At 48.1% G+C, this 57,671-nt stretch carries 54 protein-coding genes (1 of these 54 running past the window's edge); 25 read left to right on the forward strand and 29 right to left on the reverse strand.

All coding sequences use genetic code 11. From position 1 onward, the window contains the following. Positions 1–287: 287 nt before the first annotated feature. From NOG12_RS06615 to NOG12_RS06630, 4 genes are all read left to right on the forward strand, one after another. Positions 288–2,693 carry a TonB-dependent receptor plug domain-containing protein gene (locus NOG12_RS06615; protein ID WP_418055305.1) on the forward strand — a complete coding sequence of 802 codons (2,406 nt, stop codon included), beginning with the start codon at positions 288–290 and terminating at the stop codon, positions 2,691–2,693. 156 nt (positions 2,694–2,849) lie between these two features. Further along, positions 2,850–3,161 (forward strand): hypothetical protein, encoded by a 312-nt coding sequence (locus tag NOG12_RS06620; RefSeq protein WP_153826813.1) that lies wholly within the window; start codon positions 2,850–2,852, stop codon positions 3,159–3,161. A 35-nt stretch (positions 3,162–3,196) separates the two neighbouring features. Then, complete coding sequence (locus tag NOG12_RS06625; RefSeq protein WP_110075904.1) at positions 3,197–3,622, forward strand: copper chaperone PCu(A)C; 426 nt, start codon at positions 3,197–3,199, stop codon at positions 3,620–3,622. A 14-nt stretch (positions 3,623–3,636) separates the two neighbouring features. Beyond that, positions 3,637–4,386: a TIGR04219 family outer membrane beta-barrel protein gene (locus NOG12_RS06630; protein WP_110075903.1), complete on the forward strand. Its 750-nt coding sequence runs from the start codon at positions 3,637–3,639 to the stop codon at positions 4,384–4,386. Positions 4,387–4,410: 24 nt separating this feature from the next. Here the strand turns inward: NOG12_RS06630 and NOG12_RS06635 are convergent, their stop codons facing one another. The 5 genes from NOG12_RS06635 to NOG12_RS06655 form a co-directional block, all read right to left on the reverse strand. Beyond that, positions 4,411–4,905: a DUF3299 domain-containing protein gene (locus tag NOG12_RS06635; protein ID WP_313932783.1), complete on the reverse strand. Its 495-nt coding sequence runs from the start codon at positions 4,903–4,905 to the stop codon at positions 4,411–4,413. Next, a complete protein-coding gene (locus NOG12_RS06640) occupies positions 4,902–6,155 on the reverse strand; it encodes an ABC transporter permease (RefSeq protein WP_313932784.1) in 1,254 nt (417 codons plus the stop codon). Before NOG12_RS06640 ends, NOG12_RS06635 begins: the two co-directional genes overlap by 4 nt. Beyond that, entirely contained in the window at positions 6,148–6,846 is a 699-nt protein-coding gene (locus tag NOG12_RS06645; protein WP_110075900.1) for an ABC transporter ATP-binding protein, read from the reverse strand. The genes NOG12_RS06640 and NOG12_RS06645 overlap by 8 nt, the downstream gene beginning before the upstream one ends. Positions 6,847–6,854: 8 nt before the next feature. Next, the gene (gene ppa, locus NOG12_RS06650) at positions 6,855–7,382 is read right to left on the reverse strand and encodes an inorganic diphosphatase (protein ID WP_110075899.1); all 528 of its coding nucleotides are present in this window, start codon (positions 7,380–7,382) and stop codon (positions 6,855–6,857) included. A gap of 78 nt (positions 7,383–7,460) precedes the next feature. Continuing rightward, the gene (locus tag NOG12_RS06655) at positions 7,461–8,435 is read right to left on the reverse strand and encodes a class 1 fructose-bisphosphatase (RefSeq protein WP_313932785.1); all 975 of its coding nucleotides are present in this window, start codon (positions 8,433–8,435) and stop codon (positions 7,461–7,463) included. Positions 8,436–8,581: 146 nt separating this feature from the next. Between NOG12_RS06655 and mpl the strand changes: the two genes are divergently transcribed. Genes mpl through panP form a run of 6 tightly spaced genes read left to right on the forward strand, consistent with a single transcriptional unit; the run spans position 8,582 to position 14,712 of the window. Next, complete coding sequence (gene mpl / locus NOG12_RS06660) at positions 8,582–9,922, forward strand: UDP-N-acetylmuramate:L-alanyl-gamma-D-glutamyl-meso-diaminopimelate ligase (RefSeq protein ID WP_313932786.1); 1,341 nt, start codon at positions 8,582–8,584, stop codon at positions 9,920–9,922. Between the two features lie 52 nt (positions 9,923–9,974). After that, positions 9,975–10,595 carry a flavin prenyltransferase UbiX gene (locus NOG12_RS06665; protein ID WP_110075896.1) on the forward strand — a complete coding sequence of 207 codons (621 nt, stop codon included), beginning with the start codon at positions 9,975–9,977 and terminating at the stop codon, positions 10,593–10,595. Positions 10,596–10,598: 3 nt separating this feature from the next. Beyond that, positions 10,599–11,534: an ABC transporter ATP-binding protein gene (locus NOG12_RS06670; protein ID WP_153826805.1), complete on the forward strand. Its 936-nt coding sequence runs from the start codon at positions 10,599–10,601 to the stop codon at positions 11,532–11,534. Positions 11,535–11,538: 4 nt separating this feature from the next. After that, a complete protein-coding gene (locus NOG12_RS06675; protein WP_313932787.1) occupies positions 11,539–12,321 on the forward strand; it encodes an ABC transporter permease in 783 nt (260 codons plus the stop codon). After that, positions 12,318–13,022 carry a tRNA (guanine(46)-N(7))-methyltransferase TrmB gene (gene trmB / locus NOG12_RS06680; protein WP_313932788.1) on the forward strand — a complete coding sequence of 235 codons (705 nt, stop codon included), beginning with the start codon at positions 12,318–12,320 and terminating at the stop codon, positions 13,020–13,022. The genes NOG12_RS06675 and trmB overlap by 4 nt, the downstream gene beginning before the upstream one ends. Positions 13,023–13,059: 37 nt before the next feature. Next, positions 13,060–14,712, forward strand: a complete 1,653-nt coding sequence (gene panP, locus NOG12_RS06685) for a pyridoxal-dependent aspartate 1-decarboxylase PanP (RefSeq protein ID WP_110075893.1) — start codon at positions 13,060–13,062, stop codon at positions 14,710–14,712. A gap of 33 nt (positions 14,713–14,745) precedes the next feature. Here the strand turns inward: panP and panC are convergent, their stop codons facing one another. The 7 genes from panC to sfsA all read right to left on the reverse strand — a co-directional run bounded on the left by panC (position 14,746) and on the right by sfsA (position 20,561). Beyond that, on the reverse strand, positions 14,746–15,585 hold the full coding sequence (panC, locus tag NOG12_RS06690) for a pantoate--beta-alanine ligase (protein ID WP_153826804.1): 840 nt from the start codon (positions 15,583–15,585) through the stop codon (positions 14,746–14,748). A 6-nt stretch (positions 15,586–15,591) separates the two neighbouring features. After that, complete coding sequence (panB, locus tag NOG12_RS06695; protein ID WP_110075891.1) at positions 15,592–16,386, reverse strand: 3-methyl-2-oxobutanoate hydroxymethyltransferase; 795 nt, start codon at positions 16,384–16,386, stop codon at positions 15,592–15,594. Positions 16,387–16,424: 38 nt separating this feature from the next. Further along, positions 16,425–16,904 (reverse strand): 2-amino-4-hydroxy-6-hydroxymethyldihydropteridine diphosphokinase, encoded by a 480-nt coding sequence (gene folK / locus NOG12_RS06700; RefSeq protein ID WP_110075890.1) that lies wholly within the window; start codon positions 16,902–16,904, stop codon positions 16,425–16,427. Further along, positions 16,897–18,339 (reverse strand): polynucleotide adenylyltransferase PcnB, encoded by a 1,443-nt coding sequence (gene pcnB, locus NOG12_RS06705; protein WP_418055307.1) that lies wholly within the window; start codon positions 18,337–18,339, stop codon positions 16,897–16,899. The genes folK and pcnB overlap by 8 nt, the downstream gene beginning before the upstream one ends. A gap of 64 nt (positions 18,340–18,403) precedes the next feature. Beyond that, positions 18,404–19,294, reverse strand: coding sequence for a tRNA glutamyl-Q(34) synthetase GluQRS (gene gluQRS, locus NOG12_RS06710; RefSeq protein WP_313932789.1), 891 nt, complete (start codon positions 19,292–19,294; stop codon positions 18,404–18,406). A 1-nt stretch (position 19,295) separates the two neighbouring features. Then, positions 19,296–19,748, reverse strand: coding sequence for an RNA polymerase-binding protein DksA (gene dksA, locus NOG12_RS06715; RefSeq protein ID WP_110075888.1), 453 nt, complete (start codon positions 19,746–19,748; stop codon positions 19,296–19,298). A gap of 87 nt (positions 19,749–19,835) precedes the next feature. Beyond that, entirely contained in the window at positions 19,836–20,561 is a 726-nt protein-coding gene (gene sfsA, locus NOG12_RS06720; protein WP_313932790.1) for a DNA/RNA nuclease SfsA, read from the reverse strand. 70 nt (positions 20,562–20,631) lie between these two features. Between sfsA and pepB the strand changes: the two genes are divergently transcribed. Genes pepB through mrcB form a run of 3 tightly spaced genes read left to right on the forward strand, consistent with a single transcriptional unit; the run spans position 20,632 to position 26,661 of the window. Then, positions 20,632–21,921, forward strand: coding sequence for an aminopeptidase PepB (gene pepB, locus NOG12_RS06725; protein ID WP_313932791.1), 1,290 nt, complete (start codon positions 20,632–20,634; stop codon positions 21,919–21,921). 13 nt (positions 21,922–21,934) lie between these two features. Further along, positions 21,935–24,400: an ATP-dependent helicase HrpB gene (gene hrpB, locus NOG12_RS06730; protein WP_313932792.1), complete on the forward strand. Its 2,466-nt coding sequence runs from the start codon at positions 21,935–21,937 to the stop codon at positions 24,398–24,400. Beyond that, positions 24,397–26,661, forward strand: coding sequence for a penicillin-binding protein 1B (mrcB, locus tag NOG12_RS06735; protein ID WP_153826799.1), 2,265 nt, complete (start codon positions 24,397–24,399; stop codon positions 26,659–26,661). The genes hrpB and mrcB overlap by 4 nt, the downstream gene beginning before the upstream one ends. On the opposite strand, the gene hemL is transcribed toward mrcB, so the two are convergent. The 3 genes from hemL to NOG12_RS06750 all read right to left on the reverse strand — a co-directional run bounded on the left by hemL (position 26,653) and on the right by NOG12_RS06750 (position 29,493). Next, positions 26,653–27,936 carry a glutamate-1-semialdehyde 2,1-aminomutase gene (hemL, locus tag NOG12_RS06740; RefSeq protein ID WP_153826798.1) on the reverse strand — a complete coding sequence of 428 codons (1,284 nt, stop codon included), beginning with the start codon at positions 27,934–27,936 and terminating at the stop codon, positions 26,653–26,655. The genes mrcB and hemL overlap by 9 nt on opposite strands. 32 nt (positions 27,937–27,968) lie before the next feature. Then, the gene (locus tag NOG12_RS06745; RefSeq protein ID WP_110075882.1) at positions 27,969–28,985 is read right to left on the reverse strand and encodes an aspartate carbamoyltransferase; all 1,017 of its coding nucleotides are present in this window, start codon (positions 28,983–28,985) and stop codon (positions 27,969–27,971) included. Positions 28,986–29,064: 79 nt separating this feature from the next. Further along, a complete protein-coding gene (locus tag NOG12_RS06750; protein WP_110075881.1) occupies positions 29,065–29,493 on the reverse strand; it encodes a CopD family protein in 429 nt (142 codons plus the stop codon). Positions 29,494–29,582: 89 nt separating this feature from the next. Between NOG12_RS06750 and NOG12_RS06755 the strand changes: the two genes are divergently transcribed. Genes NOG12_RS06755 through pepQ form a run of 3 tightly spaced genes read left to right on the forward strand, consistent with a single transcriptional unit; the run spans position 29,583 to position 32,109 of the window. After that, positions 29,583–30,329, forward strand: a complete 747-nt coding sequence (locus NOG12_RS06755) for a DUF6776 family protein (RefSeq protein ID WP_153826797.1) — start codon at positions 29,583–29,585, stop codon at positions 30,327–30,329. 58 nt (positions 30,330–30,387) lie between these two features. Continuing rightward, complete coding sequence (gene erpA / locus NOG12_RS06760; protein ID WP_153826796.1) at positions 30,388–30,732, forward strand: iron-sulfur cluster insertion protein ErpA; 345 nt, start codon at positions 30,388–30,390, stop codon at positions 30,730–30,732. A 60-nt stretch (positions 30,733–30,792) separates the two neighbouring features. Next, positions 30,793–32,109 (forward strand): Xaa-Pro dipeptidase, encoded by a 1,317-nt coding sequence (gene pepQ, locus NOG12_RS06765; protein ID WP_153826795.1) that lies wholly within the window; start codon positions 30,793–30,795, stop codon positions 32,107–32,109. On the opposite strand, the gene NOG12_RS06770 is transcribed toward pepQ, so the two are convergent. Beyond that, the gene (locus tag NOG12_RS06770; RefSeq protein WP_153826794.1) at positions 32,106–33,245 is read right to left on the reverse strand and encodes an anhydro-N-acetylmuramic acid kinase; all 1,140 of its coding nucleotides are present in this window, start codon (positions 33,243–33,245) and stop codon (positions 32,106–32,108) included. The genes pepQ and NOG12_RS06770 overlap by 4 nt on opposite strands. After that, on the reverse strand, positions 33,245–34,549 hold the full coding sequence (locus NOG12_RS06775; protein ID WP_375152909.1) for a peptidoglycan DD-metalloendopeptidase family protein: 1,305 nt from the start codon (positions 34,547–34,549) through the stop codon (positions 33,245–33,247). The genes NOG12_RS06770 and NOG12_RS06775 overlap by 1 nt, the downstream gene beginning before the upstream one ends. 191 nt (positions 34,550–34,740) lie before the next feature. On the opposite strand from NOG12_RS06775, the gene tyrS reads away from it, so the two are divergent. Beyond that, positions 34,741–35,946: a tyrosine--tRNA ligase gene (gene tyrS / locus NOG12_RS06780; protein ID WP_153826793.1), complete on the forward strand. Its 1,206-nt coding sequence runs from the start codon at positions 34,741–34,743 to the stop codon at positions 35,944–35,946. A gap of 67 nt (positions 35,947–36,013) precedes the next feature. Here tyrS and NOG12_RS06785 read toward each other — a convergent pair whose 3' ends face one another. The 6 genes from NOG12_RS06785 to NOG12_RS06810 are packed head-to-tail and all read right to left on the reverse strand — an operon-like array spanning position 36,014 to position 42,611. Continuing rightward, positions 36,014–36,862: a symmetrical bis(5'-nucleosyl)-tetraphosphatase gene (locus tag NOG12_RS06785; protein ID WP_153826792.1), complete on the reverse strand. Its 849-nt coding sequence runs from the start codon at positions 36,860–36,862 to the stop codon at positions 36,014–36,016. A gap of 11 nt (positions 36,863–36,873) precedes the next feature. Continuing rightward, positions 36,874–37,242 carry a Co2+/Mg2+ efflux protein ApaG gene (gene apaG / locus NOG12_RS06790; RefSeq protein ID WP_153826791.1) on the reverse strand — a complete coding sequence of 123 codons (369 nt, stop codon included), beginning with the start codon at positions 37,240–37,242 and terminating at the stop codon, positions 36,874–36,876. Then, positions 37,235–38,044, reverse strand: coding sequence for a 16S rRNA (adenine(1518)-N(6)/adenine(1519)-N(6))-dimethyltransferase RsmA (gene rsmA, locus NOG12_RS06795; RefSeq protein WP_313932793.1), 810 nt, complete (start codon positions 38,042–38,044; stop codon positions 37,235–37,237). The genes apaG and rsmA overlap by 8 nt, the downstream gene beginning before the upstream one ends. After that, the gene (gene pdxA, locus NOG12_RS06800) at positions 38,041–39,021 is read right to left on the reverse strand and encodes a 4-hydroxythreonine-4-phosphate dehydrogenase PdxA (RefSeq protein ID WP_153826789.1); all 981 of its coding nucleotides are present in this window, start codon (positions 39,019–39,021) and stop codon (positions 38,041–38,043) included. The genes rsmA and pdxA overlap by 4 nt, the downstream gene beginning before the upstream one ends. Before the next feature lie 4 nt (positions 39,022–39,025). Then, positions 39,026–40,318 carry a peptidylprolyl isomerase SurA gene (gene surA / locus NOG12_RS06805; protein ID WP_153826788.1) on the reverse strand — a complete coding sequence of 431 codons (1,293 nt, stop codon included), beginning with the start codon at positions 40,316–40,318 and terminating at the stop codon, positions 39,026–39,028. 13 nt (positions 40,319–40,331) lie between these two features. Next, positions 40,332–42,611, reverse strand: coding sequence for an LPS-assembly protein LptD (locus NOG12_RS06810; RefSeq protein ID WP_153826787.1), 2,280 nt, complete (start codon positions 42,609–42,611; stop codon positions 40,332–40,334). A gap of 120 nt (positions 42,612–42,731) precedes the next feature. On the opposite strand from NOG12_RS06810, the gene NOG12_RS06815 reads away from it, so the two are divergent. Genes NOG12_RS06815 through djlA form a run of 3 tightly spaced genes read left to right on the forward strand, consistent with a single transcriptional unit; the run spans position 42,732 to position 45,204 of the window. Further along, positions 42,732–43,739, forward strand: a complete 1,008-nt coding sequence (locus NOG12_RS06815; RefSeq protein WP_313932794.1) for an aminoglycoside phosphotransferase family protein — start codon at positions 42,732–42,734, stop codon at positions 43,737–43,739. A gap of 5 nt (positions 43,740–43,744) precedes the next feature. Beyond that, positions 43,745–44,416, forward strand: a complete 672-nt coding sequence (murU, locus tag NOG12_RS06820) for an N-acetylmuramate alpha-1-phosphate uridylyltransferase MurU (protein WP_313932838.1) — start codon at positions 43,745–43,747, stop codon at positions 44,414–44,416. Beyond that, positions 44,413–45,204: a co-chaperone DjlA gene (gene djlA, locus NOG12_RS06825; protein WP_313932795.1), complete on the forward strand. Its 792-nt coding sequence runs from the start codon at positions 44,413–44,415 to the stop codon at positions 45,202–45,204. The genes murU and djlA overlap by 4 nt, the downstream gene beginning before the upstream one ends. On the opposite strand, the gene NOG12_RS06830 is transcribed toward djlA, so the two are convergent. Together NOG12_RS06830 and NOG12_RS06835 are read right to left on the reverse strand one after the other, a co-directional pair. Beyond that, positions 45,182–45,850, reverse strand: coding sequence for a pseudouridine synthase (locus NOG12_RS06830; protein ID WP_313932796.1), 669 nt, complete (start codon positions 45,848–45,850; stop codon positions 45,182–45,184). The genes djlA and NOG12_RS06830 overlap by 23 nt on opposite strands. Then, on the reverse strand, positions 45,847–48,528 hold the full coding sequence (locus tag NOG12_RS06835) for an SNF2-related protein (protein ID WP_313932797.1): 2,682 nt from the start codon (positions 48,526–48,528) through the stop codon (positions 45,847–45,849). The genes NOG12_RS06830 and NOG12_RS06835 overlap by 4 nt, the downstream gene beginning before the upstream one ends. Positions 48,529–48,701: 173 nt before the next feature. Between NOG12_RS06835 and NOG12_RS06840 the strand changes: the two genes are divergently transcribed. Next, positions 48,702–50,087 (forward strand): PhoH family protein, encoded by a 1,386-nt coding sequence (locus NOG12_RS06840; RefSeq protein ID WP_313932839.1) that lies wholly within the window; start codon positions 48,702–48,704, stop codon positions 50,085–50,087. Between the two features lie 57 nt (positions 50,088–50,144). Here NOG12_RS06840 and ruvX read toward each other — a convergent pair whose 3' ends face one another. The 4 genes from ruvX to NOG12_RS06860 are packed head-to-tail and all read right to left on the reverse strand — an operon-like array spanning position 50,145 to position 52,852. Further along, positions 50,145–50,558: a Holliday junction resolvase RuvX gene (ruvX, locus tag NOG12_RS06845; RefSeq protein WP_313932798.1), complete on the reverse strand. Its 414-nt coding sequence runs from the start codon at positions 50,556–50,558 to the stop codon at positions 50,145–50,147. Beyond that, the gene (locus NOG12_RS06850) at positions 50,555–51,121 is read right to left on the reverse strand and encodes a YqgE/AlgH family protein (RefSeq protein ID WP_110075863.1); all 567 of its coding nucleotides are present in this window, start codon (positions 51,119–51,121) and stop codon (positions 50,555–50,557) included. The genes ruvX and NOG12_RS06850 overlap by 4 nt, the downstream gene beginning before the upstream one ends. A gap of 14 nt (positions 51,122–51,135) precedes the next feature. Then, on the reverse strand, positions 51,136–52,083 hold the full coding sequence (gene gshB, locus NOG12_RS06855; protein WP_153826782.1) for a glutathione synthase: 948 nt from the start codon (positions 52,081–52,083) through the stop codon (positions 51,136–51,138). A gap of 28 nt (positions 52,084–52,111) precedes the next feature. Next, complete coding sequence (locus NOG12_RS06860) at positions 52,112–52,852, reverse strand: 16S rRNA (uracil(1498)-N(3))-methyltransferase (RefSeq protein WP_313932799.1); 741 nt, start codon at positions 52,850–52,852, stop codon at positions 52,112–52,114. Between the two features lie 146 nt (positions 52,853–52,998). On the opposite strand from NOG12_RS06860, the gene NOG12_RS06865 reads away from it, so the two are divergent. The 4 genes from NOG12_RS06865 to tkt form a co-directional block, all read left to right on the forward strand. Beyond that, complete coding sequence (locus NOG12_RS06865) at positions 52,999–54,840, forward strand: M1 family metallopeptidase (protein ID WP_153826780.1); 1,842 nt, start codon at positions 52,999–53,001, stop codon at positions 54,838–54,840. A 9-nt stretch (positions 54,841–54,849) separates the two neighbouring features. Continuing rightward, positions 54,850–55,905 (forward strand): NAD(P)-dependent alcohol dehydrogenase, encoded by a 1,056-nt coding sequence (locus NOG12_RS06870; RefSeq protein ID WP_110075859.1) that lies wholly within the window; start codon positions 54,850–54,852, stop codon positions 55,903–55,905. 105 nt (positions 55,906–56,010) lie between these two features. Continuing rightward, on the forward strand, positions 56,011–57,159 hold the full coding sequence (metK, locus tag NOG12_RS06875; protein WP_313932800.1) for a methionine adenosyltransferase: 1,149 nt from the start codon (positions 56,011–56,013) through the stop codon (positions 57,157–57,159). An 80-nt stretch (positions 57,160–57,239) separates the two neighbouring features. Beyond that, on the forward strand, positions 57,240–57,671 hold the 5' end (the start) of the coding sequence (gene tkt / locus NOG12_RS06880; protein ID WP_153826777.1) for a transketolase. Its footprint extends 1,581 nt past the window's final position; only the first 432 of its 2,013 coding nucleotides appear in the window; it begins with the start codon at positions 57,240–57,242; its stop codon lies beyond the right edge, outside the window.

The raw sequence follows: 57,671 nt of genomic DNA on the forward strand, positions 1-57,671 counted from the left end.
GAGTAGGTCACCGCCAGGCACCAAATACGAACAACCCCTAGCAGCCATGCTAGGGGTTTTTTCGTTGCGTGGTCGAAAAGATCGCGCAGAGCGTCCAATAATCTTAACTTTCTGTCTGTTCGTCTCATAAATCTGCATAAACATTGAACTATGTTAAATTTATATGCAGTCTCAGACTTTGGTCATATTGCTTTATGATCTATACAAGAAGATACTGATGTATATAAAAGAATAAATGTACTGCTAATATGTACTTTGATTTTTATAATAATCAGCAGGAGAAGAACATGAAATACGCGAAGTTAAGTTATCTGATTGCGGGAGCGTTAGCAGTTCCATCAGCTTTAATGACTCATTCAGCACTTGCCCAAGAGGCTTCAGTAGAAGCTGAAGAAACCATCCAAGTAGTAGGTTCTCGTTTATCGGTACGCACAGCGACTGACGGTTCGGCGCCAGTAGATATCATCAGTGGTGAAGATCTTGCGGCTAGCGGCATCACTGAAACGGCACGTGCATTACAATACGCAGTGCCTAGTTTTAACTTCCCATCGTCATCGATTACCGACGGTTCAGATGCCGTTCGCCCAGCGTCATTACGTGGTTTATCTCCTGATCACACACTCGTCTTGATTAACGGCAAGCGTCGTCACAGTAGTGCTCTCGTGCATTTAAATGGTACCACTGGGCGTGGTAGTTCTAACGTCGATTTGAACGCAATTCCTATCTCATCCATCAAGCGCATTGAAGTTCTTCGTGATGGTGCAGCTGCACTATACGGTTCTGATGCAATTGCCGGGGTGATCAACATTGTACTCAAAGATCAATCAGAAGGCGGCTCCATAACAGCCAATGCAGGGCAGACTTATATTGGTGATGGTGACCAATATAAAGTACATGGTAACACTGGATTTGCGCTGGGTGACGATGGTTCTTTGATGTTAGCGTTTGAATACCATCATAAAAATAAAACTAACCGTGCCGGTCCCGATCCACGCCAGCAATATGAATTAATTAACGGTGAAGAAGATCCACGCGAAGAAACCTTCAACAGATTAAGTCATCATGTTGGTGATGCTTCGTTTGAAAACAAAGCTATCTTCTTTAACGCTAATATGGCAGCGGGTAACGAAGGAGAATTGTACGCCTTTGGTGGATACAGTGATAGAACATCGCAATCTGGTGCATTCTATCGTCGTGCTTTAGATAACCGTAACTTAACAGAAGTCTATCCGGATGGTTATCTGCCGCTTCTTACCCCAGAAACATCAGATTTTTCTGTAGTTGGTGGTTATAAATTCCTATTAGCTGATTGGAACGTAGATGCCAGCGTAGGTATGGGCACCAGTGAGTTCCAATATCGCTTGGAGAATTCGTTAAACGCATCTTTTGGTCCGTCAACGCCAACAGAATTTGATGCAGGTACTCTAGAACTGAATGAAGTTAATGCTAGCGTTGACGTTCAGCGGTTCTTCCCGTTTGTAAATAACTCAGATTTGTCGGTAGCTTTCGGGCTTAGCTATCGTGAGAACACTTATAAGATTTCAGCGGGAGAGCCAGCATCTTATGAGAACGGCGGTTACGATGGGCGTCCAGGAGGTAGCCAAGGTTTCACTGGGTTTAAACCTGAGTCTGAAGTAGATGAATCGCGTGATAACGTGGGTTTGTATGTAGAGCTTGAAAACATGCTGACTACTCAGTTTCAATGGGGTGCAGCAGTTCGTTATGAAGACTATTCAGACTTCGGTAACAATACCAGCTGGAAGATCTCGGGCCGTTATGATGTGACTGATCAGTTCGCTATTCGAGCTACCGCGAACACCGGTTTCCGCGCTCCTAGTGTGCAGCAAATCTATTTCACGAATATCTCAACTCTGTTTGTTAACCGTAACGGTGAGTTAGTACCTGAACAGTCAGGTACCTTCAATAACATAAGCCCGGTAGCTCAAGCACTGCAGTTAGGTGCGCTACAACCAGAAGAGTCACAAAGCTTAAGCTTTGGTTTGGTTTGGAGTGGCGACGATGGCCTGTCAGTAACAGTTGATGCCTTCCAAATTGATATCGATGATCGAATCATTCTCTCTAGCTCGCTAATTCCAAGCGATTCTCCCGCAGTTGCTGCAGCGCTTGCGGCAGCTGGTGCAGATAACGCACGCTTCTTTATTAACGCAGTAGATACCTCAAGCCGTGGTGTGGATGTGGTGGCAACCCAAGAGTTCGATGTTGGTAGCTCGCTACTCAAAACGCAATTGGCTTATGGCTATAATAAAACGGAAGTGGATGGTGTTAACCTACCAACTATTTTGGATGGTTTAGAAGATAAACTGTTTGATAATGTGGAACAAACCCGCATGACTCGTTCAGTACCGCGGCATAGCGGCTCGTTATCTTTTACCTCGATTGTTGAAGATTTTGAAACTCGTTTGGGCTTCAATTACTTTGGCGATTACATGTTAGAGAATAATGCTGGGCTACAAACTGAGTTTAGCGGTAAATGGGTAGTTGATTTTTCCGTGAAGTATAAAATGGATGACAACTTATCTTTCAATGTGGGTGTACAAAACTTGCTGGACGAATACCCAGACAAGCAGGACCCATCAAACCAGTTTAATGGTATCTTCATGTATCCAAATACTAACGCACCGTTTGGTTTCAATGGTGGCTACTATTATGGTGAAGTGACTTATAGTTTTTAATAGCTAAAAATCGCTAATTATTGGTCAAAGCCGCTAACCTAGGTTAGCGGCTTTTTCTTTTTCATCTTATAAATCTATATTAAACAAAGCGTTATTAACTTCGGCATGGTAATTGCTTTATACCTTATGAGGTTTCTATCTTTTAGAGGATAAGCAATGAACAAACAATCATCATGGTTATGGATACTGTTAGGATTATTTGCCTTAGTTGTTTTTGGCGATGAACTATTGGCTATTGTCGGGGCTATTATTGGAGTGATCTTCAGTGTTGGCTTCGCTGGATTATTGATACTTACCATCGCGGCTGTCGTATTTGGTGCGGTGCTAGTGGTTGGTGGTAGTGTTGCAGTAGCGCTACTCGCAGCCGGTGTCGCTTTAGCTGCGGTCTTATTTAGTTGGTTATGGCCCTATTTATTGGTCGGTTTTATTATCTATCTAATGGTACGAAAACGCCCTAAAACTGTGTAGACTTGTTATCAAATAATAACAAGGTGAGCAAAATCATGTGGCGAATTCTATTGGCACTGGTATTTCTTGGTGGTGGTATTAACCTAGTTGCGGCTGCAGAAGTAGAAATCAGTAATGTATGGATGAAAGAATCCATTCCTGGTACTGAGAACGGAGCAGCCTATTTTACTATCAGTAATAGCTCGGCTGCACCAGTCGTCTTGATCGGTGCCAATACTGATGCTGCTCGGGCCACCGAGGTACATCAACACGTTATGCGTGATGGTATGATGCGGATGCGCAGAGTACCAGAATTAGTGATAGAGCCCAATCAGACCCTAGTGTTTCAGCCGGGCGGCTATCACTTGATGCTATTTGGTGTAAAAAAAGCGTTTAAGCCAGGCGAAACGGTCGATTTTGTTTTAGAGTTTAATGATGGTGATACAGCCACTATGACTGCTGTAGTCAAAACAATACGATGAAAGGATGAGCATTAATGAGAAAACTAGCTACTGCGTTAGTACTACCCGCATTGCTGTTAGGTGCCAATGCACAAGCAGATACCATTTTAGGGATTTATGCCGGTGGCCAATATTGGGACACCAGTAACTCGGGTAATTTTGGCTCAGGTAATGGTACTCAAGGATTTAATTTTGCTGACGAAACGCAAAACAGTTTTTACGTCGCACTAGAGCATCCGATTCCATTGTTGCCAAACTTTAAGGTGCGCCGCAACGATTTAACGACCTACGGTGTCACCACGCTTGGCAGTGATTTTAGTTATAACGGCATCGGTTACAGTGCGGGCACAACCCTAAACAGCAGTGTCGATTTAACCCATACTGACTACACGTTGTACTACGAAATTTTTGATAACGATTTACTGAGTGTTGATTTAGGTATAACTGCGAAACAAGTGGATGGTTTATTGGCAGTAAGAGACGCTACTGCCGAAAACAGTTTAGATGCCGACGGCTGGATCCCAACCGGTTATGCTCAAGTGCGGGTCGGTATTCCGGCCACAGACCTTACGCTATATGGCTTAGCCAATGCGGTTTCTATTGATGATAGCAGCGTACGTGACATTGAAGCTGGTATTGAATATCGCTTAGTAGATAGCTTGGCGGTGAATTTAAATCTGCAACTGGGCTACCGAGATATCACGATTGAACTAGATGACTTAGATAATATCTATTCAGATATTCAGTTTAAAGGCCCTTACCTTGGCTTAGAAATCCATTTCTAATCGCTCTGTAAGTTGATGGGAGCCTTAATAATAAGGCGTTACTGTGGCGGCTGTCATTCGATAGCCGACCACGGCTACATCGCCTTCCACGCGTTCAACCTTAATAACTCCTTCTACCCATACGGCATCAAAAGTATCTTCGTACTTCACCCCTTCAGCAAAATCAACCAACACAATTTGATTTGGTGGTGGTGGTGGCACGTGTACACAAGCGCCAAAATAAGGAACTAACAGAAACTGCGTAACTTTTTCTGCGTCACCTTCTAACTGCACCACGTACCCGGGGATCTTTATTTTCTTGCCATCTAGCTCAGCTACCATTGGGGCATCAAGTTCAGGTTGATTAGCTAATTCGGGATTGGCATCGTAAAAAGCTTGGCTTCGAACAGGCGGGGGCTTATAACCTGGGGGAACCAGTTCTTTCCACTGTGTATTCACATAGTCATCGGCAGCGAAAGCCGGCACGATTGCCGCCAAGCTTACCAGTAATAACGCAACATATTGACGAAGTTTGATCATAATTTAATTGTTAAACCATCAGCTAGTGCATTGCGGAAGGCTCGCCATGCAGGGATTAAACTCAATATTAAAGCAGCAGCTAAAATGGCTGCCAGTAATACCCATTCGTTACTTGTTAAAGGGCTTGCTCTTAACAACATACCTGTGTGAGCGAGTAATAGATCGCCACCCAGCATTAACCCTAAGAACAGTAACAAAACCCCAGTACTAACGCCAATGACGGTAAGCAACATAGCTTCGCTCACCAGGAGGCTAAAAATACTAAATGGTCCGGCCCCAAGGGCTCGCAGCACGGCCATTTCTCGGCGCCGTTCGCGCAAGCTAGCCAAAAGTGTTGTGAGCATTCCTAATAGACCGGTTGCGACGACGAGCGCGGCGATCGCTAGCAGTGCTTGTTCGAATAGAGCTAAGGTGCGCCACAATTCGGTTAACGCCATTCCGGGCATAATTGCAGTGAGTGGTTCATTCTTGTAGGTATTGATTTGTCGTTGCATACGCAAGGCTAAAGGACGCGCTTCCAGCCCAATTAGGACAGCACTTAACGTATAAACAGGAGGTGCATGGCTAGCGTGGTCATGGTGATCATCATGGTCGTGATCTGCGCTATGCTCGGGATCAAACTCACCGTGTAAGAGACCAAGGCCTTCAAGATGAATATAGACAGCTTGGTCGACGGGGGTTCCAGTACGATTCAAAATGCCACTCACCACAAAGGGGTGCTGATCGTGGTCACTAAAACTGATACCGCCACTGCCATGTGCCAAGGTGAGCGGATCGCCTTGCTGTAGGCCAAGCCGGGCTGCCACCTCGGCACCCAGAGTGGCCTGGTTCATCTCGCTAAAGACAGTACCCTTAGCGAGTTCTAGAGAGAGTCCATCACCATAACGAAAATAACTAAAGAAATCGCTGGTGGTTGCTACTACCGGATAGCCTGCCACGCTGTCGCCAAGAGCCATGGGAATATGCCACTTAACTCCGGGCAACTTAGTTAAATACTGATAACTATCCCAACTTAGGGTGTTATTCAGGCTGCCTATGTGAAACACGCTGCTTAATAGCAGTTGGGTTGATCCTGTTCTGGCACCAACAATTAAATCAGTGCCAGCAATGGTGTTAGCAAAATTAGCTTGGGTTTGTTCGCGCACCCGTTCTACTCCTAAGAGCAGGAGCGTACTGATAGCTATTGCCAGAATCGTGAGGATAGCGCTGGCACGACGATTACGTAAGCTAGCCCAAGCCAATTTAAGCATCGCCATCATCCTTACGTGCGTGATTGATATCGCTAAGTTCAATGGTTCTTTCAAACATTGGCGCTAGGCCTTGATCGTGCGTAACAAAGAGCAGTGTGGTTTGATTGGCAGCACAAGCTTTGAATAACACCTGAATGAATTCGTCTCGATGCTCGGCATCTAATGCTGATGTTGGCTCGTCGGCTATGATCAGAGAAGGCGCCCCAAACAAGGCTCGTGCAGCAGCCACGCGTTGTTGTTGGCCGACGCTCAATTGGCTAGCCAAGCGCTGGGTGTCTGCCGCAGCTAGGCCCAGTTGTTTTAGCAAGGACTGGGCATGCTGCTGAGGGTTTTGCACACGTTTGCGCCGAGCTGGTGCAAATTGGCTTGCTAACGTGACATTTTCTTCTGCATTAAGAAAAGGTAGCAAGTTAAACTGCTGAAAAATATAGCCGATTTCATTAGCCCGTAATTGGTCACGTCGGTGTTGGCTAAGCCGACCAAGATCATGTCCTAATACTTCGAGTTGCCCAGCTGGGGCTTGGTGCACGCCGGCAATCAAGCTCAGTAAGGTAGACTTACCCGAACCACTGGCACCACGAAGGAGGACTCGCTCACCACGAGCTATGGTCAATGATGGGATTGTTAGCAGGGGAGAAGGGGCACCCGGCCAGCGAAACTCGAGATGTTTTACTGCAATACAGGTGCCCATAGCGGTTCTTATTTCTGCGCCCGCTCGAACGAAGACATAATTTCTTCTTTGGCAGCGTTGATATCGCCCCAACCTTCAACTTTCACCCATTTTCCTTTCTCAAGCTCTTTGTAACGCTCGAAGAAGTGAGTGATTTGCGCTTTTAATAGCTCTGGCAAATCATCAACATTTTGAATGTGATCGTATTCTTTCGTTAATTTACTCACTGGTACTGCAATGACCTTAGCATCTTCACCAGATTCATCAGTCATTTTCAATACGCCAACCGGACGACACTTAATCACAGAACCAGCTTGCAGCGGATACGGCGTAGGTACTAGCACATCAACTGGGTCGCCATCTAACGATAAGGTATTGTTAACAAAACCGTAGTTACACGGATAGAACATTGGAGTAGACATAAAACGGTCAACCCATAAGGTGCCAGTTTCTTTATCAACTTCATATTTGATTGGGTCGGCATTGGCCGGAATTTCGATAACTACGTTTACTTCATCTGGCAGGTTATTACCTGCGCTTACATTACTTAAGCTCATGAAAGGTCCTGTTTACTTAGTTTTAAATGACGATAACTTAAATTCTTCTAATGGGCCCTATTATAAAGGCTGCTGGTGCTATTGCGAAGCTTTCAAATAACCTAAACAAGCATTCACTTCATTGCGCGCACCAAGAATAATGCCGACTCGCTGGTGGATATCAGTTGGTTGAATATCCAAAATAGCCATGTCGCCACTATGAGCTAGACCACCAGCTTGCTCTACGAGCATGGCCATCGGATTACCTTCATACATCAAGCGAAGCTTGTAGGGCTTATCAATCGAGCGTGCATCCCAAGGATACAGAAAGATGCCACCACGAATAAGCACACGGTGCACATCCGCCACCATGGCGGCAACCCAACGCATATTAAAGTTCTTACTACGCTGCCCACTGGTACCTGCTAGCAAATCATCAACGTAGAGTTGCATGCCTTCTTGCCAATGACGGTAATTGGACATATTAATGGCAAATTCAGAAGTATCAGGAGCTATTGCTAAATCGCGTTTAGTTAGTAAAAACTCACCAACGGTCTGATCTAACGTGAAAATTTTAACGCCCTTGCCGGTCGTTAAAGCCATCATGATAGATGGGCCATACAAAATGTATCCTGCGGCAACTTGGTTGCGACCTGGCTGCAGGAACATATCCGCAGTGCCTGAATTATTTTCCGGAACGGGCAAAATCGAGAAAATGGTACCAACCATACTGTTGATATCAATATTTGAGCTGCCATCTAACGGATCAAACGCAATCAAGTACTCGCCATTTTCATGGCCCAACACGATTCCTTCTTCTTCTTCTGAAGCGACGGCACGCACATGGCCGCATTCCAGCAAAATATCTTTAATGAGCTGGTTGGATAGGATGTCGAGTTTCTTTTGGGTTTCGCCTTGAATATTCTCTGACAGGGTTGAGCCGAGGACACCGGCTAAATCACCTTGGCCAACTCGGAAAGAAATTTCTTTCGCAGTAATTTGCAAAGAATGAATAACTGAAATTAAAGCCTCGTCGACCTGATCTTGGCGCAAGGTCGGAATTAAGCGTTGCATGAAACCCTCGTACAGTAGCTGGTGTTACGGATAGGTGGCAAAAACGCTGCTAAGTTTACCGCATTTTTAGGCAAATTGCCTGCACAGAAATTCGCGCATTTTCATGCCCGTGGTACACTAGCCTTTTTGCTGCAATGAGACACATCATGCATATTCATATACTCGGCATATGCGGAACCTTTATGGGAGGCATCGCCGCCATTGCTAAGGCGCTGGGTCATCAGGTTACTGGGAGTGATGCTCAGGTCTATCCGCCGATGAGTGACCAATTACGGGCACTCGGTATTGAGTTAATCGAAGGTTATGATCCGGCACAGCTCCAGCCGCGGCCTGATTTAGTGATCATTGGTAATGCCATGAGTCGTGGTAACCCAGCGGTAGAAGCAGTGTTAAACCAACGCATTCCGTATCGCTCGGGGGCGCAGTGGCTCCATGATGAAGTGCTGCAGCAACGTTGGGTGCTGGCGGTGGCTGGCACCCATGGTAAAACGACTACGGCTAGCATGCTCACTTGGTTACTTGATTATGCAGGGTTAAAACCAGGGTTTTTAGTTGGTGGAGTGCTGGCTAATTTTGAGCAGTCGGCGCGCTTGGGCGAGAGCGATTTTTTTGTTATCGAAGCCGATGAATACGATACCGCATTCTTTGATAAGCGCTCTAAATTCGTGCATTACTGCCCATCAACACTCATTTTGAATAATCTCGAATTTGACCATGCTGACATTTTTCCCGACTTAGCAGCGATTCAACGTCAGTTTCACCATCTAGTTAGAGTGGTCCCTGGGTATGGAAAAATCTTCTATCCGGCTGGAACAGAGACGCTAGAGCAAGTTTTACAGCAAGGCTGCTGGAGCGAAACCAGTACGGTTGGGATCGTTTCGGGCGACTGGCAAGCACAGTTAATCGAAGCTGACGGCAGTGCTTTTGCGGTCTATTGGCAAGGTCAAAAACAGGGTGAAGTGCACTGGTCGTTGATCGGTACCCACAATGTTTACAATGGCTTGATGGCTATTGCGGCAGCCCAGCATGTGGGCGTGAGCGCTGCGGTAAGCTGTGCTGCTTTTAAACAATACCGCAACACCAAGCGCCGCTTAGAGCTAAAAGGGGTAGCGGCCGAGGTGGCTGTGTATGATGATTTTGCTCATCATCCAACGGCGATTGCTACGACTTTGGCAGGAATGCGTGCCAAAGTGGGCCAACAGCGGATTTTGGCCGTACTAGAGCCGCGTTCAAACACGATGAAGCTAGGCGTGTTAGCCGACCAATTAGCACCGGCGCTAGCAACGGCAGACCTAGTGTTTATGCTTCAGCCTGAGGGCTTACAGTGGTCTGTGGCTGAGCTGGTCCCGCAGGCGCAGGTCGCCGACTCAATCGAGCACTTAGTCGATCAGATTGTGGCGGCCACAGCAGCAGGTGACCACATCGTGGTGATGAGTAATGGCGGGTTTGGCCAGATCCATCAGCGGTTACTGCAGGCATTGGCTTAGTTTGGACCACTGTTTTTGTAACTCATAGCCTTATTCAACAAAGGAGTTTGACATGACTGCCCAGCAAGTTACCGTGGCCATTACCGGCGCCTCTGGAGCACCTTATGCAATGCGCCTGATTGCTTGCTTATTAGAACAGCAGCAACAGGTTCACTTGTTAATGTCGAGTGCCGCCCGAGTGGTATTTGCAACCGAGTTAGATTGGCAGTTACCGGCAAATCCGAAAGCTTTGGCTGCGGCCTTGTGTGAGCATTTTTCGGTGTCAGCAGAACAACTGAAAGTGTATGGCAAAGACGAGTGGTTCGCGCCGGTCGCATCGGGCTCAGCAGCGCCAAAGAAGATGGTGGTATGCCCTTGCTCAACAGGAACTTTATCAGCCATCACTCACGGCGCAAGCGATACCTTGATAGAACGCGCAGCAGACGTTGTTATCAAAGAGCGAGGGCAACTTATTTTAGTGCCTCGAGAAATGCCGCTATCGGCTATTCATCTAGAGAATATGTTAAAATTAGCCCAGTTGGGAGTCACCATCATGCCAGCCGCACCAGGTTTTTATCATCAACCGCAAAGCATTGCTGATTTGGTTGATTTTGTGGTGGCCCGTATACTCGATCATCTTAACTTAGCGCAGCAATTACAGCCGCGTTGGGGTTATGGACAGGAGCCTAAATAAGTTATGCAAGCGTTATCTATTCGCGGTTTAAAGAAAACCTATAAAGGTGGCCATGAGGCCTTGAAGGGCATTGATTTGGATGTTGCTGAAGGGGATTTCTTTGCATTACTGGGGCCTAACGGTGCTGGTAAATCAACCACAATTGGAATTATCTCCTCATTAGTTAATAAATCAGCGGGCAAAGTAAGTGTGTTTGGCCATGATTTAGACACCGAGTTAGTTGCCTTAAAACGTCAAATTGGTCTGGTTCCGCAAGAGTTTAATTTTAACCAGTTTGAGACGGTACAGCAGATTGTGGTTAATCAGGCCGGTTATTATGGAGTACCGCGACAGCTTGCTAAACAGCGTTCAGAGAAATATCTGAAGCAGCTAAGCTTGTGGGAAAAACGCAATGCACCGGCGCGGATGCTGTCGGGTGGGATGAAGCGCCGACTGATGATAGCGCGGGCATTAGTTCATGAGCCGCGGTTACTTATTTTAGATGAGCCGACCGCGGGCGTTGATATTGAGCTGCGTCGCAGCATGTGGGATTTCTTGACCGAGATTAACAAGCAGGGAATTACTATTATTCTGACCACGCATTATTTGGAAGAAGCGGAAAGTCTTTGCCGCAATATTGCCATAATCGACCAAGGCTCGATTATCGAGAACACATCGATTAAAAAGCTTTTAGCCACTCTCAATATGGAAACTTTTGTGCTGGATGTTGAGTATCCAGCGGGTGTGACTAGTGCCACCTTAGAGGGTTTTACTTGGCGTGCAATTGATGATCACAGCATTGAGGTTGATGTTGAAAAGAGCCAAGGTTTGAATCCAGTGTTTGAACAACTCACGGCTCAATCGATACAAGTGTTGTCTATGCGCAACAAGGCAAATCGTCTAGAAGAACTTTTCGTTAACCTGGTCGAAAAAGGCCGTAAGCCACAAGGAGCAGCATAATTACATGGCTTCGTTAACTTATACCGCATTAAAAACTATTTGGATAAAAGAATGCACAAGATTTTTGCGCATTTGGGTGCAAACCCTAGTCCCACCAGCCATTACCATGACTTTATACTTTGTCATCTTTGGTAATATTATTGGTACTCGAATTGATGCATCAGGCGGCATGAATGGCATTCCCTACATGGAATTTATTGTCCCTGGGCTGATAATGATGTCGGTGATAACCAATTCCTATTCGAACGTAGCATCTTCGTTTTTCAGTGCAAAATTTCAACGCAATATTGAAGAGATGCTTGTCGCGCCGGTGTCTAGTGCGGTGATTATTGCCGGCTATGTGGGCGGAAGCTTAGCGCGCGCCTTGATTGTGGCTTGTATTGTGACGGTTGTGTCTTTTATTTTTGTCGACAATATTCAAATTTATCATGCGGGCATTCTTATTTTAACCGTGGTGTTAACCTCAACTTTATTTAGTTTAGGTGGTTTGATTAACGCAGTGCATGCAAAAACATTTGATGACATATCTATTGTCCCAACCTTTGTATTAACTCCATTAACCTATTTAGGCGGGGTTTTCTTCAGCATTAGTATGCTGCCAGAGATTTGGCAAAACATTGCGCAAATCAATCCTGTGTTGTACATGGTGAACGCATTTAGATATGGCTTTTTAGGTGTGACTGACGTCAATATCGGCCTTGCCCTAGGATTACTCATAGGCTTTAACCTGATTCTTTTTGCTCTTGCTTATACGCTGCTGCAACGGGGCGCGGGGATTCGTTCGTGAATCATGAATCAAGATCCGTAACTACCAATCAGCATGGTAATCATGACGATTTAGTTAGTGTGGTGATGCGCCATTTGCGCTCGCCTTTTCGTAAGCCGATTCAAGCGCATAATCGCGAGGCTTTTGAGCAGGCGCAACAGTTAGTAGCAGATTGGCAAGGGCCACTGATTCTTGACTCTTGTTGTGGTGTCGGCGAAAGCACTGCTTGGATAGCCGAGCAGCATCCTGATGCATTAGTTATCGGGGTCGATAAATCAGCTCACCGATTAGGCCGTCATGCCCAATACGCAACTGCCGCAGCTGGCCAGCGTTATCTATTAGTTCGGGCGGATTTGAATGATTTCTGGCGACTAGCAGTAGCAGCGCATTGGCAGTTAGACAAACACTATATTCTGTATCCCAACCCTTGGCCTAAAGCCTCACATTTTAGTCGTCGCTGGCATGGTAGCCCGGTCTGGCCTTATGTACTAGGCTTAGGGGGTACTTTGGTCATGCGCTCTAATTGGGTGACCTATTTAACTGAAGTGGCAAGTAGTTTGGCGCTGGTTAATTGTGCTGCACAGCTAACACCTTTGCTAGCTAAGCATGAGGCGATGACGCCGTTTGAGCGTAAGTATCAGCGCAGTGGACAGCAACTTTGGGAGTTGTCCGCTAAGCTGCCAGAAGACGGTCGCTATTTTTCTGCAATCGAGGCAGAATAGTGCACTTTTATGCGCGGGTAATCACAAGGAAATACGCTTGAGTGACAGTCATTTTGCAGAAGTAAGCCAAGAGGCGCTGCTAAAAATATTCACCATTCCTGAGGCGCCAGACTCTACCCTCGGGAAGATAGAGAAGCACCTCAGTGAAAATCTTATGGGCTTTTTAGGCGAGCACATCGTCGCCCGCGAAAAGCCCTTGCATGAGATTGAGCAAAACTTTAATGCCAGCGAAATTCCTGAACAGCCGCAGTATGTATCGGATCACACTGAGTTTTTATTAAATAATTTAGTGGCTCATTCAGTGCATACCAGTTCGCCACGATTTATTGGCCACATGACCTCAGCACTGCCTTATTTTTTATTGCCGCTGGCTAAGCTGATGGTGGGTTTAAACCAAAACCTAGTCAAAATTGAAACCTCGAAGGCCTTTACCCCGCTCGAACGCAATGTCTTGGGTATGCTTCATCACCTCGTTTACCAACAAGATGCAGCTTTCTATCAACGCTGGATGCATAGCGCCCAGCACTCGCTCGGAGCTATGTGCTCGGGCGGGACTGTGGCTAATATGACAGCTCTGTGGGTAGCACGTAATCTATTACTAAAACCTACGACAGGCTTCGCCGGTATTGCTAGTGAAGGGCTCGCAGCGGGATTACTGCATTATGGCTACAAGCGCCTGACTATTATGGTGTCTGAGCGTGGTCATTACTCGCTGGGCAAAGCTGCTGATGTGTTAGGGATCGGAAGAAAAAATTTAATAGCGGTTGCTACCGACGAGAATAATCGGATCAAAATAGATGCGCTACGTGAAGCTTGTGCTGCGGTTCAAGCCGATGGTGGGCAAGTATTAGCGATCATTGGGGTAGCGGGCACCACAGAAACGGGACACATAGATCCACTCGACAAAATGGCCGATGTGGCGAGTGAGGTTGGTGCGCACTTTCATGTAGATGCCGCATGGGGGGGGGCTACCTTGCTGTCGAACAATCATCGCCAATTGTTACATGGCATTGAGAGAGCCGACAGTGTCACTATTGATGCGCATAAACAGATGTACGTGCCGATGGGCGCTGGCATGGTGCTCTTCCGTGATCCAAGCATGGTGCGCGCGATTGAGCATCATGCGGAATATATTATTCGCCATGGTTCAAAGGATTTAGGTGCACATACCATGGAAGGCTCGCGGCCGGGGATGGCCATGTTGGTGTATTCGGCGCTACATGTCATGGGCCGGCGCGGCTACGAATTGTTAATTGATCAAAGCTTAGCCAAGGCTAAAGATTTTGCGCGCTTGATTGCCGCACAAGACGATTTTGAAGTGGTGACTGAACCCGAGCTATGCATTCTAACCTATCGGTTTGTCCCCGCTCGTATTAAGCCGTTATTGGCAGGCCTTAATGCTGAGCAAGTACGTCGCATTACCCCTCATTTGAATGCACTGACCAGGTTTATTCAGAAGCGCCAACGCGAAACGGGAAGCTCATTCGTGTCGCGTACTAAGCTGACTCCCGCACAATATCATCGTGAGCCTACAGTGGTGTTTAGAGTGGTATTAGCGAATCCTTTAACAACTCATGAGATGCTCGCAGAAATCCTTCAAGAGCAACGCGAGATAGCCGAACAGGCGATGAGTTTACGTGGTGCTTTATTTACTGAGCTTCGTGAACTGGGTTTGGTGCGCGAACGCTAATCAGTACCTAACCATGAGTTTTAAGCGGTTCGGTTAAGACCGCTTAAAACTTAAGTTATCGATAAGTCTGGTGCTGCCTAAGTAAGCTGCTACTAACAACACTAAATGCTTATCGGTTGCTTGTGCAGGTTGTAGATCTGCATGTTGGCGTAATTCTAAATAATCTAGTTTGAAGCCAGCAGCGGTGATGTGTGTCACCGCTTGATTAAGCACTTGCTGCGCATCCTCGCCAGCGCTGATTCGTTCGGCACAGGTTTTCAGTTGTTGATAGAGCAGTGGTGCTTGCTGGCGCTCGGTATCTGATAGATAACCATTGCGCGAGCTGAGTGCTAGGCCATCAGTCGCACGCTGAGTTGGCAGGCCTAAAATGTCCACAGGCAAGCTCAAATCTTGCACCATGAGACGAATAACTTGTAATTGTTGAAAGTCTTTTTCACCAAAAATGGCTAAATCTGGCTGCACCATATTGAACAACTTCGCCACAATCGTAGCCACCCCACGAAAATGACCAGGACGGCTAGCACCACAAAGAATGGTAGAGATACCAGGTACCTCTATTGTGGTTTGTTCCGCTAATCCGCGTGGATACATATCTTGTACGGTTGGAGCAAACACGGCGCTGACACCACGTTCAGCGAGCGCGCGACAATCAGCATCAAGGGTACGAGGGTAGTTATCAAGATCTTCGTTTTGACCAAACTGCAGCGGATTAACAAAGATACTCACGACGACTTTATCAGCCCGTTGGCGCGCCATATCAACCAACTTCAAATGACCTTCGTGCAAATTCCCCATGGTGGGTACGAGGGCTACTTGCCCCTGTTGTTGTGCACGCCAAGCGCGAAGTTCTTCAAGACTAGTGAGTCGTTGCATCGTGGGTTACTCAAAAGAATGTTCAGGACCTGGGAATTGCCCGGCTTTAACTTGCGCAACATACATCTCAACGGCACCGCGCAAATCACCGGCATCAGCTAAAAAGTTCTTTACAAATTTAGGTAAATAGTCGCTGTTTAAGCCAAACATATCATGCATGACTAAAATTTGTCCGTCTGTATGCGGACCAGCACCAATGCCAATGGTAGGGATGGTCAGGGCTTCGCTAATGCGTTGACCGAGGGCCACCGGCACACATTCTAGCACCAATAATTGTGCCCCAGCTTCTTGCAATGCCAACGCTTGGCGCAAGGTATTGTCCGCCGCAGATTGCTCTCTGCCTTGAATCTTATAACCGCCAAGTACATTAACCGATTGGGGTAACAGCCCTAAGTGGGCGCATACTGGAACGCTCCGTTCAACCAAACAGCGTATGGTTTCAAGCAGCCAATCGCCGCCTTCAAGCTTTACCATATTGGCGCCGGCGCGCATCAGTTCAGCGGCGTTATCGCATGCTTGGGCTGGGCTGGCATAAGTCATAAATGGCATGTCAGCCATCACGAAAGCCTCAGGGGCACCACGGCGCACAGCTTGAGTGTGATAAACAATATCAGCAAGAGTAACGGGCAAGGTGCTGGACTGCCCCTGTACCACGTTGCCTAAGGAGTCACCGACTAACATAAAATCGACGCCACACTCGGCAAAAAGCTTCGCAAACGAGGCATCGTAAGCCGTAATTGAGGTGATTTTTTCGCCAGCTAACTTCTTCTTAGCTAGTTTGGCTATGGTCATAGCGGCCATCAGATACTCCTTGCAGGAAAGCTCAGAACTTGATTGTATCAGCTAATCTTAACGAGGTCATGATGCTGCATGGACTGTTTTAACTGCTGTAGCGTCTGTCCGTTAGGTAACACTAAAGTTGGCGCTAGCTCAGCTAAGGGCACCACCACAAAATCTCTTTCAGAGAGGCCAGGGTGCGGAAGCGTTAACCGTTCGCTCGTACTCACTAGGTCATCCACCAGCAGAATATCTAAATCGAGTGTGCGAGGGCCCCAGTGGCGCAAACGCTGGCGCCCGAACTGCTGCTCAATGGCTTGCAGATAATCTAGCAGCGCTAGTGGTTCTAGCTCGGTGGTCGCAGTCACTACCGCGTTCACATAATCGGGTTGGTCAGCCGGGCCCATTGGCTTGCTGCGGTACAGTGAGCTGGCGCGAAGCTGCTGCAATGCAGGACCACTGGCTAATTCCAGTAAAGCATCTTTTAGCGTTTGCACAGGGTCGCCAAGATTAGCGCCCAAGGCGATATAAACCTTAGCCATTAGAGTTCTCTTGCTTGGGGCTTCGACGTCGACGTCCGGCTCTGCGGCCGCGCCGCTTAGGCTTGGGTCTATTGCCGGCATCATCTGCGCTAGGCGCAATAGCAGGGGTACCGTTTTGTTGCTGTTTGGTCCAAAACTGTGCCAGTTGCTCTAATTTACCGCGTTCAAGGGCGGTCGCTGTATTAGCACGCAGGAGCAAGAAATCATAGGCAGCGCGAAATTTCGGATGCCCTAAGACCATGCCAATGCGTTTACCTTGAGCGCGCTCTAAACGTTGCTGTAATTGCCAGATCTCACGCGCAGGAATGGTGAAACGTTTAGGGATAGCAATACTTTGCACCTGTTTACCTATCACATCGGCTGCTGCTAAGTTAAGTGCATCAGCCTGAGATAGACCACCTTCAAAGGTGAGCTGTTCCATGCGAGCCTGGAGTGGCCACCACAATAGCGCTGCATATAAGTAAGCCGGAGTAATACGTTGACCATTGCGGACCCGTTCATCGGTATCTGCAAAGGTTTGTTTAAGCAACTGATAGGGAGCCTCGTCAAGGGCCTTCAGATAACTACGCAGCAGCGGGAATAGCTGTTGAAATAATTGATATTCAACCAGCATTTCAAAATTTGCGAGGCCCTTACCAGCCGTAAATAGTTTCAGACTTTCTTCAAACAGGCGTGCTGCAGGAATATTTTGCAACAACGGAGCTAGTTCTTTAATGGGGTCTGCAACACTGCTATCCATACGCATGTTTAACTTGGTGGCAAAGCGAATGGCGCGTAACATGCGCACTGGATCTTCACGGTAGCGAGTGGCACTATCACCAATCATTCGCAACACCCCGGCCTCGATGTCTTTCACCCCGTTGGCAAAATCATAAATACAAAAATCGGCGATGTTGTAGTAGAGCGCATTGACGGTGAAATCACGCCGTTGTGCATCTTCTTCAATAGAGCCGAAAACATTATCGCGAACCAACATACCGGCAGCATTTTGCTTGGCAATTTTATCAGTCTTGGCCGGCTCATCGGCGGGGCTATCATGATGCCCGCGAAACGTAGCCACCTCGATAACTTCGCGGCCAAAAACCACGTGTGCTAAGCGAAAACGACGGCCAACCAAACGACAGTTGCGAAATAACGCCTTCACTTGCTCAGGTTGAGCATTGGTAGCCACATCAAAATCTTTAGGTTGAATACCTAGTAATAAATCGCGCACACAACCGCCCACTAAGAAAGCTTGGTAGCCAGCATTGTGCAGTCGGTACAAGACTTTTAAAGCGTGCTCAGGAATGTCTTTACGCGAAATGGGATGCTGATCGCGAGTAATAACAATAGGTTTGGCAAGAATATTTGCTGGCAGCGAGGATTCTGGTTGACGTTGTAGGGCTCGCTTTGCCAATGCTTTAATGCGCTTAATAATGGGGGTTTCTCCGTACATTTAGGTGAGGCGCGTGGCTGCCTCATAAGGCTAGCTACTTACATTAAGGCCTCGGTGCTTAAAATTAACGCGTTATTGTATCCTGTGCAGACGTTTCAGGAAAGAACTTAGCACGCCAAGCTTGAGTGGCTAGGCTTAAAAGGTCTGCGGGATTGGTTAAGGGGACTTCAGTGAGCTGTAGAAACTGACAGGCTTGCCAGAGTTGCTCACTAACTTGCTGCGGATTAAGCGCGGGGGCATGATTTTGCTTACTGAGTTTCTGCCCTTGTTCATCTAGAGCTAGCGGAATATGTTTAAAATGCGGCTGGCGCTGGCTAAAGTGGCGCCACAAATTAATTTGCCAACTGGTTGCAGTGAGCAGGTCTGCGCCGCGAACGATATCTGTAACCCCTTGATCAATATCATCTATCACAACCGCCAGCTGATAGGTGAACCAACCATCACGCCGCAACAACACAAAATCTTCGCCAGCAACAGCGGGAGCTATGTTCACCTCGCCTTGAATAGCATCGGTAAAGACCATAACAGGAGTTTGATTTAAATAGCGAATGGCATAGGGCCCGGGTCCTTCGACCCCGGCACGACAGTGACCGGTATAGTATTCACCACGGGCTTTGATTTGTTTTCGGGTGCAGTTGCAAGGATAGGTTAACTGTTGCTGCTGCAACTCAGCTAGAGCCTGGCGATAACGCTCTTTGCGCTGACTTTGGTAAATAATGTCGCCGTCCCAATGCAGACCAAAGCGCTCTAATTGTTGCAGGATAACTTGGTCGGCTCCTGCTACTGCGCGCGGTTCGTCAATGTCCTCGATGCGCACTAGCCAGCGTCCGGCATGAGCTTTAGCATCTAAATAGCTGGCCAAAGCGGCTACTAATGAGCCAAAATGCAAGGGCCCCGACGGGGTCGGGGCAAAGCGGCCACAGTATGGCTGGTTGGCCATGCTTGGTGTCGCCATATTAGGCGCCGGTCATCTGCTTCTCTTTGATTTCGGCGAGGGTTTTGCAATCGACGCAAAGGTCAGCAGTAGGACGCGCTTCTAAACGTCGCACACCGATTTCAATGCCGCACGAGTCACAAAAGCCGAAGTCATCAGCTTCAATTTTCTGCAGTGTTTTTTCAATTTTCTTGATCAGCTTACGCTCGCGGTCGCGAGTACGGAGTTCTAAACTGAACTCTTCTTCTTGCGCGGCGCGGTCCACTGGATCAGGGAAATTAGCTGCTTCGTCTTTCATGTGGTGAACAGTACGGTCAACTTCTTCACGCAACTGAGCACGCCACACTTCTAAAATTTTACGAAAATGCGCACGTTGCGCCTCATTCATGTATTCTTCACCTGGCTTCTCTTGATAAGGTTCAAGGCCAGCTTGTGCCAGAATGCCATGGGCTTTTTTCGGCGTTCCTTGAGGCATTATGGATCTCCTGTATGAGACGGTTAAAAAAATGGTCGGTACATATACCAGAAAGTAATCGGCGGTGCAATTTTATTTAAACAAAAGTTAACTTTTTGCACTGCTGCTAACAGGTATCACCGGCAAGGTTGTTGTCGCGGTGATTTCGCTCGGGCTGATATGGCACCCCAATGCGTAAAATTCAACTCCTATTTTTGCCGCCTCAATACACATCTGCGCGTAGTTTGGATCAAGCTGGCTAGCTGCCGTGACCTGTTCGATAGCGCTATGCAAGACCACGTAGAGCACTACCGCCCGATGACCATCGTTAACCATATCCATCAAACTGCGTAAATGTTGCGTTGCCCGTTGGCTAACAGTATCGGGAAAATAGCCCTGATTATGCTCAGCTAAGGTGACACTTTTTACTTCAATAAAAACTTTTTGCGCATGTTTATCCAGACCCAGCCAGTCAATGCGGCGGTTGTCGTAACCATATTTCTGCTCCGCTTGCAGTTCGTGTAACCCCTCCAGTTGCGGAATCACGCCATCAGCTAAAGCCTCGCCAGCAATCTTGTTGGCTTGCTGGGTATTCACGCAGATCATGTGACCGGCGCTGCTTTGGGCGAGTTCCCAAGTGTGGCGATATTTACGTTTAGGATTATCCGAGGCGCTCATCCATACCCGCATGCCGGGTTCGGCACAACCCGTCATAGCACCGGTATTCGGGCAGTGAATGGTAAAGGCACTACCATCGGCAGTCTCCACATCTGCTAGAAAGCGTTGGTAACGTTTAGTTAAGGTTGCCGGCTCAAGTACCTTGATAAACTTCATTGTCAGCCCCATCTTGCTCAAGTACGATAGACACCATCTAAACACGCAAACATACTGGGAGCCACATCGCATGTCTAGCACAGTACCTGTCTTTTTAGAATCCGCAAGCACCACCACTACAGGCGGTTGGAAGGCTTCTGCCGCGGTCATCATGAATGAACGCGGCGCCGTGATCTCGTTAACTGGCAATGAAGCTAACGATTTACGTAAAATTCAGCGGGCCGGCCGCCAATTAGATAATCTTGGAATCAACGCTGTTAGCTTGCAGGGTGACAGCTGGAACTTAGAGCAGCAATGGGCTTTCGCTAAAGGCTTTACGGACACTCTTAGCAAAAATAAGATCACGTGGGCCAACCATGAGCAGCAACTTAATTTATTACAGAAGCATGCAAATTGGGTGCGAGAGTTAATTAATTTACCGCCCGAGGCCATCTATCCTGAGGCCCTTGCCCAACGTGTGGCTGATAAACTTACCGAGTTGGCACCAGCAGCTATTAGTGTCCGCAAAGTGGTTGGCGATGAGTTATTGGCTGAGCAACGTATGGGTATTCATACGGTGGGTAGAGCTAGCGTCAAGCCACCGGTGATGCTGGTGGTAGACTACAACCCAAGCAAGGACCCAAAAGCTGAGGTAGACACAGTATTGATTGGTAAAGGGATCACCTTTGATAGCGGTGGCCTAAGTATTAAGTCTAGCGAAGGCATGTTAGCAATGAAGTGCGACATGGGTGGCGCGGCAACCGTAGCAGGTGCTTTAGGATATGCCATTGAACAGGGCCTAAACAAACGAGTGCAATTGGTGTTGTGTTGTGCGGAAAACCTGATTGATGGGCGCGCCTATAAGTTAGGTGACATCATTACTTATAAAAATGGCACCACAGTGGAAATTGTCAACACTGACGCCGAAGGACGTTTGGTGCTAGCCGATGGCCTTATTTATGCGGCTGAAGTTAATGCCAAGCATATCATTGACGCAGCCACGTTAACGGGCGCAGCGCAGGTTGCTGTTGGTACTGAGTATAATGCGTTGTTTAGTGTTGATGATGACTACGCTCAGCAGGCGCTAGCCTCAGCTGCGGCTAATCAAGAATTACTCTGGCGTTTGCCGTTGCAACCATGGCATCGTGATAATTGCCCATCCGCTTTTGCAGATACCGCCAATAGCCGTCCGCAAAAAGGTGGTGGTGCTGGTGGCGCAAGTAATGCCGCTGGCTTTTTATTGCGTTTTGCGCCGAATGAAGGTGCGGGTTGGCTGCATTTTGACATTGCTGCGGCGTATCATGGTAGTGCTAATGGAATGTGTGCGGCGGGCGCTACCGCGCTGGGCTTCCGTACTATTGCGGCCACCTTGTTAAACTGATTTGTAAGCGTAAATGACCACTGAGCAGTTGCCGGTACAAGCTTTAATTGAACCTTTGGTAAAGTTGTTACCGGCGGCTCGAGTGGTCATCGAAGCCCCGCCAGGGGCGGGCAAGTCGACACTGTTGCCACTGGCGTTGTTGCAGCAGCCAAGTCTCGCTCAGCAACGCATTTTAATGTTGCAACCGCGGCGGCTAGCAACCCTTGCCATTGCAACCTATCTGGCTCGACAGCTGGATGAACCCGTGGGGCAAACGGTAGGTTATCACATTCGCGGCGAGGCTCGCTTTAACCAGCACACTCGGTTGCTCATTGTTACCGAGGGTATGTTTACTCAATACCTGCAACAAGACCCGGAGCTAGCTGGGGTGGGTATGGTGATTTTTGACGAGTTTCATGAGCGGAATTTGGCGAGTGACTTGGGCCTAGCAATGTTGCAAGAAAGCCTCCTATTGCGACCTGACTTAAGTGTACTGGTGATGTCGGCCACGTTACCAGCAGAGCCGATTGCGGCTTGGCTTAGCGAAGCTGGGGTAGATTGCCAGATTCTTCGCAGTGAAGGGCGTCAGTATCCCATCAGCATTCATTATCGACCACCTCCTGCCAGTAGCCGTTGGCAGCAGCATTTACCTCAAGTTATCCAAGAAGCATGCCAAGTAGCACAACAAGATGTGCTGGTATTTGTGCCTGGGCTTGCTGATATTCAGTATGTTACGCGCTCCTTGAATGAGCAGTTGCAGGAGCAGTGGCAAGTTTATCCACTACACCGGCAAGTAGCGCCGGCAGCACAGCGTGACGTCTTACGAGGGCGCCAAGGCGAAGGTAAACGGCGAATTATCTTAGCGACAAATATTGCTGAAACCAGTGTGACCATTCCTGGGGTAGATGTAGTGGTGGATAGCGGTCGTGAGCGCCAAGCTCTTTATTATCCCCAACATGGCGTTAGTCGCTTAGTCACCCGGCGGATTAGCAAGGCTTCTGCTACGCAGCGAGCTGGCCGTGCTGGACGAACGGCGGCCGGGGTTTGTTTTAGAGTGTGGGCTGAAGCAGATCAGCATGGCTTGCGTGATTATCAAGTGCCAGAACTTGAAACCGCAGATTTAACCTCGCTGCTACTAGAGTGCAAGCGATGGGGCAGTGAGCCTGCCCAACTGCGCTTCTTTACCCCTCCGTCGGCAGCCAATTTAGCCGCTGCGCAGCAAGCATTGGTTAACTTGCAGGCCGTGCAAGAGAACGGACGTTTAACCGCGCTCGGTCAACAGCTAAGTGAGTTGGGGAGTGACCCGCGTTTAGCGCGAATCATAGCTCATGCACAATCACAATCAGCCAGCTACCGGGCGACAGTGGCCTATTTAATCGCGCAACTGGAGCAGCTACCGCGTCAACCGCAGCAGTTTCCGCAGCCGCTGGCTCAATTCAATAGCGCCCAACAACAACGCTATCAGTATTGGTTAAAACGCTTAGGAATAACTGCTAGTGAGCGCCTACTTCCGCCCAGTGCGTTTGCAGAAATATTGCTGTGGGGCTTTGCTGATCGAGTGGGCTTACAGCGAGCTAAGAGTGATCGATATCTACTAGCCTATGGCGGTGGTGCCAGTTTTCATCATCAAGACTTACGTCAACCTAGCCGCTGGCTGTTAGTACTGACAGTCAACTTCAGCGAAGGCCAAGCGGATGCTATTATTGGTGCTGCGCTAGAATTAACTGAGGCAGATTTAACGCATCCAGCGTTAACCATCAGTAGTTACGATGAAACCACGTGGAGTGGGCCGAGCAAGCGCTTACAAACGACTCGTTGGCAGCAGTTGGGAGCGATTAAGTTTAATCCGCAACCAGTAGCTCAGCTGCCTAGTGCGGAGCAACGGATACAGGCATTACGCGACTATGTACAGCAACAGGGATTGGCTGTGTTGGGTTGGAGTGCTAGCTGTCAGCAATGGCTGGCGCGAGCACGGCTCTTAGAACAGCATTTACCAGCGGCCCAGCAAGCCCAGTGGCCGAGTTTTTCTGAGGCTTATTTACTAACTAGCTTAGCTGACTGGGCGAGTCCCTATTGGCAAGATATTACCAGTTTGCAGCAGCTAACCCAGTGGCGTCCACTTACGGCTTTGCAAGCTCGGTTGAACTACTCTCAGCAGCAACTCTTACAGCAAGCTTGCCCCAGTCATTTGCGTTTGCCTAGCGGCCGTGAACAAACGATTGACTATACCCAGGCAACGCCACTGATAGCGGTTAAGTTACAAGAAATGTTTGGTGAACCAGTGTCACCAACACTGTGCTTCGGACAAGTCACCCTTACCATAGATTTACTCTCTCCGGCGGGCAGATTGTTGCAACGAACCGCCGATTTAGCTAGCTTTTGGAATGACGCATATACTGCGGTAAAAAAAGAAATGAAAGGCCGCTATCCCAAACATCCATGGCCAGATCAGCCACACTTAGCCATGGCGACACATAAAACAAAGAGACACCTTGAATGACCCGTACCAGAGCTGTATTTAGGTATTTACTCATCACTGGGTTAAAGCTGGCATTGATCGGACTAGTACTGGTAGCGGGCTACCTCATTTATCTTGATGCTTCGTTAACCAAGCGTTTTAGCTCTAATCGCTTTCAAGCCCCGGCACTGGTTTATGCTCGCAGTTTAGAGCTGGTGCCAGGGAGCACTATTGCAGCCCCGACTGTGATTGCTGAGTTGGAGCGCTTGAGTTATCAACGGGTAACGCAGATCACCGATTCAGGGCAATATCAGCAAAGCGGTAGTAGCCTGACCATCTATCGGCGTCCGTTTGACTTTGCTGATGGTCCGGCAATGGCGCGGCGAGTGCGACTTGAATTTGCAGCAGGCGGCATCCGTGGGATTCAGAGTTTACCCGATGGCCGAGCACTGAATAGGTTTCGCCTAGAAGCACCGCTACTCGGGCGTTTAGCTGGTGGCAGTGATGAAGATCGGTTGTTGGTAGGGTTAGAGTTGGTGCCAAACTTACTGATTGAAACTCTCCTGTTAGTTGAAGACCGAGATTTTTATCATCATGCTGGTATCTCAGTCTCTTCGATTGCGCGTGCAGCGGTAGCCAATCTGATAGCGATGCGGACGGTACAAGGTGGCAGCACACTCACTCAGCAGCTGGTTAAAAATTTATACTTAACCCGCGAGCGTAGTTTGTGGCGCAAAGCAAATGAAGCGCTGATGGCGCTTATTATTGATTATCGCTTTAGTAAAAATGAAATCTTAGAAACCTATTTGAATGAGGTTTATTTTGGGCAAGACCGAGGCTCGGCGATTCATGGAATTGGCTTAGCCAGTCGCCTGTATTTTGGTAAACAAGTTCAAGAACTAACAGCTTCCGATATCGCGTTATTGGTTGGAGTCATTAAAGGTCCTTCTTATTATGACCCAAGGCGCTATCCAGAACGAGCGCTAGAGCGCCGAGATATGATCCTCCAATTAATGCTTGAGCATAATTTGCTAGACCCCAACAGCTATCAGATGGCAGTAGCAGCTAAGCTGATGCCAACTGGTTCAGGACAATTAGTTAAGGCCAGACTGCCTCATTATTTAGAACGCGTTCAGCAAGAACTGAGCCAAATTGCGTTACCTCATAATTGGCAGCAACAGGGTTTGCGAGTGTTCACTTACTTTGACCCCAATGCACAGCAAGCGGCTGAACAAGCACTGCAACAGCAACTGGCACAGGTCAGTAAAGATCCACTATTGCAAGGAGCTGTGGTGGTGGTTAACCATCAGCAAGCGGGGATAGCTGCGGTGGTGGGGGATCGGCAGCCTCGAGCGGTAGGATTTAACCGCGCCCTAAATGCGATGCGTCCTGTCGGTTCCCTGGTTAAACCACTGATTTATGCTGCCGCGTTTGAGCATCAAGGTCTAGAACTAGGGCAAGTGATTCGCGATGAGCCGATTGTGGTGCCACGTCAAGGACAAGCCGATTGGCAACCACAAAACTATGACGAAACTTTTTTGGGTGATTTATCGGTTTATGATGCCTTGGTGCAATCACGTAATGTGCCCGCCGTAAAGCTAGCTCAACAAGTAGGTATTAAGCAATTGGTGGCGATGTTGCAGGCAACCGGTGTGGACACCCCAATACCTGAGGTACCTGCCCTAGCGTTGGGGTCGGTGGCACTGTCGCCGCTGCAAGTGAGTGAAATCTATGCCATGTTGGCGCAGTCAGGCAAACATCGACCGGTGGCCGCGATTGCCGCTATGACGGATCACCAAGGGTTGAATTTATACCAACGTTCGCCGCAAACAGCCCAACAGGTGTTCAGTGCTGAGGTTGGCTATTTAATCAATTATGGTCTGCGGGGGGTGATCAACGAAGGCACCGGCAAAACCTTAGCGCAGCTTGTTGGTTCGCAACAGCTCGCTGGTAAAAGCGGTACTACCAATGATTATCGTGATAGTTGGTTTGTCGCCTACGATCAGCAGCATGTGTTTAGTGTCTGGGTAGGGCGAGATGATAATCAGCCGGTAGGACTTACAGGTAGTCGAGGCGCGTTACCTGTGGTAGCAGCCTTATTACAGCAATTTAAACCACAACCGCTGCAGTTAGAGATGCCAGCTACAGTGACTGTGGTGAATTTTCATCGCCAGCTTGGGGTGCCAATTCCCGACGATTGTGAGGCTGGCTTACGCGTACCTGCGCGCTTTAAAACAATGCCGGAAGACCAAGGGTGTTCCGGCACAGTAGAAAAGAAAAGCTGGTGGCAACGCTTATTTTAATTCAGCGAAAGCGACCTTAGCGGCTGCTAGTGTGGCCTCGATATCAGCGTCCGTGTGAGCTGCTGACATGAAACCAGCCTCAAACGCTGATGGCGCTAAGTAAACACCTTGGCGCAACATACTATGGTAGAACTTGCGGAAATGCTCAATGTTGCATTCGGTAGCTTGCTGGTAACTTGTTACTTGCGCTTCTTTGCTAAAGAAAAAGCCAAACATCGAGCCAGCGCGGTTGGTGGTAAATGGAATACCAGCCTCGTCAGCTAAGGCTTGCAAGCCATTCACTAATTGTTCAACTTTGGCTGTTAACCCAGGATACAGCTGTTCGTCATCCAATTGGTTTAAGGCAGCTAAGCCGGCCGCCATAGCCACTGGGTTGCCTGATAAGGTGCCAGCTTGGTAGACGGGACCAACAGGAGCAATGTAATCCATGATTTCACGTTTACCGCCAAAGGCACCTACTGGCATGCCACCGCCAATAACCTTACCTAGGGTGGTTAAATCTGGGATAACTTGGTAGTACTCTTGCGCACCGCCACGAGCCACACGGAAGCCTGTCATTACTTCATCAAAAATCAGCACGCTACCGTATTGATCACAGATCTCACGTAAGCCTTCAAGAAAACCTGGTACCGGTGGAATGCAGTTCATGTTGCCGGCTACGGGCTCAACGATGATGGTTGCGATTTGGTCGCCAACTTCGGCGAAAATCTGTTTCACCGAAGCTAAATCATTGTAGGTTACCGTTAAGGTATGCTTAGCAAAGTCCTCAGGGATCCCAGGTGAGTTAGGTACGCCCAGCGTTAATGCACCCGAGCCAGCTTTCACTAATAACGCGTCAGCATGACCGTGATAACAGCCTTCAAATTTCAAGATTTTATCGCGACCAGTATAACCACGGGCTAAACGAATAGCTGTCATGGTAGCTTCGGTACCGGAATTCACCATGCGCACCTTCTCAATCGATGGCACGATTTGCTTGATGCGCTCAGCCATAGTGATTTCGTTAGGGGTAGGGGTGCCAAAACTTAAACCACGATCGACAGCAGCATGAGTCGCTTCGCGAATTGCAGTGTTGTTATGGCCAAGAATCATCGGCCCCCAAGAGCCCACATAATCAATGTATTTGTTGCCATCAGCATCAAACATATAGGCGCCATCGGCACTTTCAATAAAGATTGGAGAGCCACCTACGCCATTAAAGGCACGTACCGGCGAGTTCACGCCACCGGGAATACTTTGTTGAGCTTGAGCAAATAATTCATCAGAACGAGACATGAGTTTCCTCTTATTTAACAGCTAATAGCGAATTAGTACGAGTTGCGTTTATCGCTGTACCAATTCACCTCGCAATCGTATTTTTCAACCTGCTCGGCTACCCCTAGCGTTAGTGCAAAGAGCGCCATACGAATCAGCACGCCGTTGTCCGCTTGGCGGAAAATAGCAAGGTTAGGATGTTGATTTAAATCGTTATCTAGTTCGTTTGCTTCTGCGCGTGAATCGCGCGGCAAAGGATGCATGATAACGGTATTAGGTTTGTAGTGCTTGGTATAGATTTCGCTATTTAAACGAAACTTACCGCGATATTGATCAGCCTCTTGAGGCGTAGTAAACCGCTCTTGCTGAATCCGGGTTTGATAAACAATATCAGCATCTGAACTACCACTGACTTGATCCGTGATAGTGACACGGTGACCGGCTTGGTCTAACACGGCTAACACACTATCAGGCATGGCCAATTCTTGGGGCGAAATCAAGGTGAAACGAATATTTTTATAGAGTGCGAGTAAGCGTGACAGCGAGTGCACGGTGCGCCCGTATTTTAAATCACCCATCATGCAAATATGCATCCCATCAATAAGATGACCATGGTAAGCCAGCTCTTTTTTAATAGTGTAGAGATCTAGCAAGGCTTGGGTAGGATGCTCGTTGGCTCCATCACCGCCGTTGATAACAGGCACCCGACTGCCTTGCGCAAACTCGGCAACAGAACCTGATTTAGGATGGCGCATGGCAATCACATCGCTGTAACTACTCAGCACTCGGGCGGTATCGTATAAAGATTCGCCTTTGGCCAGCGCTGAGCTTTCCATACCAGTGGTTTCACGAACTTCACCACCGAGCAGGTTAAACGCAGTACCAAAACTCACCCTAGTACGGGTTGAAGCTTCAAAAAATAAATTACCTAAGATGGCACCATCGAGAACTTTGGTACGTTTTTGCCTACGTGCGTATGGCTGCATGCGATCGGCCGTGGCAAAAATCTGCTGAATACTGTCGAGGTCAAACTGCTCGACTGAAAGGATATTAGAACCGGTAAAATTCATGATGGGTAGCCCTGCAGTGAAGGTAAACACTGGAGGGCTACTCTAGCAGATTTTGTGGTTAAAAAGAATGCTGGAGCGCTTAAAAGGGCTTCATCACCGCCAAAATAATAATGGCAAACAGAGCTAACACGGGCACTTCGTTAAAAACCCGATAAAAGCGATGGCTGCGAGTGTTCCGTTGGTGTTTAAAGTCAGCCAAAATCTTAAAACAGTAGCCATGGTAAACGTACAGTAAGGTAACGATCACGAGCTTAACGTGTAACCATCCCGAAGCTTTGAGCCAAGCACCACCATAAATCCACATCAACCATAAGCCAAAAATCAGCGTTAACAATGCAAATGGCGTGACAAAATAAAGCAACCGTCGTTCCATAATCTTAAACTGCTGATTAACCTCTTCAGAGGTATTCTGGGCATGATAGACGAAGAGGCGCGGCAGATAAAAAATGCCAGCAAACCAAGCCACCATAAAGGCAATGTGTAGTGCTTTAATGAGTAAAATAGACATCTAATCCTCGTTCAACTGCGATGATTTTTGGTTGCGCCACAAGCGCGGCCTGCGTAGCATGGCGAAGTTCCATCATAAGAAGTGTCACTATGAAAGAGAAGCAGAATATTATTATTGCCAGCCTTTTGCACCGATTTGGCGGTTGGTTGGTGCTAGCTGTGGTCCTTGGCCTTGGCGTTGCGGCTGGTTATTGGGGCGGCAATTGGCATCTAGTGCAGTTACAGCAGCAACTACAACAACAGCAAACAACCATAGCTGAGCTCTATGAACGCACCGAACGGTTTGATTATCAGCAACATATTGCACAAGTAGAATTGGGCATTGAGCAGGCTGCCAGTAAAGGTCTGCAGCAAGAACTGTTGATGGCGCAAGACGAGAACTTTGCGCTTCGGCGTGAGTTAGCCTTTTATCAAAAAATTATGGCACCTGAATTAGAGGCCAGTGGGGTGATGGTTGATTCGTTTGAATTACAGCCTAACCGCAGCCCCGGCCATTTTCATTTCAGGCTCGCCCTTGTACAAATGGACCGTCTACGTAATTTAACCAAAGGCTCAATTGAAATTAGATTAAGTGGACGCCTTCAAGATCAAGCACAGAGTTACGACCTATTGGAACTGGCGCACGTGGAAGCTAAAGACCGCCAATTCAGCATGCGCTACTTTACCGTTCAAGCCGGCGATTTCGTGGTGCCCGAGGGCTTTCTTCCCGAACGGATTGATGTGGTGGTGAACGTTAGCGGTAGCAAACAAAACTTAAGTCGTAGCTTTTATTGGGCCGACTTGTTGGCTGCGCGACCAACGGCTAGCAAAGCTGGCGATAGCAGCGACAATACTTGACCCTTTTACTCAGGTAAGCGAAAATAGCGGTCAGAATTTCTAAGAGGTACACAACATCATGAGTGACACAGCAGCAATGCCTATTCAGTTCACTGAATCTGCGGCCAACAAAGTAAAGAAACTTATTGCTGAAGAAGAAAATCCAGCCTTAAAATTGCGCGTCTATGTAACTGGTGGTGGTTGCTCTGGTTTCCAGTACGGTTTTACCTTTGATGAAAAGAGCAATCCTGGTGATACTGAAATCGAACGTAACGGTGTGACCTTAGTGGTTGATCCTATGAGTCTGCAGTATTTAGTTGGTGGTGTGGTTAATTATGAAGAAGGCTTGCAGGGCGCGCGATTCTTCGTTGATAACCCAAATGCGACCACTACCTGTGGTTGTGGGTCAAGTTTCTCCATCTGAGGATGAGATACACCTCGCTTTGCGGTAAGATGTTGCGACATTTTACAGGCGAGGTGTGTTATGAGTTCATACGCAAACCATATTGCGACCGTCCAAGCACGATTTGATGCAGCTTTAACTGCAACAGGTTTCGATTCGGTATTGATTTATGCGGGCCAACCGCGTGTAGCATTTCTTGACGACAATGCTGCTCCCTACAAAGTTAATCCTCTGTTCAAATACTGGATACCCGTACTAGAAAGTCCTAAAAGCGCGATTTATTACAAAGTGGGTGAAAAGCCAGTCGTGTTTTTATTTCAACCACGTGATTTTTGGCATGCTCAAGCTGAAGTTCCTCATGAAGAGTGGCAACAGCACGTTGAGTTAGTCGTGATTGATGAGCAAGAAAAAATGACGGCTTGGCTAGGCGACAAATTAGCAGCGGCCGCTTTCATTGGTGAGGATTTTGCTGAGCCAGTGGCAAGTTGGCAGGTAAAGGCACGTAACCCTCAAGCTTTGATCGATCATTTACACTTCCACCGTGCTATTAAAACCAGCTGGGAAATCGAGAATATGCGAGCAGCCAATAAATTGGCAGCTACCGCTCACTTAGCCGCTCGTGATGCATTTTTTGCTGGCGCCAGTGAGTTAGAAATTCATCATGCCTATCTAGCTGCGATTGCCGCCCGCGAAACCCAGTTGCCATACAATAGTATTGTGGCTCTGAACGAGCATGGAGCGATCTTACATTACGATATGTATCAAACAAAAGCCCCCGCACAAGCGCGCTCATTCCTGATTGATGCTGGCGCCCTCTATAAAGGCTACTGTGCTGATATTACCCGAACCTATGCCCGTGAGAGCGGCTTCTTTGCGGATCTGATTGCCGCGATGGATGATGCACAGCAAGCCTTGCTGAGTGAAATTAAACCGGGTATTAGCTATTACCAACTTCACGTATCTCAACACTTAAAGATTGCCCAAGTATTAAGTGAGTTTGGCTTTGTGAAAGGCTCAGCTGAAAGTATTTACGAGCAAGGTTATAGCAGTGCTTTCTTCCCGCATGGGTTGGGCCACTTTATCGGCCTACAAGTGCATGATGTCGGCGGTTTCTTAGCCAATGATCGTGGTGATGCTATTGCTCGTGATCCACGCCATCCGTTTTTACGCTTACTACGTGAAGTAGAGGCTGGCCAAGTATTTACAATTGAACCGGGTTTATACGTGGTCGATCAGTTGCTGGAAGCCCATGCTGGTAACAACGACTTTAATTGGCAGCGGATTGACGAGCTACGCCCATACGGCGGCGTGCGCATTGAAGATAGCATTGTTGTTGGCGAAGACGGCAATAACGAAAACCTAACTCGTGATGCTTTCGCTAGCTTAGCTAACCATTAAGGTAAGAAGAGACCGCCCAAAATAGTTGGGCGGCTAGCACCGGTAACAGCTGGGAGATTTCCCGGCTGTTTTTTTAGGTAGCAACGAGCTAACCAAGCAAAAGCCATAGCCTCTACATGTTGAGGGTTTACTCCTAACACAGCTGTCGAGTGCCAATGACACTGAGGTAAAGCGGCGGTTAGGGCACTCATTAGTAACGGGTTGTAAGCTCCCCCACCACAAACAAATAAGGTTTCTGGTAAGTTCGGCAGCCAGCTGTTTATTGCTTGGGCGACGGAGCGTGCGGTTAACTCAATCAGGGTTGCTTGCACATCGGCAGGCTTGAATTCAGATAATTGTCGTCCTGTTAACTGCGCCCGCGTAGCTAACCACGTGAGATTAAAATCGTCACGGCCGGTGCTTTTCGGTGGTTGCTTGGCAAAATAGTCATCAGCCAAACAGTGATCCAGTAAATCCTGCTGAACCTTGCCTTGGGCGGCAAAAGCGCCATGGCGATCAAAGCTATCAGGAGCCTCTGGATGGCAACGTCTAAACCAGCCATCAAGTAGTGTATTTGCTGGCCCCGTATCAAAGCCCATGACCCCATTAGCAGGGCCTGGCAGCCAAGTTACGTTGGCTATACCCCCCAAATTTAATATCGCCCGCGGTTGCTCAGAACTACTGAACAAAGCCTGATGAAATGCTGGTACTAAAGGAGCACCTTGCCCGCCTAAGGCAATATCTTTACGTCTAAAATCAGCAACCACGGGAATACCAGTTAACGCAGCTAAGGTATTAGCATCACCCAGTTGTAAGGTGTAACTTGGTTGTGCGGAGGGAGCATGACGCACGGTTTGTCCGTGACTGCCGATAGCGCAAATATCAGTGTGTGCTAGTTGCAGGTCAGCGAGAAATTGGTTTACGGCGGCTGCGCAGAATTCAGCGAAGGCTCTATCGGCAAGGGCATAGTGATGTAATTCATCGGCTAGTGCCTGCGGTTGACACAATAAGCTTAAACGTTCAACAAGCTCTTTTGGCAGTGGGCATTGGCGATGATGTAGAAGCTCAATCTGGTGCTCCTCAAAAGCCACCACGACCATGTCTAGGCCATCCATACTGGTACCTGACATAAGCCCAAGATAAAGATCTGCGGCCATTAGCGCATCGCCAAATAGAACCGCTTATTATCATTAAGTATGGCCAATCGCTCACCCACCAGATTCTTGAAGATAGGCAATTCATTCTTAGCCAAGGATTCCGCTTGAGGGAATTTGACTGTACGCGGATTGCGGTGCACACCATCGACCAAAAACTCATAGTGTAAATGAGCACCAGTAACACGGCCGGTAGCACCTACACGACCAATCAATTCACCCTGTTTGACGCGCTGCCCGGTTTTCACCAAGCGTTTGCTTAGATGTAGGTACTTGGTGACATAGCGTTCACCATGCTGAATAAATACATAGTGACCGTTGAGATTGTTGTAGGCACTGGCAATAACTTTACCATCCCCCGAGGACATCACCGGAGTACCGGTAGCTGCAGCATAATCAATCCCATTGTGGGCACGAACTTGGCCTGTGACTGGATGCAGTCGGCGTGGATTAAAGTTAGAGCTGATGTAATTGAATTTTACCGGCGAGCGTAAAAAGGATTTACGCATGGCGCGCCCTTCGGCGGTGTAATATTGGCCATTATCGTGTAGAAAGGCTTGAAAATGTTGGCCGCGGTTTACGAACTCGGCCGCCAAGACTCGGCCAAAACCAACAAAATCACCATCAACGTAGTTCTTTTCGAACAAAATACTGAATTCATCGCCGGCGCGGATATCTAGCGCAAAATCGATGTCCCAACCAAACATGTCAGCAATACTCATAATCTGGCCATCGGTAAGGCCGGCGTCTATACCTGCGTTCCAGAAGCTGCTAGAAATGGTCGCGTGGGCAAAGCTGGTTCTAACCTCAACACTTTTGCTCTCGATGCTACTTACATAGCCTTGCTCTTGCTGGGTGACAACTAAGGTATCGGTTTCGTTTAACTGGTAAGCAATTTGCACCAACTGATCTTGACTATCGCGGGCAAACCGCACGGTATCACCCGGGTGTAAATTAGTCAGGATTTTGGCGGCTTGTTGATCTTGGGTGACCCGATACAATTGCTGTGGGCTTAGTCCCATACGATCAAAAATACGCGCTAAACTATCACCGCTACGCACTTCATAACCGCTCCAACGAATATCGTCGTAGCTAGGAGCTACGTTGCTACTCGCTTCATTTAGCTGTAACTGCAATGGATAACGCTGGCCGAGAATCAACTCTGCTTGGCCTAGTTGGGGCTCACTGACATGCCGCGAAGCCGTGGCCGGCTCTGAGGGTAATAGCATAGCTAGCAGGGTTACACCGCCAGCAACGGATAGCATAACTTGATGACGCCTAGGCAGGCGCGCAAGCAGGGCTGTGATTCGCTTTGCAAGTGATGTCATAGAGTCTCGAACTGTTAGCGCAATTTTATTTTTGTCAATCATTATCGGCAGAATAATACGAAGAGCGACGTTTTTCCAGCTACTTTACGGTTAATTGCGCTTAAAACACTGCATTAAATAGCATACAATGCGGTGATTATCGGTCGAATCATCCTGTCAGGAGAAAGTTAATGAAGGCAGTATCTGCTGCAGAAGCCTTTGCTGAAATTGCACGAGGCACCGAAGAAATTCTTTTAGCTGAAGAACTTAAAGAAAAATTAGCCAGTGGTAAACCCTTAGTGGTTAAAGCTGGATTTGACCCAACCGCACCGGATTTACACTTAGGTCACACGGTACTCATTAATAAAATGCGGTTATTGCAAGATTTAGGTCATCAAATTATTTTCTTGATTGGTGACTTTACCGGCATGATTGGTGACCCTACCGGTAAAAACGTCACACGTAAGCCACTATCGCGCGAAGATGTGCTGGCGAACGCAGAAACCTATAAAGAACAAGTATTCAAGATCCTCGACCCAGCTAAAACCATCATTCGCTTTAATTCTGAGTGGATGAATGATTTAGGCGCAGCGGGCATGATTCGATTAGCTGCCCAACAAACGGTGGCACGGATGCTAGAGCGTGATGATTTTAAAAAGCGTTATGCCGGCGGACAGCCGATTGCTATTCATGAATTTTTATATCCGTTAGTACAAGGCTGGGATTCCGTTGCACTGAAAGCCGATATTGAATTAGGTGGTACCGACCAGCGCTTTAATCTACTGATGGGGCGTGAGCTACAAAAAGCTGAAGGTATGGCGCCGCAAACAGTGATCATGATGCCATTATTAGAAGGCTTAGACGGCGTTCAAAAGATGTCGAAGTCACTCGGTAACTATATTGGTATTACTGAGCCTGCCAACGATATGTTCGGCAAAATGATGTCAATTTCTGATGAGTTAATGTGGCGTTACTATCAGCTATTAAGTTTCCGTCCTTTGGAAGAGATTGCGGGCTTTAAGCAGGCGATTGCTGATGGTGCTAACCCACGTGATTATAAAGTCTTGTTAGCTAAAGAAATCATCACTCGATTTCATGATGCTGCTGCGGCAGATGCAGCCGAGCAAGACTTTGTGCAGCGGTTCAGTAAAAATGCGATCCCTGATGACCTGCCAGAGCTCGAGTTAGTGGCTGCTGAAGGCAGTATTGCCATTGCTAATTTACTTCGTGAAGCTGACTTGGTGGCCTCCACCTCTGAAGCGATGAGGATGATCAAACAGGGTGGGGTGAAGATAGACGGCGCAAAAGTGGAAGATACCAAATTCGTTGTGACCGCTGGTAGCACCGCAGTTTATCAAGTAGGCAAACGCAAGTTCGCGCGTATTAGCGTGAAGTAATGGGTGTGCCAGGTCGTGCCGTAAGGTTCGGCCTGGCGTGTGTTTTGTGCAAGCCTCGCTGTGGCTGTTAGCAGTCACTTTGACAAGGCAAGCTAACGATCTCCCCCGTCGGCCAGCGCAGCAGCGTAAGCTGATTGCCCCAGACACAACCCGTATCTAAACCAATCACATCATCGCGCTGGGTCTGCCCCATGAGCGCCGCCCAATGGCCAAACACCAAGCAGTTATCGGTGACCTCGGTCAGCTCGTACCAAGGGACTAAATCGCTAGGATGTCGCTGTTGCTGTGGTGCGGTCTTACAAGTCAGCTCAAGTTCACCGTAATCATAGCTGGGGGTCACACGACAATACCGCATCCGAGTAAGCGCATTGATGATAAAACGATGTCGGTCCGCACCGCTTAGATCCGGATGCCAGCGATTTGGCTCATTCCCATACATACTCGCCAACCACTCGCCAAGTTGTTGCTGTTGCCAGGCTTGTTGTAACGCGGAGCTAGTTTCATCAGCATAATCCTGTGCTTCAGCCAAGGACCACCACGGATAGATACCGGCGTGACTCATCACTAAACCATCGTTACTGGTGAGCATTAAGGGCTGTTGCACTAGCCAAGCGAGCCAGTGCTGTTGTTCAAGCTGGGGAAGCGCCACGATGGCGTCGAGTTTATCGCTAGGATGAGCTGCGCGTACCCCCGCTAAAATCGCCATCAGGTTCAGATCGTGATTACCTAAGACGACCTTGGCACTGCTACCTAAATCGTGAAGAAATTGCAGACAAGCGAGAGAATCTGGGCCACGCCCAACCAAATCACCAACACACCAAAGCTGGTCGAAGCTAGGATCAAAGCCTACTTGCTGTAACAACAACTTCAGCTCGGTTGCACAGCCTTGGATGTCACCAACAATGTAGCGGCTCATCGGCGACTTACTTAATGGATGATATTGGGGATGGCAAGGCGAAACGAAGGGATCTGTACGTCGAATAACTCACCCTTGCTACCTTTCATGGTGTAAAAGCCTTCCATGGTACCAATCGGAGTCGCCAGCACAGTACCACTGGTGTAACTAAAGCTTTCACCTGGCGCCAATTGTGGTTGTTGCCCTACCACGCCATCACCAGCTACTCGAGTGATTTTATGTTCGGCATCGGTAATCTTCCAGGAGCGTTTTAGTAGTTGCACCGTCTCGGTCGATTGATTCTCTATAGTAATGGTGTAAGCAAACATATATTGCTCATCGGCAGCTACCGATTGTGCTGCTAAATATTGCGTGGTTACAGAAATAAGAATCTTACTCATGGGCTTGTTGTTGCTCCGTATACCAGTTAGCTAAGCGACAGTAATCTGCCACGCTGAGTGTTTCTGGGCGAGCATTAGGGTCGATGCCAAGTTGCTCTAATTGCTCGTCAGTGCAAAGCTGCTTGAGATTATTGCGGATGGTTTTGCGGCGCATGTTAAATGCCATCAAGCAGACTTTTTGTAGGTCGCTACGGCTGTGGACCGGGTAAGGCGACTCAGTGTAAGGAGTAAGACGCACCACGGCAGACTCTACCTTAGGAGGCGGAATAAAGGCTCCTGGCGGCACCATCAGCACCGGCTCTACGGCACAGGCTTGCTGAATAGCAACGCTAATACGTCCGTAGGCTTTACTATTGGGCTCTGCCGCTAGCCGCTCTACCACTTCTTTTTGTAGCATAAAATGCATATCGCCAATCACTTCTAGATGCTCTAGCAAATGAAAAATAATCGGCGTAGAAATGTTGTAGGGTAAGTTACCAAAGACGCGTAGCGGTTGGCCTTGATAGAACTGACGGAAATCGGTTTTTAATGCATCACCACGAAATACGTTAAGCTTACTGGCCAAAAACGGATGTTGTTCAAGCCGATCGGCAAGGTCACGGTCGAGCTCCACCACGGTCAAGAGTTGACTGCGCTCCACTACCGGTTCAGTGAGAGCTGCAAGGCCCGGACCGATTTCAATCAGGGCTTGGCCTGGCTGTGGATTAATGGCATCTACAATGTCATTAATCACAAACTCATCGTGTAAAAAGTTTTGTCCAAAACGCTTACGAGCGCGGTGTCCTAAATGTGTCTTTGTCATCGATTTACCATGTCAATAGCGGTCGTTAAAGCGAGTTTGGCGCTACTGATATCTACGTTTGCTGTTGCCGCTCGATCTAAGGCCGTGCCATGATCAACCGACGTTCGAATAAAGGGTAAGCCTAACGTAATGTTTATGGCGTTACCAAAGCCTTGGTATTTTAGCACGGGCAAACCTTGATCGTGGTACATCGCTAATACGGTATCGGCATGCGCTAAGTAACTGGGCTGAAATACGGTGTCGGCAGGGTAGGGGCCACTCGCGGCAATACCTTGCTGCTGTGCTGCGGCAATCGCAGGAATAATGTGGTCTAATTCTTCACGCCCTAGATGGCCTTGTTCACCGGCATGTGGATTAAGCCCACAGACTAAAATGCGTGGTTGCGCTAAGCCCCATTTTTGCTTCATGTCGGCATCAATGATTTCGATAACGCGCAATACTTTGTCATAAGTGATTGCCTCAGCAACCTCTTTTAAAGGTAAGTGCGTGGTTACTAAGCTAACCCGTAAGCCTTCAGTTGCTAGCATCATGACTACTTGCGGCGTCTGGCTTAGTTCTGCAAAAAACTCCGTGTGGCCACTAAAGGCTATACCAGCGTCATTAATTACGCCTTTGTGGACGGGGCCGGTTACAACAGCCGCAAACTCGCCGGTCATACAGCCCTGTCCAGCGCGAGCTAGGGTAGCCAACACATAGTCGGCATTAGCATTATTAAGCTGCTGTGGGATCACCTTAGCAGCGCAGGCAAGATGACAGACGGTTAGTGTTCCTGCGGCTTGTGGCTGGGGAGCTTGGTGAGGGTCGTAAGGAATAATCTGTAGCGGTAGTCCCAATGCCGCAGCCCGTTGTTGCAGCATGTTGCTATCAGCAATGGCTATCCAAGCCACGGGCCATTCGTATTGCGCTAACCGCACGGCTAAATCAGGGCCAATCCCGGCCGGTTCGCCTGGAGTAAACGCAATACGAGGCACAGACATAGCTCTAACCTTCTTGGTCAACTACTTCAATATAGGCTTGATCACGAATTTCTTGTTGCCAGTTTTCTAATTCTTCTTGGTACTTACGGCTAAAGAGTAACTGATAGGCGCGGTTTTCTTGGCTGCGCTTAGTAGCATCCTGTACGCGTCTATCTACTACTTCCATAATGTGCCAACCAAACTGAGTTTTAAATGGAGCACTTAGTTCGCCAACCGGCAGGGTGCGCGCTCGGTAAGCAAACTCTTCGGCATAAATACTTGGCTCACTCCAGTCTAGCTCGCCACCGTTAGCGGCAGAACCTGGATCGGCAGAATGCTCACGAGCAAGGTCGGCAAATTCAGCCTCGCCAGCCAGAATTTGCTCACGAAACTCAGCGAGCATTTCTTCAGTACGTCGCTCAGATAAGATAATCGATGGCTGAACTAGAATATGACGAACTTTCACTTCTTCAATTTCAACAGCTTCAACACCGCGCACATCGGTTACTTTGAGGATATGAAAGCCAACACCACTACGCAGCGGGCCCACCAATTCGCCTTTCTTTTTACCACGTACAACTTCAGCAAATAGGGTCGGCATAGCGTTGATGTTCATCCAGCCCAAGTCTCCGCCTTCTAATGCCCGTGAACCTGATGACGAGGTGATAGCTGCTTGGGCAAAATCCGCACCATCATTGAGTAACTTCAGGAGTTGCTCGGCGCGGTCGCGAGTTTCTTGAACTTCGTCAGCATTAGCACCATCGCGAATACCTACTAAGATGTGGCCTAAACGGTATTCCACTTCTTCTTCGCTGGCTTCAGTTAATAAATTAACCAAACCACTGATTTCTTGTGGTGAGATGTACACGCGACGTTGAACCGCAGCACGCTGTACTTCACCGGTGATGATTTCTTTACGAACACTTTCACGGTAATCATCCCAAGGAGTGCCCGATGCGGTGATCCGGCCACGCATCTCATCAACACTCATGCCTTCGTCACGGGCAATATTTTGGATAGTCTGTTGTAATTGCGTATCAGAAATAGTGATACCCATCCGGCTCGCCATTTGTAATTGCAACTGCTGCATCACCAGACGGTCGGTGGCTTGAACTCGCAAGACGCTGTCTTCTGGTAACTGCGCATCTCTGTTTGCAGCGTTATTTTTAACTTCGCGAAGGAGTTGTTGCACTTCGCTTTCTAATACGACGCCTTCGTTGACGATCACAGCAACACGGTCAAGTACCTGTTGTGCTACAGCCATGGATGTAACAGCTGTGAATGCTACTGCGACGACTAATTTAACCAGTTTACTCATGAATACTTACTACCTAGTTGCTTAAGTGGAATGGTTGACGATAACCAAACAAGCTCTGCTCGAGCAGATCTAGCAGACTTTGATTATCACTACCCAGCCCTTTTATTATGAATTGGAAACTCACGCCGGTATCAAATTCCGGTTCGCCAATTACCGGTTGCCCATTAAAAAATTCAAAACTGCGGTCGATGCGGCGATAGGCGCTAACACGCATGGCCCAACAGCAATCACTGTACTGTAACGCAATCAGCGCGTCGTTGGTACGGTTGTGATGCAAGTCGTAGTACCAATTTGAGGCTAACTGCCAACGCGGGCTCAGTTCAACCACACCTAACATACCAAATTGCTCGATGTTATCGTCAAGAATACTGGTGACGGTGCGATGACTTACTTGCATCAAGTTTTTCGAGTCTTTACGGTATTCTACCGAGGTCTGACTCTTACGAGTGCTATTCAGTTCCATGTCGTATTGAATTGCACTATCAACATACCAGCGATTGTTTAATCTAAAGCGAGTTTCTATGGCTAAATCTGAACGATCGGCGGCGATGGCGCCTTGTTGTTCGAGCAATTGGGTTTCGCTGTCCGAAAAATAGTAAATTTGCGCCAGGCTCAAGCGAGCAAGCTCACGCGCTTGGCTATCGAATAGGCTGGTAGAAGCACCCACGGCGACTTGGTTCGCATCGGCGATCCGGTCTAGTCCGGAAAAGCGCCGGGCTCTAAATAAGCCTTGGTAGTCGTCTTGCATCAGCGTCGAATCATAAATACCGATCCCCGCTTGGTCTCGATAAGGGGTGTATAAGTATTGAATCTGCGGTTGCAAGGTTTGTTGATAACTGGCGCCGTTAATTTCTAGTTGGCGTTCAAAATTCAAACGTCCGCGCCAGCGGAAATTCATCATGCCACGGCTTGGGTTTTCTAGCAGGCCTCGATCGAGATCTTCATTCTGGTCATAATAAGTGTAAGCATAGCCAAGCTCTGCCAGCCAATCAAAACCCGGTTGCTCAAGTGAAAAACGAACTTGCGGCTCTAAATGCAGCCGAGTGGCGTAATCTGAACTGAGTTCCTGATTGCGAAAGTGGCTAAGCTCAGAGAAGACGTCAAAATCAAGACCAAAGGGGCCCGTGTAGGTGTAGTAACTGCTTATTTGCGGCAGAGTTCGATAGGGTGAACGAAAGTTACCTAGTAGCTCAAAGTCTTCGCTGCGTAGCGTTACCTGCCATTGCTCCGATAAATAATCCACTTGCACGTGCCGATATAATTGTGCATCGGCGCGGCCAGCAAAATCACTACCGAAGTCGTTGAGGTAATCATCGTCGCTGATAAAGGTACCATTGGCATAGGCACGCCAATTTTCACCCCAAGTATGTTCTTGTTCTACGCGCCATAAGAAACGCGAATTATCACCAGTACGACTGCTATCATTCTCCAGCAAAGCTAGATTATATTGGCCGCGACTGCTTGCTGTAAGAAAGCGAAATTCGCCCTGCATTTGCAAGCCGCGTTCGGCCATGTAGCGCGGCGTGATGGTTGCATCCATATGCGGAGCAATATTGATGTAATAAGGTACTTCTAATTCAAAGCCATTTTTTTGCGATGAACGCACGGTTGGAAATAGAAAACCAGATTTACGTTCATCGGTAATCGGAAAGCTCATGTAAGGTATGTACACAACAGGTACGCCAAATAATTCAAATTTGGCATGCCAAGCTTCCCCAAAAGCTTCGTCTTCATTTAAAGAAATGGTCCGAGCGCTTAACTGCCAGGCCGGGTCCGTGGTTGGACAGGTGGTGAAAGTAGAGCCTTCTAATCGTACCGATTGTGGCGATAATGATAAAATATCGGCTTTGCCACGCGCCCCAGATGCTACTAATTGATATTGAGCGCCGCTAATATAAGCTTGGTTTTCAGCTGAGTTTAGGCGAAAATTTTCTGATTCTACTTGCACGTAACCATTGGTGTAGCGCGTGCGGCCACTGGCGTTAATAGCACCACTTTGCTGATTAATTTGCGCTTGTTCGGTACGCAGTTGTTGGTTATCCAACTGTACTTCAACATCACCAAAGAATGAGGCAACCTCGGTGCGATAATCTAGATCAGAACGCTCTGAGCGTACGCCGATAGCGCCTTTGGGCAAGTTTGCAATCGGCTCTATGGGGGGTTGAAATAACTCGGTCGGCAACGGACAGACACCCATCGGCAAGGGTTGCTTGGGTTGCGCCGATTGCGCCCATACTGGCGCAATGCTGCATAGGCCTATCGCCCAAACCCATGTCTGTAACAATTTACTCATGTAACTTTGATTCCGAGTTATCCTTCACAATGTGCAGGGTATGATAAAGCAATTTTTATTCGGCCGCCATTTGCTACACTTGATATTCTGTAAAAACCAATCAGTTGCCATGAGGTTCATGTGGAAAACCAACGAGAAATAGCACTGCAAGCTTGGTGTGAGTCTATCACCGGGCATGCGCAAAGACGTTTACAACCGGTATCAGGGGATGCCAGTTTTCGACGCTACTTTAGAACCAGTGATGGTCAGCGTAGCTTAATTGCGGTGGATGCACCGCCGCCGCAAGAATCATTGCAGCCATTTATGGCGATAGCAGCCAGTTATGCAGCCGCAGGTGTGACGGTACCCGAGGTGATTGCAGCAAATCAAGAGCAGGGTTTTATGTTGCTCTCGGATCTTGGTTCAACGTTACTGCTCTCGGAGTTAACAGAAACCAACATGAGCGTGTGGTATCAGCGGGCATTGCAGGATTTAATAGCCTTGATGCCAGTCACTAGCACTGAACTTGGGCCCTTACCTTGTTACGATGAAGCGCTATTACGGCGCGAATTAGCGCTATTTCATGACTGGCTAGTGAGTGAACACCTGCAACTAAAACTAAGCCGCGAAGAACAGCTTTTATGGCAAGAGTTTTGCGATAGCTTGGTTACCAATGCGTTAGAGCAGCCACAAGTGGGTGTGCATCGCGATTTTCATGCCCGCAACATCATGGTCGTGGAGCCACAACATCTGGCCTATATCGACTTTCAAGATGCGGTAGTGGGACCTATTACCTACGATGCTGTGAGCCTTTTGCGTGACTGCTATGTGCGCTGGCCGCTGGCGCAAGTGCGAGAATTGAGCCAGTACTTATACTTGCATTTGCAGCAACAAGGCCTTATTTCTCATCACGTGTCTTCGTCACAATGGCAACGTTGGTTCGATTTGATGGGACTGCAGCGACATACCAAAGCCGCTGGGATATTTGCACGACTTTATCACCGTGACGGTAAAGCCGGGTATTTAGCCGATATTCCGCGTACCGTGGGTTATCTGCATGATATTGCAGGCTTGTATCCAGAGTTTAGCGAGTATCAACGCTGGTTGGCGCGAGCCATACAACCCGCGTTACAGGAGTTATCAGCTTGAAAGCAATGATTTTGGCTGCCGGTCGTGGTAAACGGATGCAGCCATTAACGGATACAATACCTAAACCGCTGTTAGCAGTACGAGGTAAACCGCTGATTCAGTACCACCTCGAGAAACTAGCAGCATTAGGAGTTGAACAGGTAGTGATTAACCATGCCTGGTTAGGGCATCTGTTACAACAGCAGTTGGGAGATGGCAGCCAGTTTGGTTTACGTCTTTGTTACTCGGCTGAGCCACCGGGCGGTCTTGAAACTGCCGGAGGCATTATCAAAGCGCTGCCATGGTTAGGCGATGAACCTTTTTGGGTGATCAATGGCGATGTTTTTACGGACTTAGATTTCGGCAATTTACCGCGGCAGCTAGAGGCTGATGCGGACGCGCATTTGTTGTTAGTAGCAAACCCCGTACATCATCCGCGAGGGGATTTTGCGCTAGCTAGCTCAGGGTTATTAAGCACTGACGCACATGCATCAAATAGGTTAACCTACAGCGGTGTGGGCTTGTTTCATCCGCGTTTGTTTGCAGCTTATCCAGCCGGTAGTGAGCAGGTGCTCGCACTGCGCTCGTTATTTGAACAAGCGATTCAGCGACAAGCCTTATATGGTAGTTACATAACGGCGGCATGGACCGATGTGGGTACCCCCGAACGTTTAGCACAATTACAGGAGCCAGTATGATTTGGGGTAAAGTTTTAGGTGGTTTTTTCGGCTTTTTGCTGTTGCGCTGGGTCGGTATTGTGATTGGTGTGATGGTCGGCCACTGGTTTGATCAAGCATTACAAAAGAATATGAAGCAAGGGGGTAACCCTGCCAATCATCAGCAGTTTTTGGATACTTTGTTTGCGGTACTTGGGCATCTTGCAAAGTCGAAAGGCCGAGTTACTGAGCAAGATATTGGCTATATAAGCCAGTTGATGGCGCATTTGCGCCTATCCGAAGATGCTAAAGTGCGCGCACAAGCTGCGTTTCGCGAAGGTAAACAAGCTGACTACCCGTTAAACGAGCGGGTGCAGCAGTTTAAGCAACAGTTTGCTTGGCGCCGCGATGTACTTCAGTTCTTTTTGGAACAAGTACTAACGGTAGCCTTGATTGACGGTCAAGTAGACCAAGCAGAGTATCAAGTACTACAGCGGATAACCCAAAGCCTTGGCTTTCATAAAGCGCAACTTGATATGTTGTTGCAGATGGCGCAAGCCGGTCAACGCTTTCGTGGTGGGCGGCAAGGAGCAGCAGGCAACGCTCGCAGTAGTGCTAGCCAACTTGACGATGCTTATGCCGTACTGGGGGTACCACGCAGCGCCAATGCCGCTGAAGTGAAAAAGGCTTATCGCAAACTCATGTCGAAACATCATCCAGACAAGCTGGCGGCGCAAGGGTTGCCACCAGAAATGCGAGAGTCAGCGCAGGCAAAAGCCCAAGAAATTCAAGCGGCTTATGAGCTGATTAAAAGCCAGCAGGGGCAGTAAAACTCAGCCATTGCTGACTACTTGGCTGAAAAAAGCCGAGCTGTTGCGCATGCAGGAATAAGCGTTCAGCAGCTGCGTAGGCCTGCTCATGAGCGTAGAATTTATCCCCCAGAATAGGGGTGCCCAAGGCCTGCATGTGCACCCTTAATTGATGTGACCGCCCAGTAAAAGGTTCCAACTCTACCCGGCTAATCAGCTGCTGTTGCTGCTGGCGCTGGGCCAGCACTCGGTAGAAAGTTAAGGCTGGTTTTCCAAGGCTTAAATCAACCATTTGCCGGGGACGATTGGGCCAGTCGCAACGCATGGCAAGATCGATAGCCCCGGCCATGGCTGGTAAGGCTCCCCAGACTTCGGCAAGGTAGCGTTTGTAGACTCGACGTTGTTCAAATTGACGCTGTAAATGAGCTTGGGCTGTTTTATGCAAAGCAAACACCAGTAAGCCCGAAGTCGCCATATCCAACCTATGTACGACTCTAATATCGGGAAACACCCAAGCCAGCCGCGCCCAGCTTGAATCGCGATGAGCTGGGTCTTTGCCTGGTACACTCAATAATCCACTTGGCTTGTTAATAACCACCACATCATCGTCTCGATAGACGATGTCTAGAAAAGGGTGCTGTGGCGGGTTATAGGTAAGCAAAGTCATGCTGGAATATTCACCATAACTCGCACTGCATCTAATTGTAATACAGGCTGTGTCAGTGCTTGCAGTAATTGCTCGCGACGCTCTCGCACTGCATTAATTTCTGAGTCACGTACCAGTGGGTTGTGTTGTTGCAACTGCTCTAAGCGGGCCAGCTGTTGCGCTAATTGCTGTTCGACAGCGGTTGCCGCGGTAGCAACAAAGCTAGATTGTGCTTGTTCGGCTGGTGACCAAGCTGTTTTGATTGCTTGCTGACAAGGGCCGCGCAATTGCTTCAATAGCCCTCGAGCTTGCTTTTTATCTAGCGGCAATAACTGTTTGTCTAGGCCTGCGGCGGCAACCTTAGCAGTCAAGTCGCGGCCTTGACTGTCTAAGAGCACGCGAATTCGCTGTTGCGGATAAAACTCATGGGCTTGTAGCGCTTTTGGTGCCATTAAAATGCTGACAAACTGCAGTTCAATAAACCAAGTGCCGGCAGGTAGAGCACGGTTTTTGAGTTGTGCAACACAGGTACTGCCGTAACTATCGAAACTTAGCAACTCCAGTGCTTGTTGGACAAACGGGTGGTCCCAACTTAAGAACTCCACGTCTTCGTGCTGTAACGCATAACCGCGCGCAAAAGTAACGGTCACGCCCTCTTCTGGTAATCCCGCGATAGGCACACGCAGCTGTTCAGTGGGACGTAACCAACCGCTACTGTCGTTGAGCGCATCATAGTCGATACCAAACCGGTCCCAGAATTGCTCCATGAATGCCTGTAAGGGTTGATAGTCATCAGCAGCGCAAATGGCATCTAGCACGGGTTGTACTTGATGCGGTCGGCAGGCATTCAGTTCTTGCAGGCGATCGCGACCTGCTTGCACTTGTTCGCGCAAATCTGCCGCCATAGTTTCGGTGGCAATGATGAGTTCGTCTAATAGCTGATTATCCTCACCTTCTGCATCAGTCATAGTGCTAGCTGCTAGCACTTGGTCGTGTAGCTGATCATAGATGGCAGCTCCGACCGCATTCGGTTGGTTAAAAGCATCCATGGCTTGATACCAAGCAAAGAGTGCGGCTTCGGCGCTATCGGCAACAATAGGCACATGAATATGAATGGTATCTTGCTGCCCAATCCTATCCAAGCGGCCAATTCGCTGCTCCAGCAGATCAGGATGGTGAGGTAAATCAAACAAAACCAAATGCTGAGCACATTGGAAATTTCGCCCTTCGCTACCGATTTCAGAGCAGATTAATAAGGGGCAGCCTTCTTCAGGGCTCGCAAAATAGGCCGCGGCTCGATCGCGTTCTAGTAACGTGAGTTGCTCATGAAATACAGCTGCATGGATGCCAGTTTTTACTCGCAATTGTTCTTGTAATAACAAGACCTGATCTGTGTGACGACAGATAAGCACAAACTTTTGCTGTTTGTGCTGCTTCAGTAGCTCGATTAACCAGTCTAGCTTGTTCTGCTCGGGCGTGAGTCGCTGTGGGTGCAAGACGCGTTGCGGAAACTGTCCAACATGACTGCGGCTATTACGAAACATGACCCGGCCGGTACCGTAGTGATCTAATAATTGGTCCAGCTCGGCATCTTTGCCAGCGACCGCTAAGGCAGCGGCTTGGGGGGCCAGTGTTTGGTAATGCTGCTGCTCTTGCTGAAAACTAGCGAAATCACTAAAACGATCCGGATCAAGTAATTGTAACCGAGCAAAATGAGCTTCGGCTCCCGCTTGTTCAGGGGTGGCGGTTAGCAAAATGACCGAACCAATCGCTTCGCAAAGCTCACTTAATTTGCTAAACGCAGGGGTAGCTGGGGTCAGTTGATGAGCCTCATCAACAAGCAGTAAATCCCAGTTTACCTCCAATAACTCTAAGCTCCAGAACTTATGGGTAAGTAGGGATTGCGGTACGATAACTAATTGCTCAGTGGCAAACACGCTATCGGCATCTAGCGCTGCCTGTTCACAGCGCTCTTGATCAAACAAGCTAAAACGCAAATTAAAGCGCCGTAACAGTTCGACAATCCACTGATGAGCTAAGCTATCAGGTACCACAATCAATACTCGCTCGCTGCGACCTGTCAGCAAACGGCGCTGCAAAATCAAGCCGGCTTCAATGGTTTTGCCAAGGCCCACTTCATCAGCTAAGAGCACTCGTGGATTGAAGCGATCGGCAACGGTTGCCGCAATAAAAATCTGATGGGCAAGAACATCAGCACGGGCCCCGAGTAACCCCGCAGCTGGATTTTGCTGCCATTGCTGTAAATACTGTTGTGCTTGGTGACGTAGCCGATACAAATCGAGCCGATCGACCTTACCAGCCAAGATCCGAGTTAAAGGGTGATTGGCCGCCACTTGGGCCGCTAGGTGCACTTCGGCGATAACCACAGTGTCACCGTTATCTTCACGTTGCGCCTGATAGTTGATGACACCATCTTGCACAGTCACCTCGGTTACCCGAAAGTACCAACCATCGGCGTGTTGACCGCGTTCATCAACCAGCAAGTGGTAGCGCGCTAGTGGCGCATCGCGGCGGGCATAGTGGCGCATTTCGCCGGTGGCAGGAAACAGTACCGCGACGGTGCGGTCTTGCACTTGGGTGATCACTCCCAAGCCTTGTTCCATTTCGGTTTCACTTAACCAGCGTTGACCCATTGCAAAATCGGCGGTTGTCACATCAGTTACCACATCAGTTACCATAGTGTTGAAAGACCTTTACAGCATAGCGGAATATTGACCGCATAAAAAAGGGCGCACATGGTAACTAAAATTATTTGAATGTTCACATGATTTTCATAAAAGATGCGCTAATCTTAGAAAAGCAAGCTCGTGGTGATAGTACTTACCTTGATAACATCAACGCAGAGGTGCGCATGACCGAAACCCCCGCTAAATATTACCTACTCGACACAAATATTCTGCTACATGAACCCCTTGCCTTTTTAAACTTTGAAGAGCATCACGTGATTATTCCGATGGTGGTGCTAGAAGAGCTCGATAACATCAAAGATCGTCATAAAGATGTCAGTCGTGAAGCGCGGTTGGCTATTCGGTCGTTAGAAGATGCGTTAAAAGCAGCTACGCCTGAACAGATCTTAGCTGGGGTGCCGTTGAATCGAATGCAAGGTGCTCATCATGCCCAAGGCACGTTAGCTATCTATCCGGATTACCAATTAAAGCAACAAGATGCGGTATTAAACCTAAAAGAGAACGACCACCGCATTATTCAGTCTGCATTAGCGTTGCAAGCGCTGCATCAGCACACCAAAGTAGTGCTCGTGACCAAAGATATCAACATGCGCTTAAAGGCTAAGGGAGCTGGAGTTAATTATGTCGAAGATTATCGAACCGACCAGCTGATTGATGATATTCGTTTCTTATCCAAAGGTTTTGTTGAAATAGACGGTGATTTTTGGCAATCCGTAGGCGAGGTCACGAGCGTTCAGCAAGGGCGAGAAACATTCCATGAAATAGACCGCAAGGTACTGCCACATGTGTTTAGAAACCAATATTTAATTGATGATAGCGAGCACTTTGCCGCCAAGGTCGTAGCCTATGATGCGGACCGGGTACGGCTGCAAGATCTGGGTTTTGAACGCATGATGAGTTATCGCGCCTGGGGCATTCATCCGAAGAACATTTATCAAGCGATGGCTTTGAATGCACTGTTAGATCCTCACATTGACTTGGTGATTTTAACTGGGCCTGCCGGCAGTGGAAAGACCTTGTTGGCACTGGCCGCTGCGCTAGAACTCGTGGTCGAGCAGGGCACCTATGAGAAAATCATCGTGACCAGAAACACCCCGGAAATTGCTGAATCTATTGGTTATTTGCCAGGTACAGAAGAAGAGAAAATGGCCCCGTGGCTAGCAGCTATTACAGATTCGTTAGAGGTCTTGCACAAACATGATGAAAGCATGGAAGCCAGCATGAACTACATCATGAACAAAGCGAACATTCAGTTTAAATCTTTGAATTTTATGCGTGGTCGCAGTATTCAAAATGCAATTGTAATACTCGACGAATCGCAAAATCTAACAGCTTCACAATTAAAGACCTTGCTAACTAGGTGTGGTACGGGCACTAAAATTGTATGTACTGGTAATTTGGCGCAGATTGATAGTTATTATCTGACCGCAGTAACCTCGGGCTTAACCTATATTGTAGAGCGTTTTAAAGATTACCCGGGCAGCGCGACGATTAATTTAAATGGGGTTGTAAGAAGCTCCTTAGCACAATACGCAGAAGAAAATCTGTAATGGCAGGAATGCATCTTTCGCGACTAGGTTTAGCTTTGATGACTTAGCTTGGATGACTCAGCTTTGATGACTAAGATAGTCTTCTAAAATTAACTGGGCGGCGGCGCTGTCAATTTTATCTTTTTGTAATTGCCGGTAGCCGCCACGCGCAAAGAGTTCTTCTTTGGCTGCGACCGTGGTTAGCCGTTCATCTTGCAGCTCTACCGGCAAGCCAAAGCGACCATGCAGGCGGTTAGCAAACTTACGAGCTAGATCCGTCAGCGGCTGTTCGCTGCCATCCATATTTAATGGCAGGCCAACCACTAGGAGTTTTGGTTGCCAAGTTTGGATCAACTTGGCAACCAAATCCCAATTAGGTTGACCATCTTTGGCTTTCAGGGCTGCCAGTGGTGAGGCTGTTCCTGTGATGGTTTGGCCAACTGCCACGCCAATGCTGTGGGTGCCAAAATCAAAACCAAGAACCTGGCTCATGCGTGGCCTACATCCGGACCTAATTGCCACAAATCGATGCCAAGTTTGGCCACCGCTTTTTGCCAACGCTCTTTGCTGGGAGTGTTGAACAAAATATCTGGGTCGGCAGGAATCGTTAACCAGCTATTACTGGCTAGTTCTTCTTCAAGCTGACCCGCATCCCAACCAGCATAGCCCAGTGTCATCAGGAACTTTTCAGGGGGGAACCCCTTTCCCATCGCCTCTAAAATATCCTTAGAGGTAGTAATACTCAACTCGTCACTGAGCTTAATTGAGCTACGCCAGTCATGATCTGGACTATGCAGCACAAAGCCGCGATCTTGGGCTAAGGGACCGCCAGAATATACTGGGCGTTGCAACGAGGGGCTATTATCAGGCACCACGATTTCTAGTTTGGTGAGTAAATCTTCCACACTAAGTTCAACCGGCTGATTAATCACCAAACCCATAGCCCCGTCTTTATTGTGCTCGCAAATATAAGTCACTGAGCGGGCAAAGAAAGGGTCGTCCATGGTTGGCATGGCAATTAAAAAGTGATTCTGTAAACTCTCTAGTGTTTCCATGAACTCACTACTCCTCAACACAAACCTAGCTGGCGCTCAATAGCATCAAATACTTTGGCGGCGATGTTAATAGAATATGCGTCCTCAATTTCGCGCATACAAGTGGGGCTGGTGACATTTATTTCTGTAATACGGTCGCCAATCACATCTAGCCCAACCAGCAATAAGCCACGGCGTTTTAGTTCAGGCCCCACGGCTTTGGCTAGTTCCCAATCGGATTCACTCAAAGGTTGTGGTCGACCGCTACCTCCGGCGGCAAGATTACCGCGAGTTTCGCCGGCTGATGGAATCCGAGCTAATGCGTATGGCATAGGCTCGCCATCAATGATAAGGATGCGCTTGTCGCCATCTTTAATAGCCGGTAAATAACGTTGCACCATGGCAAAGCGTTTGCCGTGGTCGGTGAGGGTTTCGATAATGACCCCAAGATTATTACCGTCAGCACCGACTCGGAAAATAGAGGCTCCACCCATGCCGTCCAGTGGTTTCAGGATGATATCTTGATGTTGCTGATGGAAGGCCCGAATCTGCTCCGCTCGCCGGGTGACTATCGTAGGAGGAGTTAACTCATTAAACCAAGCTGTGAATAGCTTTTCGTTACAATCGCGCAAGCTTTGTGGTTTGTTGGCAACCAATACGCCACGTCGCTCAGCCAGTTCTAGAATGTAAGTTGCGTACACATATTCGGTATCAAAGGGCGGATCTTTGCGCATCAAAATGATATCAAACTCAGCCAACGGCACCTCTTTAGCTGGTTCAAGATCGTAAAAATCTTCGGCTTGGTCGCGTACCGTCACTTGTCGAACAGTGGCCATGGGCTCGCCGGCCACAATCGATAGGTCACTCATTTCTAAATAAAAGCATTCATACTCACGAGCTTGAGCCTCCAGCAAGAGCCGAAAGCTGGTGTCTTTATATGTCTTGACCTGGGCGATTGGGTCCATAATCATGGCTAGTTTCATAAAACCTCCATTAACAGCAACACCGGCGTTAGGCCAGGTCACCAAATTGGTATTGAATAACGGTGATGGCAGCTAAGGCTGCGGTTTCAGTACGTAAAATTCGTGGTCCTAGTTTTACCGGTTGGAATGTATAAGCTTGTGCGACACCAACTTCCGTTTCTGTGAGCCCGCCTTCGGGACCTATCAGCAAACTCACATCAGTCGTTGCTGTCGGATTTAACTGCGCTAACGGAGTCGTAGCGTAGGGGTCTAAAGTTAACCTAAGGCCAGCGGTAAGTTGCTCACACCACTGCGCTAGTGACAGCGGTAAACACACCTCGGGTATGCTACTACGGCCACTTTGTTCGCAGGCAGCGATAACGATCTTTTGCCATTGCTGGCGCTTTTTTTCCAAACGCTCGCCACTGAGCTTAACACCGCAACGCTCGGTAAACAGTGGCGTGATTTTAGTCACTCCCAGTTCGACTGATTTTTGTAGCACAAAATCCATCCGGTCGCCGCGTGAAATACCTTGCCCTAGATGGATCGAAACCCCCGACTCGCTAGGATTGGGCTGCACCGCCTGGATTTCTGCCTGTACTTCTTTTTTGCTTACCAAAGTGAGAGCAGCCAGGTAGTTATTGCCATCGCCATTAAAGAGCTGCAACTGCTGGCCTACGGTCATGCGCAGGACTTTACCTACATGATGAGCCGCATCTTCTGCTAAGGTAATAGCGTTGCCAACCGTCCACGGCTGCTCGCTAGAAGTATAAATTCGCGGAATGCGCATAGGTCGCTGGTATCCTAAACTATCAAAATAAAATCATCTGGCGGTTATCTTAGCACTGCAAAAGCGCCATTGGCAGCGGGAAAATATTTGATTTTGTTGGCTGCGCAGTCGATCATGAAGCACGTGTGATTATTGGAGAGTTATCTATGTTGTTTAGTAAGCAATGGTTTTTGTTCATAGCTATGGCTATTGTCGGGCTATTTTCAAGCACTGCAGCAGCCGAAGATGCGCACAGTTATGCGCGTTTAGATGAAGTATCGACCCCACATTTAGAACTTGATTTAGCGATAGATTTTGATCGTAAACAGCTACGTGGTTTTGCTGAGTATAGTCTGCAACGTCATAGTAACAGTAACTTGCTGTATTTAGATTCGAGCCAGCTCACTATCGACAAAGCAGAAATTTGGCAACATGATCAGTGGCAGCCAACCAAGTTTAGTTTGGGCGACGTTCATCCAAGCCTAGGACAAGAATTGATCGTTGATATCGGTAGCACTGCCACTAAGGTTAGAATTCACTATCACACAGCAACCACTGCCAGTGGTCTACAGTGGCTAACGCCAGCACAAACGGCAGGGAAAAAGCATCCGTTTATGTTTAGCCAATCTCAGCCGATTCACTCACGTAGCTGGATTCCTATTCAAGATACTCCAGCGCTGCGACTCACCTACAATGCCCGCTTAACAACGCCAGCAGGTTTGCTAGCAGTGATGAGTGCAGACAATAGTTTGAGTGATAATCGCGACGGTGAGTACTTTTTTAGTATGCCGCAAGCTATTCCGCCTTATTTGATTGCGATTGCTGCCGGTGATCTTGCTATTCAAGCCATTAGCGACAAAGTCGCGGTGTTTGCAGAGCAATACATTGTCGACCAAGCTGCATGGGAATTTGCTGACACCCCTGCCATGATTGAAGCTACTGAAGCCATGTACGGTCCGTACCGCTGGGATCGCTATGATTTATTGATTCTACCGCCAAGTTTTCCCTTCGGCGGGATGGAAAACCCACGCTTATCTTTCATAACACCCACGGTAGTTTCTGGCGATCGTAGCCTCATCAACCTGATTGCGCACGAATTGGCCCATTCTTGGTCAGGTAATTTAGTGACGAACGCTAGCTGGCGCGACTTATGGATTAACGAAGGTTTTACCAGCTACGTTGAAAACCGCATTATGGAAGCTTTATTCGGTACTGAGCGAGCAGTGATGGAACAGGCTTTAGGATACCAAGACTTGTTGGCAAACTTAGAACTGCTGGAGCCGAATGACACCATTCTTAATATCGATTTAGGTACTCGCCATCCAGATGATGTGTTCTCGCAGGTACCCTATGTGAAAGGCCAATTGTTTTTGATGTATTTAGAAGAACAGTTCGGCCGCGAAACCTTTGATAAGTTTTTACGCCAGTATTTTGATGACTTTGCCTTTCAGAGTATTTCTACGGCGCAGTTTAAGGCTTATCTACAACGTGAGCTGCTGGCAAAGCATCCGCAAGTGGTAAGCATGGATAAAATTAATGAATGGATCCATCAGCCAGGGTTACCGGAGGATGCACCTAAACCGCAGTCAGATGCCTTTGCGAAAGTTGAGCAGCAAATGAATCGTTGGCTCAAAGGCGGCGCATTACAAACCGACAGCTGGACCACGCATGAATGGTTACATTTTATCAATAACCTGCCGCTCGATATTTCTGCTGACAATATGGCGCGCTTGGATCGTCAGTTTAATTTAACCAGTATTCAAAATAGTGAAATTGCTCATGCTTGGTTAAAGCTCTCCATCATTAAAAAATATGAACCAGCTCGCGATAGATTGCGTAGTTACTTGCTAACTATTGGGCGCAACAAATTAGTCAGCCCGCTTTACCGTGAGTTAGCCAAAACACCGGATAACTTAAAGTGGGCTAGAGCCGTGTACGAGCAAGCTAAACCGGGTTATCACCCGCTGACGCAAACCGTTAACGAAGCCTTGCTTTACAACAAAGATTAGGAGTTTTACATGCCAAAAGCTATTGGATACGCGGCAAAAGCCGCTGATCAAGCCTTAGAATATTTTGAATTTGAACGTCGTGATCCAACCGCAAATGATGTTGAAATTGACATCTTATATTGTGGAGTTTGTCACTCAGATTTACACCAAGCCCGCAATGAGTGGGGTGGGACAGTATTTCCGTGTGTACCGGGACACGAAATTGTCGGTAAAGTAACACGGGTGGGTAACCAAGTTAGTAAATTTAAAGTGGGCGATACCGTAGGTGTCGGCTGCATGGTCGATTCTTGCCAAAGTTGTGCCAATTGCGATGCGGGTTACGAGCAGTATTGCGATAACGGGTTTGTAGGTACTTACAATGGTGCAGACAAACATTCCGGTGGGCAAACTTTTGGTGGTTATTCAAATCGCATCACAGTCACCGAGAAGTTTGTGCTTAAAGTAGCTGACAATCTTGATTTAGCCGGTGTTGCACCCTTATTGTGCGCAGGTATCACAACCTACTCACCGTTGCGCCACTGGGGCGTAACTGAAGGCCATCGGGTTGGCGTAGTGGGCTTAGGTGGCTTAGGCCATATGGCAGTTAAAATTGCCAAAGCCATGGGTGCTGAAGTGGTGTTGTTTACCACGTCGCCAAGCAAGATTGATGATGGCAAGCGCCTAGGTGCCGATCATGTGGTGATTTCCAAGGATGCAGAGCAAATGCAGGCTTGGACCAATCAACTTGATTTTATACTTAACACAGTAGCGGCCCCCCATGACTTAGACGCGTATCTAAGTTTGTTACGGTTAAATGGCACCATGACTTTAGTTGGGGTTCCAGCTGAAGCGCACCCGTCACCAGCCGTTTACAATTTAATTGCGAAACGTCGTAGCTTAGCCGGTTCGTTAATTGGCGGCATCGCGGAAACTCAGGAGATGCTGGATTTTTGTGCCGAGCACAACATCATTTCTGATATTGAAATGATTGATATTGATAACATCAACGAAGCTTATGAACGGATGTTGAAAAGCGACGTGAAGTATCGTTTTGTTATCGACATGGCAAGTTTGAAACAGAAATAAAGACTTTTAGACGTCTAAATGTGGAAAAGTGGGCGAAGCTTAGGTAAACTACGCCCACTTTTTTGTTCAGTTTTGTATATCGTCCACTTATAGAGAAACGTAGCAATGGCACAGCACTTATTTACATCAGAATCAGTTTCTGAAGGTCATCCAGATAAAATCGCAGATCAAATTTCAGATGCGGTATTAGACGCGATTTTAACGCAAGATCCGCGTGCACGCGTGGCCTGCGAAACCTTCGTTAAAACCGGTATGGTGTTAGTGGGTGGTGAAATTACGACCAGTGCCTGGGTGGATATTGAAGAAATTACTCGTAATACCGTACGTGAGATTGGCTATGTTCACTCAGATATGGGATTTGATGGCTCATCTTGTGCTGTATTAAATGCCATTGGTAAACAGTCACCTGATATCAATCAAGGTGTTGACCGTGCGAACCCAGAAGAGCAGGGCGCTGGTGACCAAGGTTTAATGTTTGGTTATGCATCCAACGAGACGGATGTGTTGATGCCAGCACCTATTACCTACGCACACCGATTGGTACAACGCCAAGCAGAAGTTCGCAAAAGTGGTGAGCTTAGCTGGCTACGTCCGGATGCCAAAAGCCAGTTAACCTTTATTTACGAAGACGGCCGCCCAGTAGGTATCGATACTGTGGTGTTGTCTACTCAGCATGACGAACAAATCAGTCAAGCTGAGTTACGCGAAGCGGTGATTGAAACTATCATTAAACCGGTGTTGCCAGCAGAATGGTTCCCAGCCAGCCAAGAGCGAATTTTTATCAACCCCACGGGTAAATTTGTGATTGGTGGCCCGATGGGTGATTGTGGTCTTACAGGGCGCAAGATTATTGTTGATACCTACGGTGGTATGGCACGCCATGGAGGTGGTGCGTTCTCGGGTAAAGATCCTTCTAAAGTGGATCGTAGTGCCGCTTACGCCGCTCGTTACGTGGCGAAAAATATTGTCGCAGCAGGCTTGGCTGAGCGTTGCGAAATCCAGATTTCTTATGCTATCGGTGTGGCTGAACCAACCTCGATTAGTTTAGAGACCTTTGGTACCAGTCCTTACAGCGAAGAGAAACTGATTGCCTTAGTGCGTAAGCATTTTGATTTACGTCCGTATGGGTTGATTCAGATGTTAGATTTAGAGCGTCCGATTTACCAAGCTACCGCTGCGTATGGACATTTTGGCCGCGCGGAGTTCCCGTGGGAGAAAACCGACCGCGCTGAAGCCTTACGCGCTGATATCTAATTTGCTTACAAGCCCCGAATTGTGGACAATACGCGCACCTTTTGTGCAAATATTCTTACCAGCTAATTCGGGGTTTTGTTATGACTACAGCAGTATCTGAGCGTAAGCACCTTGCCAATGCTATCCGTGCCCTTAGTATGGATGCGGTTCAGCAAGCAAATTCAGGCCATCCTGGCGCACCTATGGGTATGGCCGATATTGCTGAAGTTCTATGGCGCGACTTCCTTAAACATAATCCAGCCAATCCCAATTGGGCCGACCGTGACCGCTTTGTGCTGTCTAACGGCCATGGCTCGATGCTGATCTACTCGTTGTTACACCTCAGTGGCTACGATCTCAGCATTGACGATCTTAAGCAGTTCCGTCAGTTACATTCAAAAACGCCGGGCCATCCTGAGTACGGTTATGCGCCTGGAGTTGAGACCACAACAGGGCCGCTGGGACAAGGGATTACCAACGCGGTAGGTATGGCTTTAGCTGAAAAAGTTTTAGCGGCACAATTCAATCGTCCA

This window comes from Pseudidiomarina fusca, assembly GCF_032227045.1.
Classification (GTDB): domain Bacteria; phylum Pseudomonadota; class Gammaproteobacteria; order Enterobacterales; family Alteromonadaceae; genus Pseudidiomarina; species Pseudidiomarina fusca.

Excerpts from the sequence above, each read along its gene's own strand:
- tyrS (WP_153826793.1), top strand. The coding sequence starts at position 34,741 with ATGAAGGCAGTATCTGCTGCAGAAGCCTTTGCTGAAATTGCACGAGGC.
- NOG12_RS06810 (WP_153826787.1), bottom strand. The coding sequence starts at position 42,611 with ATGAGTAAATTGTTACAGACATGGGTTTGGGCGATAGGCCTATGCAGC.
- dksA (WP_110075888.1), bottom strand. The coding sequence starts at position 19,748 with ATGCCTCAAGGAACGCCGAAAAAAGCCCATGGCATTCTGGCACAAGCT.
- mpl (WP_313932786.1), top strand. The coding sequence starts at position 8,582 with ATGCATATTCATATACTCGGCATATGCGGAACCTTTATGGGAGGCATC.
- NOG12_RS06750 (WP_110075881.1), bottom strand. The coding sequence starts at position 29,493 with ATGTCTATTTTACTCATTAAAGCACTACACATTGCCTTTATGGTGGCT.
- NOG12_RS06620 (WP_153826813.1), top strand. The coding sequence starts at position 2,850 with ATGAACAAACAATCATCATGGTTATGGATACTGTTAGGATTATTTGCC.
- mrcB (WP_153826799.1), top strand. The coding sequence starts at position 24,397 with ATGACCCGTACCAGAGCTGTATTTAGGTATTTACTCATCACTGGGTTA.
- NOG12_RS06755 (WP_153826797.1), top strand. The coding sequence starts at position 29,583 with ATGAAAGAGAAGCAGAATATTATTATTGCCAGCCTTTTGCACCGATTT.
- rsmA (WP_313932793.1), bottom strand. The coding sequence starts at position 38,044 with ATGACAAAGACACATTTAGGACACCGCGCTCGTAAGCGTTTTGGACAA.
- panB (WP_110075891.1), bottom strand. The coding sequence starts at position 16,386 with ATGGCCGCTATGACCATAGCCAAACTAGCTAAGAAGAAGTTAGCTGGC.
- erpA (WP_153826796.1), top strand. The coding sequence starts at position 30,388 with ATGAGTGACACAGCAGCAATGCCTATTCAGTTCACTGAATCTGCGGCC.
- NOG12_RS06635 (WP_313932783.1), bottom strand. The coding sequence starts at position 4,905 with ATGATCAAACTTCGTCAATATGTTGCGTTATTACTGGTAAGCTTGGCG.
- metK (WP_313932800.1), top strand. The coding sequence starts at position 56,011 with ATGGCACAGCACTTATTTACATCAGAATCAGTTTCTGAAGGTCATCCA.
- NOG12_RS06785 (WP_153826792.1), bottom strand. The coding sequence starts at position 36,862 with ATGAGCCGCTACATTGTTGGTGACATCCAAGGCTGTGCAACCGAGCTG.
- NOG12_RS06865 (WP_153826780.1), top strand. The coding sequence starts at position 52,999 with ATGTTGTTTAGTAAGCAATGGTTTTTGTTCATAGCTATGGCTATTGTC.
- hemL (WP_153826798.1), bottom strand. The coding sequence starts at position 27,936 with ATGTCTCGTTCTGATGAATTATTTGCTCAAGCTCAACAAAGTATTCCC.
- apaG (WP_153826791.1), bottom strand. The coding sequence starts at position 37,242 with ATGAGTAAGATTCTTATTTCTGTAACCACGCAATATTTAGCAGCACAA.
- NOG12_RS06840 (WP_313932839.1), top strand. The coding sequence starts at position 48,702 with ATGACCGAAACCCCCGCTAAATATTACCTACTCGACACAAATATTCTG.
- NOG12_RS06675 (WP_313932787.1), top strand. The coding sequence starts at position 11,539 with ATGGCTTCGTTAACTTATACCGCATTAAAAACTATTTGGATAAAAGAA.
- NOG12_RS06870 (WP_110075859.1), top strand. The coding sequence starts at position 54,850 with ATGCCAAAAGCTATTGGATACGCGGCAAAAGCCGCTGATCAAGCCTTA.
- NOG12_RS06835 (WP_313932797.1), bottom strand. The coding sequence starts at position 48,528 with ATGGTAACTGATGTGGTAACTGATGTGACAACCGCCGATTTTGCAATG.
- NOG12_RS06655 (WP_313932785.1), bottom strand. The coding sequence starts at position 8,435 with ATGCAACGCTTAATTCCGACCTTGCGCCAAGATCAGGTCGACGAGGCT.
- surA (WP_153826788.1), bottom strand. The coding sequence starts at position 40,318 with ATGAGTAAACTGGTTAAATTAGTCGTCGCAGTAGCATTCACAGCTGTT.
- panC (WP_153826804.1), bottom strand. The coding sequence starts at position 15,585 with ATGCAACGACTCACTAGTCTTGAAGAACTTCGCGCTTGGCGTGCACAA.
- djlA (WP_313932795.1), top strand. The coding sequence starts at position 44,413 with ATGATTTGGGGTAAAGTTTTAGGTGGTTTTTTCGGCTTTTTGCTGTTG.
- gshB (WP_153826782.1), bottom strand. The coding sequence starts at position 52,083 with ATGAAACTAGCCATGATTATGGACCCAATCGCCCAGGTCAAGACATAT.
- pepB (WP_313932791.1), top strand. The coding sequence starts at position 20,632 with ATGTCTAGCACAGTACCTGTCTTTTTAGAATCCGCAAGCACCACCACT.
- NOG12_RS06850 (WP_110075863.1), bottom strand. The coding sequence starts at position 51,121 with ATGGAAACACTAGAGAGTTTACAGAATCACTTTTTAATTGCCATGCCA.
- NOG12_RS06670 (WP_153826805.1), top strand. The coding sequence starts at position 10,599 with ATGCAAGCGTTATCTATTCGCGGTTTAAAGAAAACCTATAAAGGTGGC.
- pcnB (WP_418055307.1), bottom strand. The coding sequence starts at position 18,339 with ATGTACGGAGAAACCCCCATTATTAAGCGCATTAAAGCATTGGCAAAG.
- NOG12_RS06615 (WP_418055305.1), top strand. The coding sequence starts at position 288 with ATGAAATACGCGAAGTTAAGTTATCTGATTGCGGGAGCGTTAGCAGTT.
- ruvX (WP_313932798.1), bottom strand. The coding sequence starts at position 50,558 with ATGAGCCAGGTTCTTGGTTTTGATTTTGGCACCCACAGCATTGGCGTG.
- NOG12_RS06830 (WP_313932796.1), bottom strand. The coding sequence starts at position 45,850 with ATGACTTTGCTTACCTATAACCCGCCACAGCACCCTTTTCTAGACATC.
- ppa (WP_110075899.1), bottom strand. The coding sequence starts at position 7,382 with ATGAGCTTAAGTAATGTAAGCGCAGGTAATAACCTGCCAGATGAAGTA.
- hrpB (WP_313932792.1), top strand. The coding sequence starts at position 21,935 with ATGACCACTGAGCAGTTGCCGGTACAAGCTTTAATTGAACCTTTGGTA.
- pdxA (WP_153826789.1), bottom strand. The coding sequence starts at position 39,021 with ATGTCTGTGCCTCGTATTGCGTTTACTCCAGGCGAACCGGCCGGGATT.
- NOG12_RS06640 (WP_313932784.1), bottom strand. The coding sequence starts at position 6,155 with ATGCTTAAATTGGCTTGGGCTAGCTTACGTAATCGTCGTGCCAGCGCT.
- NOG12_RS06860 (WP_313932799.1), bottom strand. The coding sequence starts at position 52,852 with ATGCGCATTCCGCGAATTTATACTTCTAGCGAGCAGCCGTGGACGGTT.
- NOG12_RS06770 (WP_153826794.1), bottom strand. The coding sequence starts at position 33,245 with ATGGCCGCAGATCTTTATCTTGGGCTTATGTCAGGTACCAGTATGGAT.
- NOG12_RS06630 (WP_110075903.1), top strand. The coding sequence starts at position 3,637 with ATGAGAAAACTAGCTACTGCGTTAGTACTACCCGCATTGCTGTTAGGT.
- NOG12_RS06665 (WP_110075896.1), top strand. The coding sequence starts at position 9,975 with ATGACTGCCCAGCAAGTTACCGTGGCCATTACCGGCGCCTCTGGAGCA.
- NOG12_RS06745 (WP_110075882.1), bottom strand. The coding sequence starts at position 28,985 with ATGAATTTTACCGGTTCTAATATCCTTTCAGTCGAGCAGTTTGACCTC.
- NOG12_RS06645 (WP_110075900.1), bottom strand. The coding sequence starts at position 6,846 with ATGGGCACCTGTATTGCAGTAAAACATCTCGAGTTTCGCTGGCCGGGT.
- pepQ (WP_153826795.1), top strand. The coding sequence starts at position 30,793 with ATGAGTTCATACGCAAACCATATTGCGACCGTCCAAGCACGATTTGAT.
- folK (WP_110075890.1), bottom strand. The coding sequence starts at position 16,904 with ATGGCTAAGGTTTATATCGCCTTGGGCGCTAATCTTGGCGACCCTGTG.
- sfsA (WP_313932790.1), bottom strand. The coding sequence starts at position 20,561 with ATGAAGTTTATCAAGGTACTTGAGCCGGCAACCTTAACTAAACGTTAC.
- murU (WP_313932838.1), top strand. The coding sequence starts at position 43,745 with ATGATTTTGGCTGCCGGTCGTGGTAAACGGATGCAGCCATTAACGGAT.
- NOG12_RS06625 (WP_110075904.1), top strand. The coding sequence starts at position 3,197 with ATGTGGCGAATTCTATTGGCACTGGTATTTCTTGGTGGTGGTATTAAC.
- gluQRS (WP_313932789.1), bottom strand. The coding sequence starts at position 19,294 with ATGGCGACACCAAGCATGGCCAACCAGCCATACTGTGGCCGCTTTGCC.